Below are 57,671 nucleotides of genomic sequence, written 5' to 3'. Positions count from 1 at the left end.
TTAATGATCGATCATGGAATGGTGAACATTAGTCGAACTGCTATTGAAAAATGGGGACGACCTGCGGCTACTTTAGATTTCATTACAGGGCACAATGTTAGCCTTGAAGGACTTTCTGAGGGGATGGAAGTTAAGTTTACTTTTGAAGTGCGTGGTGAACATTTTGTAATTTTTGAAATTGCCCCACTAGGGCAAGGTGATGAACAGGGTGAAACTTCTAGATTAGAAGCACCTGTTGTTGATCATTCAAACCACTAATATAGGAGTTAGATTATTATGATTGCTTCTATAATACGTTGGTCCGTTGGTAATCGATTTTTTGTATTACTCGCTACCTTTTTACTCGTAGGCATTGGTTTATATTCTGTTAATAAAACGCCTATTGATGCACTGCCTGATTTATCTGATGTGCAAGTAATTATTAAAACAAGTTACCCTGGTCAAGCCCCACAAGTTGTTGAAGACCAGGTTACCTATCCGATGACTACTGCCATGCTGTCAGTTCCTGGCGCAGTGACTGTTCGAGGTTATTCTTTTTTTGGTGACTCTTACGTGTATGTCATCTTTGATGAAGATACAGATTTGTATTGGGCGCGTTCGCGAGTACTTGAATATTTAAGTCAAGTAGCCCCTAGCTTACCCAGCAATGCACGACCGCAATTAGGACCTGATGCTACAGGCGTAGGTTGGGTATATTTATACGCCTTAGTTGATAAAACGGGTCAACAAGACTTAAGTCAATTGCGCAGTTTACAAGATTGGTTTTTAAAATATGAATTGCAAACTGTCCCTGGCGTATCAGAAGTTACTGCACTTGGCGGTATGGTTAAGCAATACCAAGTAAGAATTAATCCTGAAAAATTAAGAGCATTTGGGATCCCTCTTTCACATATTCAAATGGCTATTAAGCAAGGTAACCAAGAGATCGGGGCATCTGTTGTTGAAATGGCAGAAGCCGAGTACATGGTTAGAGCAACTGGTTATCTCAAAAGTGTTGAAGATTTAGAGAATATACCTTTAGGAGTAAATGAAAATGGCACACCTCTATTACTAAAAGATGTTGCAGATATTGGGACTGGCCCACAAATGCGTCGAGGTATCGCTGAGCTTAACGGTGAAGGAGAAACTGTTGGTGGTATCGTTGTTATGCGCTTTGGAGAAAATGCTCAGCAAGTCATTAATGGTGTTAAAGAAAAGCTAGAGCAACTGAAGAAAGGTTTACCTGAAGGGGTTGAAATTGTTCCTGTTTATGATCGCTCTGCATTAATTGAAAGGGCTGTTGATAACTTAGCTTATAAGCTATTAGAAGAATTTGGCGTTGTGGCGCTAGTTTGTATCATTTTCTTATTTCATGTCCGCTCGTCACTAGTCGCCATTGTGAGTTTACCTGTAGGGATATTGACGGCATTTATCGTTATGCATATGCAAGGTCTTAATGCGAATATTATGTCGCTAGGAGGGATTGCAATTGCGATTGGTGCCATGATCGACGGTGCTATTGTAATGATAGAAAATATGCACAAGCACATGGAAAAAACACCGTTAACTAATGAAAACCGCTGGAAAATAGTAGTGGAGTCGGCCAGTGAAGTTGGTCCTGCTCTATTCTTTAGCTTGTTAATTATTACGGTGAGTTTTGTTCCTGTTTTTACCTTGGAAGCTCAAGAAGGGCGAATGTTTGCTCCACTTGCCTTTACTAAAACGTATGCAATGGCAGCATCAGCGGCATTAGCGATTACATTAGTCCCTGTACTGATGGGGTATTTTATAAGGGGTAAGGTTTTACCTGAGCATAAAAACCCGGTGAATCGCTTTTTAACCTTTATCTATATGCCTGCTCTAAAAACGGTATTACGTTTTCCAAAGACAACTTTAGTAGCAGCATTGGCAGTTCTTGCTATTGGTATATATCCACTTGACAAGATTGGTAGTGAATTTATCCCTCCACTTGATGAAGGTGACTTAATGTATATGCCTACAACTTATCCTGGTATTTCGATAGGGCAAGCACGTCAACTGTTACAACAAACGGATAAGCTGATTAAAACAGTTCCAGAAGTTAAAACTGTGTTTGGTAAAGTAGGTAGAGCGGAAACTGCTACTGATCCAGCGCCTTTAACAATGATTGAAACTTTTATTCAATTAAAGCCTCGTTCAGAGTGGCGAGAAGGTGTTACTACTGAGAGTTTGAAAAAAGAGCTAGATGGTTTAGTTAAGCTCCCTGGGGTAACTAATGCGTGGGTGATGCCAATAAAAACACGTATTGATATGTTAGCTACGGGTATTAAGACACCTGTTGGTATTAAAGTCGCAGGACCTGACTTATCGGTAATTCAGGACATCGGTAAACAATTAGAAGTTATTTTGAAAGATGTACCTGGAACAGCATCAGTATATTCAGAGCGTGTAGCTGGTGGGCGTTACGTTAAAGTTGATATACAACGCGCTAAAGCAGCCCGTTATGGTTTAAATATTAGCGAAATTCAGCAGGTTGTTGCTACGGCCATTGGTGGTATGAATGTCACCAAAACTGTTGAAGGCTTAGAGCGCTATCCAGTGAGTTTACGTTACCCACAAGACTATCGTGATTCGCCTGAAACATTATCTTTGCTACCAATAGTGACACCAAATGGGCAAAGGATCTCATTAGGCGATGTTGCGAATGTGCTCGTTGAAGACGGCCCTCCGGGAATAAAGTCAGAAAATGCAAGATTAAATGGTTGGGCATTTGTAGACATTGAAGGTGTGGATGTTGGTAGTTACGTTGTTGATGCACAAAAGGTTGTTGAAGATAAGCTAAAACTTCCTGCTGGCTACTCAATTGCGTGGGCTGGTCAATATGAGTATATGCAACGTGCCAAAGCTAAATTGACTTATGTAGTGCCGTTAACCTTGTTCATTATTATTATTCTACTTTATCTGAACTTCAGAAATGTTATTGAAGTGGCAATGATCATGGGAACTCTACCTTTGGCTATGGTGGGTAGTATTTGGTTGATGTATATCCAAGGCTACAACTTCTCTGTCGCTGTAGGTGTTGGTTTTATCGCGCTAGCGGGGGTTGCTGTTGAGATAGGTGTGATTATGTTGGTTTATTTGAATCAGGCTTATCACGAAATGATTAATGATCATCAGTCAAAGGATATTTCAACAACGAAGGCTGATGTGCTTCAAGCGGTGTTACATGGTGCAGGCTTACGTGTACGTCCTGTCATGATGACCGCAGCAGCTATAATCGTTGGCTTATTGCCAATATTATATGGCACAGGTACTGGTTCTGAAGTGATGAGTCGTATTGCAGCACCTATGGTTGGTGGAATGCTAAGTGCGGTGATTTTAACTTTACTTGTTCTACCTGCATTATTTTATTTGTGGCGTTCGTCATCGATTAAAAATGTTTCGAGCAAGGCATAGAGCATGAAAACGTTGAAGGTTAGCCGGAAACTTCATCGGTGGTTGATGTTGTTTTTAGGCTTGCAGTTTTTGATTTGGTCGATATCAGGTGCCTATATGGTTATTTTTGATATTGACTATATTCATGGTGATAGTTTGGTGGTTAATCACCAAGCTAAAGTTAATGTGGATGAAATTACTTACCCATTATCTGCATTAGCTAAGCAATATCCTGACGCAAAAAACATTGCCGTAGAAGTTTTTATAGACCAAGCCGTTTATCGTTTTACAGAGCATGACGAAAAATATGTTGTAAATGCTAGTAATGGGGAGAAGATTTCTCCCTTAAACAAAGTCGTAGCTATTAGCGCTGCAAAACACTATTACAGTGGTGATGGTGCGGTCCTTGAGTCTGAATTGATTACAGAAAATCCACCGTTTGAATTAAGCCGTCGAGCATTACCTGCTTGGCGGGTTAACTTTGATGATTTTGGCAGTCCGTCGATATATGTTTCAGCTCAAACAGGAAAGCTTGTCAGTAAGCGACATGAATTTTGGCGAATCTTTGATTTGATGTTTAGTTTGCATGTCATGGATTACGAAGAAGAAGATCCAAGTAATAAACTACTTTTTTGGTTCACACTTTTTTCTATTTTTGCGGCAATTACTGGTGGTGTATTGAGTTACTTTGTTATTTTCAAAAACAGAGCAAAAAATACATTAGATAAAAGTATGGGAGTAGCTAGATAATGTTATTCCTTAAAAAGTTACATAAGTGGCTATCCTTGTTGGTTGGCCTACAACTACTAGTATGGTTAGGAACAGGCTTATATTTTAATTTGATGGATCATCAAAAGGCTTCAGGAAATCAATATAAACAAACTCCCGTTGTTGCCCAAGTTGATATTAATAGGTTAGTTGAACCACAGCTTGTCTTATCTCAATCAAAACAAGTCGTATCGTTAAAACAAATATCACTATTAGAGCACCCTTACTATTTGTTAACTCATAATAAAGGTTTATATAGCCATTTTGACAATGACTACTCTTTGGTTGATGCGTACACCGCTGAGCCAGTCGTTATTGATGAAACTATGGTTAGAAAACTGGCTCAGTCTTCCTACAATGGTAAAGGTGTGATTAAAAATGCAGTTAAATTATCACCTCCATATGAAGATATACCTCGTGAGCAAAATGAAGTGTGGCAAGTTAACTATGCTGATTATATTCAAACTAGCGTTTATATTGATGCTGGTTCTGGTCGAATAATTAAACACAGTAATGATGATAAACGGTTTGTTGATATTTTCTTTATGCTTCACTTTATGGATTATGGCACTGAAGGAAGCTTCAATAATGTTCAAATCATTTTATTTTCTCTTTTCACGCTTTTCTTTTCCTTAACTGGCTTTATTTGGACTATTGAGCTGCTCTTTAATGGTCAATACAAAGTTCGCTTTGGCAACAAAAGTCGAACTTTGGCGCTATTTGATAAAGATCTGGAGCCTATTGGGGAATTCGATTTAGCTACTAATACCAGCTTACTTGACGGTTTAATTGATCATGATATTGCTTTGTCATCAACCTGTGGCGGTGGCGGGACTTGTGGCCAATGTAAAGTACGTCTTGATAGCAGTGTTAAAGTCACTTCAGCAGAGCATGTACTTTTAACAAAGGAACAATTGCAACAAGGTTACAGATTGGCTTGTCAACATGATGCAACAGAAACAAAGAGGCTAACATTAATTGACGTTACTAAAGCCAAAAAATACCTTCTTGAATTAACGCATAGTGAGTTTATTAGTCCCTATATAAAAGAGTTGCGTTTTAAAGTGCTTGGTGGTGAGAAATTAAAATTCAAAGCAGGTGCTCATCTTCGTTTCTATATACCACCAGCTAAAGGAATATCTATACCAGCGCGTCTTCCTGACGCTTTCAAATACCATTGGCGTGATATTGAGTATTTTGAGTATGAGCATCAAGCTTGTAGTCGAAGCTATTCTCTAGCTAATGGTGATGGGCAGATTGAAGCTGGTACTAACGAGTTAAAGTTTACCGTCAAAATTCAAAATGCTCCAAATAAAAGTATATATCCCGGTGTAGGTTCTAGCTACATATGCAATTTGGGGCTAGGGCAAACAATAGAAGCGGCTGGTCCATTTGAAGATTTTCACGCTAAACCTTCAAGTAATAAAACAATGATGCTTATCGGAGCAGGCTCTGGAATGGCACCATTGAAATCATTGATTGAAGAGCAATTGTGCTTCTACCAAAAAGAAAGAAAGGAAACTAGAGGTATATATTTTTTCTATGGTGCTAGAACTGAGGAAGACTTGTTATATAAAGATGAGCTTTACAGGCTTTCTAGAAAATATCCAAACTTTTATTACTACCCTGTTTTGTCTAGGCCGCATAAGAACTGGTCAGGAGCAAAGGGGTATGTTCAAGATTTACTCACATCAAATATTAACAAAATTTGTCAAATTGATGGTGTTGAATTTTATCTATGCGGCCCACCGAATATGATGTCGGCAACGATAAATCTTTTGAAAACTAAGAATGTTGATGCAACTAATATTGCATTCGATGAATTTATATAAATTAACCTTAATCACTAACGTAGGAGAAAACCATGAAAACTAACTTTATTAAAACTGTAGGCAAAATCGCTTTGATATTAGTACCAGCAATTACTTTATCAATGAATGCATCCGCTCATGATCCGAAAATGCATGCAAAAAAAGCAGAAAAAGCTGATTGTAGCAAAATGGATCATAGCAAGATGGATATGAAAGACCCTGTTGCAGTTGCAATGATGAAAAAGTGTATGAAGCAATCAAAATCTTCAATGGAGAAAATGGATCACAGCAAAATGAAAGAAATGGATCACAGTAAAATGAAAGGAATGGATCACAGTAAAATGGAAAAAAAGGAAAATAAAAAAGCTAATAGTGATGATCACCAGAACCATTAATTAAATATTAAAAGTCACTTAATTGAAGCTCGTATTAAGTGACTTTTAAAGTAAGGAATTGTTATGAAAGCTCTTAAAATTCTATTGATATTATTGCTATTGGGAGGAGCTAGTGCAGCCACTGTCATGTATTCAGGGGTAGTGAATGTAGCCGCAGATGAACCTCACAGTGATATTGTTTATTGGCTTCTTGAAGAAACTAGGGAGGCATCCATAAAGAAATCGGCTCAACATATCAAAGTACCTGATTTGGAAAGTCCTGAGTTGTTGTTAATGGGAGGAGCAGATTATGAATATATGTGCTCAAGCTGTCATCTAAAACCTGGATTAGAAGAAAGTGATATGAGCATTGGGCTGTATCCTCAACCACCTAATTTAAGTATTTCGCATGAAACTCATCAACACGGTACTGATGAAGAGCTTGCAAGGCAGAATTTTTGGGTGATTAAACACGGCATAAAAGCTTCAGGGATGCCAGCTTGGGGTAAAACTCACAGTGATGAAAGAATATGGGCCATGGTTGCTTTTATTAAGCGGTTACCGACTTTAACGCCTGAGCAATATCAAGTACTAACAGCCATAGACTAATGAGGAAAGACAGAAACAAAATGAAAAAAAATTCGATAATGCTAACCACAGCTTCGTTAATGTTCTTAACCATGAGTAATGTTGTAACCGCTCATACAAGCGAAGGAAATAGTGCGAATAAACGTGATGAATTGCCTGTGCTAACTAGTAGTGCAGGTAAGGTTGTTATGCAATTTCATCAAGCTATACAGGCCAACGATAAGAGTAAAGCACGCGGATTTTTAGCTGATAATGTCATCATTTATGAAGGAGGTAGAGTTGAACGCTCAGCCGATGATTATGCAAACCACCACATGCTGGCTGACATGAAATATTTGGCTCAACTTGAAGTAGAAATACTTGAACATGAAGTAAGAGAGGTAGGACAGACAGCTTTTTCTATGTCTAGAACAAAGTTGACTGGAGAGTTTAAAGGAAAAGAAGTGAACAGTGAAGGCATGGAAAGTATGGTGCTTTTGAAAAAAGATGGGAAATGGAAAATAGCTCATATCCATTGGTCCCATTAATTTAAACATAATAATTCAGAGGTTAAAAATGAGAAAATTTATTGCAACTTTTATTGCACTTATCATCAGTATATCGGCTGTGGCTCATGATGATAGAGATCATAGTAATAAAGACAAAAAGGCGATTGTTGATGTGATTAAAAGCATCAAGTATGGCTGGGAAAATGGTGATGGATTGCCGTTTCGACGTAACTTTTTAGATTTTGAGGGGGCACGTTATATCGAAGGAGGAGGACAAAATGCAGGGTTAGATTCGCTAGTCGAGCATCACGTAGAGCCTGAAAAGGATGCTTTGGAATACTTAAAATTGAGTTTTAGTGAAATAGAAGTTCACTTTGAGGGCGAGGATAAATCTTTTGCGTGGGCAATTGCTGACACACGTATAAAGGGCAAAGTGAATAAAAGTGGCAAAACATTCGACAAAAAAGGATTTCAAACATTCTTATTTCGCAAAATAAATGGTAACTGGAAGGTTGTGCATACCCACTCGTCTAGTAGAGATAATAAGTGATAATTGTTTAAAACTACAAGGCATGATGACTGGTTGGTTTAAGCCTTTAAATGAATGGAATAGGACTTTTAAGTGAAAAAAATAGAGAAGAAAAAGTACTCAGATTTTTACGAGTTTAACGTCACTTTAGGTCCTATTGATAATTATCACACCTCTTTTTTTGAGTTGAGGTTCGGATTATGAGAATAGTTTACTTTGGCAATAATATGTTTTCTTCGTGCTTAAAATATTTAATTAAGGACGGCTTTGAAATTGAAAGAGTTTACATTAACTCGCCCGATTTTACATCTTCGGCTATATCAAAATTGTGCGAAACACATCAAATTCCCTTATTCAAAAATAAGCCTATGAGTGAAGAGCTTGAACATTTGATTTCTATGGGTGTAGAAATGTTCATAGTAGCTGAGTATCTGCATATATTACCTGAAACAGGTGTTAAATATGCGATTAACATACACCCATCAATGTTGCCAAAAGGCAGGGGGCCAACTCCACTGCCGTACTTATTAAAGTATCCAGAACATTCAGGCGTATCAATTCATAAATTAACTAATGTGTTAGATGGGGGGGATGTGATTCTTCAATCTGGTGTTCCCATTCAAAAGAATGAATCTATCACGACAGTAATGATAAAAATGCATATTGAAGCTGTCAATTTGATCAAGACCTTTCTTTCGGATGTCGAAGGTTATTATGAAAACGCTGTAGAGCAATCTGACTATTCATATTTTCCACGAATAGATCTAGGAGAGCGGATACTAGATTGGAAGCAACCAACATTAGACATTAACAGCAAACTTCGCAGTTTTGGTTTTTTAGGTTTAATTCTTAAATTAAATAACCTTTTTTGGAATGCCAAACATATAGAAGCCGTGGAGTGCGTTCATCTTTATGAAGCAGGAGAGGTTATATATGAAGATGAATATTTACTAGTTGTTAGTTCATATGACGGAATTGTTTGCGTCCACAAATATTCATTATCTTTGGTTACTTAAAGCTATTGGAACTGGATGTTGCAGCATGATTATTAAAATGAAACCGTTAAAGAAAGTTGCACTTACCGTTGTGGTGATCTGGACAATTATTGTTACAACGTTAACTGCAAACTTAATCATATCATCAAAAAAAAGTGCGGTTAAAAATGCTAAAGATGATGCTTTTTCTGCAATTGATCACATTGATGCGACCATAAAACTATTAATAAATGACTACCAAATTAACAATATGAGCTTATCAAGACAATTAGATTTAAAAGGACTTGAATCTAATAGTGGCGTCGTATCTATTGAACTTGGTATAGAGAAACCAAAAGTTTCTCTAGTCTTTGTACAAGAAAATTCAAATGTTAGTAACCAAAATACCTTTTTAGATGAATGGCAAAAAAAACTAGTCGGTGTCTTAATCGATAGAAACGAGACAACTTATTTTATTGATGAGAAAGGTCAAAGCTCTTTTTTAAGAGCTGTAGAGCCAAGAGCTGTAGATCAAGACTGTCAAATTTGCAGGCTAGTAGGACTTGAGAAAAAAGATGGTTACTTCGGAGGTGTTTTTGTTTCGGTGAATATGAGTCGATACCTTTCAGAAGCGTATTTACACGCATGGAGTATGATTCGAAGCATAGGAATAATTTGGGTATTACATATTTGGTTAACCACTTCCTGTGAAGATTTTGATTTCATACTACTCATTTTTAACTTTTCCTATAAAACAGCTCAAACAAACAATAAATTGAACGAACAGTGTTCGTTCGTTTTGATTAAATATGAAGCATTCATGTTGATTGCTTCTACAAATATTATAGTAGGTTTATTATTTTTCATAAGGAGGTGAATAAAATAAATTCAATAAAATCAAATTGGTACGTGGTACGTACTAACTCAAAATAAAAAAGCATAATTGCAATTTTATATAGGGGCATTGTTTGTTATTTAAAAATGAAATGTTTTTGGCTAACCAAAAAATAATAATAAAAAAAAGAGAAGAACGGCAAAATAAAGCTTACTTTGCTTTACAATAATCTTAATTCTACTGATAATTCCTTCTCTTAAGAAGTTTGATTTCAATTAAGGAAAAATAATGTCTCAAAGACAGCTTAGTTTAGAAGAAATAAAGGAACTGTTGATAGATCCATGGCACATATTAGTTGTCGATACGCTTTCAAACGAAATGGTTATTTGTACTTATGGAAAAGGAATATATGACATTGTTGAAGAGATCCGTGTTGACCATGAAATAGCCGGGCTATTAGTTAAACTTGAAGAAGAAAGCGTCATATTCTATGACTCATTGGATGATGAAGCACTTAAGCAAAAGGTGCCAACAGCACATTTTTTTGATATTTGGCGAGAAAGTGCTTACGGCCCTCAGCCTAATGAAGCAAAGCTTAAGGCCGTAGAACTTGGATTAGCTTAAACTTTTGAGGATGAGTAAACTCAAAAAGTATGGAAAATAATCCATTTTTAATGGATGGGAACAAATCCTATTTTAAATAAAAAGAAACTGCCCCCAGTTAACGAGGCTCTCCCATTAAAACTGAACTCTCAGAGACAATAATATTCTTAAACGAATTCTTAAGTACAGCAGGATTACCATTAATAGCTTCAGATATATCTGAAGAAGCGCTAAAGCAATTAGTAATTTCCAGTGAGACTAAGCTCAATTGGCGTGCTTACTTAAGTCATTATGATCATGAAGATAGTTTTCATTTAGCATTAAGGGTTGATAGTGGTGAAAATATTCCAGATGGTGCGGTTTTGGGAATTTACAACGTTAAAAATGGTGTCTTAAATATATATTTATTGGAATCTTTAGTTATCCAAGAGCAAGAGCACCCTTTAAGGGGGCGGCTCACAGCATTGATGATTGTTGCCGTTTCTTACTTCTTATCATATTTTGAAAATTCCCAAGGGATCTTACTATGTGAGCCTTCTCCAGATTTAGAGGATTATTATAAATCCTTTGGTTTTGAATATATAAGTGATGAAGAGATGTTTTCTTCAATTGAGCGGCTAAATGATATGCAAACAAGGTTAAATGAGGCTATTGGGTCCTAATTTGATTGAAATTTGACCTGAAATATACTAATATGAACTTAAGAATCCTCATTGGAGAGGTATGTTAAAATGAAAAAAGAAATCAAAAGATTAACGCCAAAACAAACAAAAGCATTATTACTTAAAAATGCTAAAAAGCTGATGTCTGGGCGTTACAGAACAGATAAGCCTGAGTTAATTGGTGAAAGAAAAAAAGAAGAGCTTGTAGCATAACATCACTTCTAATGAAGTAACGGCCTCCCATCCCTTTATTCACTTACTCAGATCAATTGTTAATTGAGATTAAGCCACTACGTTTCCATAGCAATATCTAGCTCTTCCAATGCGGAAACAATTTGATGTACAGTATTCCTATCAAACTCTGCACGGTCTACTTCTTCATGCGTGCCTTTATTTAAGTAGTGCCATTCACGTGATTCACCGTTTCTACCTGCTAATAGAAGGTGATTAAGGGGAGTGAGAACGGAATCTTTATTTTCATCTGAAAAACCACCTTGAGAAATCTTGGACTTGAGTTGATCAGAAAGGTTACGAAGTTCAATTGGAGCCTTTGCTGTACGTAATTTGATACTTAAATTACCATCACCATGCTTATGAACGTATTGCCATAATTTGCCTTTAGTAAGTGATTCTAAAGCTTGTCTAGATTTAGCTAGCGCATCCCTAATTTCCATTAGTTCAAGGTGATTACGAGCCGTAATTATATAATTTCTAGGTGAGCAGTTAAAATCAACTCTAATATGTTGTTCTTCAATTTTTGGTAAAAAAGAAAACGTATTAGACTCTTTTGCTTGTTTTACGGTTAAGAGGTTTTGAATATCTTTGAAAAATTCCTCACCGTGACAAGCAAGTATTATTTGCGAGCCTTTGAAAAAATCGTCCTCAAATAACGTCCTTCGAATAGACTCCCTATGTTCATCATCAATAGCATTAACAGGATCATCAAAAATCAGTAAAGGGCAGCGTTCTTTAATATTTTTTGCGAGTAATATCGCAAGGCCAATACATCGAATATGGCCTTCGCTCAATATATGCAATGCATCAAAATATTTGGTTGGTTCATTGGTGAATGAAACTTTAAGGCGTTGATTTTGGCTAAGTGGTAATTGAACTGAGGCTAGCAACTCGTGAGGTGAATCATTACGGTTAAATGAGTTATATAGTGAAACCACTAACTCACCTAGATCTGAAACTAACTTTTGAGGTAGTCCTTTTCTATATGCATTCAGTCTTGAAACAAAAGTTGAATAAGCAGAGCTAATAGTCATATTTTCTACCAGCGTTGCTTTTTCTAATTTAACCTCAGCAATAAGCTTCTCATTTTTTATAGCGAAGGTTGCAATGTCATTTTCCGCAGATTTGATTGCTTGCACGATTGTCTGACGCTGAGTTTGTAGCCTTATAATTTGATCTGCTAACCCTCTTAATCTAACAAGCTCTTGCTGCTTTACGACTCTTTGTTGAGAAAGCTGATCAATTGATAAATCGCTTTGTTCTAGTTGTTTCACTTGCGAATCTATATGTTGCCATGGTGTAAATCCATCAGCCATCTTTTCATGTAAGCTATTCCACCAGGCAATGTTTGCTTGCGTAGGTGTTGCAACAACGAAGCCATGAAGTGGGTTTTGGGAGAAACGAGCACAAGCAGAATTAACTATTTGTGATATGTTGATGATTGTTTGGTTAAAAATATTATTAAGCTGTTGGATTCGCTGTTGCAATGCACTTAGGTGTTGAAGTTTATTTAATTCATCACTTGCATTTGTATAAGGATTTATAGTGACTTGCTCAATAGGTGTCTTGCAAGCAGGGCAGTGGTCTGGGTCAGCTAACTGAAGCTGAACAACAGCTTCGTATAACTGTTGAAATGATATTTGTTGGCTAGCATTAACCAACTCTTGTTGTTTAACAGTTAATTCTGCTTGGCTAGTCGTAATGGTCTGAAGTAGTTCATTTAGTTTAACAATTGATAAACCACTTTTAGTAGCAACAGGCTGTAGAAGCTCTGTTTCAATTTGTTTGATCTTACCCAAATTATCAGCATCACCATTAATATCGGCAATCACTTGTCTCAATTTTAAACCAGGATTGTAATTCTTTGAGAACTCTATTTCTTCTGCAACAAGTAACTGTAATGCTGATTTGTTTTCTTTGAGTAGTAATTGACTTCCCGCTAAACTTTGTTGTTTTAACCTGAGTTGGTTAGCTTTGACACCTAATAAATCTATATATTTATCATCAATTTCAGGTGAAAAATTTCTTACAAATTCATTAAATGATTCTAAGCCAAATAATGTTGAAATCAGCTCTGTTTGTTTTGCTGGAGCATGGGCTGCGATGCGGGAAAAGCTATCGATACGATTTTTTTCAACGAAGCAAAATCGATAAAGCGCATCGTTTGGCTGAATAGGTACTTCTTCACCATGATTGTTTGTACCTAGAATAGTCGGCTTTACATAGCTATTAGTGTGGGCATTTTTAAGATAATCATCTTGATTTCTAAAGCGTTTGCTTTCTGCATCAGCAACATTGCCAAGTAGAGCGTGTTCTAATGCTTCACAAAAGCTTGATTTACCAGTGCCGTTGGGACCATAGATAAGTACAAGTAAACTATTAAGGTCAAATTCTTCTTTCTTAGCGAAGCCACGAAAAGGGCCTGTTATTAATTTAGTTATTTTATTAAATGAAAATGACTTTTCTATATCATTTTCTGTAGGTGCAGGTGCTTTTGTATTTATAGTTGACCAATTAGCTTGTGCTAACGGCACTATAGACTGAATACGTTGGCCTTGCCGAGTAGTCAGGGGGATTAGCGTATCTATATTCTCAAGGACTATATTGGCAATTTTTCTTACATTAACTGAACTGGCTTCATTGCCAAGTGTTTGCATAAATCGTAGATATTCGGCTCTGATCATAACTCACACCCTTATTAATTCATTTTAACTCGACTATTTGGCTTGTTGGGATATCATATTTAAGGTAATTAAATTTATTTAAACTATTGCTATCAGTGGCATTGAACCACAGGAAAGTAGCAATTGGTCCTCAGTATGAGGAGGGAAATAATTATTTTTTATTGGAATAATTAGTCAAAAACAGTATCTATCCGTGTGGATCTATTTCTATATCGGTTGCAGGAATTGAACAGCAAGTTAGTATTTCACCATCCCCTACATAGGCTAAAGGAGACATTTCATAATGAACTTCTCCTTTAATTAACTTACACCTACATGCGCCACAGAACCCATCTCTACAGTGGTAATGGGTTTCAATATTCTCTCTTTCTAATGAGTCTAAGATGTTTTTATCAGGTTCGAGAAACGAAATAACTCGTTCCTCGACCGTTATTTTCCATGACATTATAATTCGTAATCGTCAAACTCACCTGCTTCAACGTTAGAGTCAATCTGACCAACCAAATAGCTTGATATTTCTGCTTCTTGTGGGGCAACTTGTACGTTATCAGACGTTAAATATGAATTCATCCAAGGAAGAGGGTTGCTTTTAATATCGAATGGACTGTCTAAGCCAATAGCCATCATTCTTTGATGACTAATATACTCGATATATTCTTTGATAATTGCGGCATTCAAACCAATCATCGAACCGTCTTTAAATAAGTAATCGGCCCATTCTTTTTCTTGTTCAACTACATCCAAGAAAATTTGTCTACCTTGCTCTTCCAATTCAATGCAAATTTGTTTCATTTCAGGATCATCACCACCATTTTTCCATATATTTAACATATGCTGTGTACCCGTTAAATGAAGGGCTTCGTCCCTTGCAATAAGGCGAATTAGTTTACTGTTCCCCTCAAGCAAAGATCTCTCTGAAAACGCAAATGAACAAGCGAAACTAACGTAAAAACGAATAGCTTCTAAAGCATTAACCGAGCATACAGCAAGGTATAATTTTTCTTTTAATTTGCGTAAAGTAACATCATATTCAACACCTTCAGATATATGTTTACCTTCGCCATGTAAGTTATATAACTGTGAATATAAAATTAAATCATCAAAGTAAAGCGCAATACTTTCAGCACGTTTCAATATTGCAGGATTAATGATTATTTCATCAAATACTTCACCAGGGTGGGTGAATAAATTTCTTAAAATATGTGTATATGAACGAGAATGAATCGTCTCACTAAATGCCCATGTTTCTATCCATGTTTCAACTTCAGGTAAGGAAGCCAATGGTAGTAACACCGCATTAACTGAACGTGCGGCCATACTATCAAGTAAGATTTGATATTTAAGATTAGAGATGAAAATGTGCTTTTCGGCATCAGATAGACTTTGCCAATCACCGCGATCTTTTGATACATCAACTTCTTCTGGTCGCCAGAAGAAAGACAGTTGTTTCTCAATTAAGTTTTCGAATGCCACGTGTTTTTGAACATCATAACGTGATACATTCACAGGGTTGCCAAAGAACATCGGTTCTTTTAAAGCGTCATTATTTTTTTGATTAAAAGTAGTATATTTCATTTTTTATTTATTCCGGGATAAAGCCACATATTTATTTTTTTATGCTGCTATTTTAAGTTGTGTGGCATTTTTTGTGATTTTATGTGTGGTTCCACACAAGTTGAACACGTTGTTTGTGTTTGATTTAGCTTGATTAGTTTTTAAAATTTTGCTATTATGTGCGTATGTCTGACGGGATTTTAGCTTTATTATTTTCGCATTCCCTTCGAGTAGCTCACGTTCTGCAAAGGCAAACGAACAGGCAAAACTAACATAGAAACGAATAGCTTCAAGCGCATTTACAGAACAAACAGCAAGGTATAATCGTTCTTTAAGTTTACGCTGAGTAACTTCAATTGTTGTTTGTTCACCTTCAACTTCGACCTCATAACTTCCTTCGCCTTGAGATTGTAATAATTGCGTGGTTAAAATAACTTCATCAAAATACTTAGCAATAGACTGAGCACGTTTCAAAATGGCAGGGTTTACCATAATATCATCAAACACTTCACCAGGGTCGGTGAATAAGTTACGCAAAATATGCGTGTATGAACGAGAATGAATGGTTTCACTAAAAGCCCAAGTTTCTACCCAAGTCTCTACTTCAGGTAATGAAACTAATGGTAATAATACAGCGTTAACAGAGCGCGCTGCCATTGAATCTAAAAGTGTTTGATACTTTAAGTTGGAGATAAAAATGTGCTTCTCTGATGAAGTCAGACTTTGCCAATCAGCTCTGTCTTTCGATACATCGACTTCTTCTGGTCGCCAGAAAAACGATAACTGTTTTTCTATCAGCTTTTCGAACGCGACATAACGTTGTTGATCATAACGAGAGACATTAACGCTGTTTCCCATGAACATCGGTTCTTGCAATGCATTATTTGGCGCTTGGTTAAATGTGGTATACGACATTAAAATCTCCTTGTAATACCAGTTAGTCAGATCTGATATTACCGACTGAGCTATATCACTCAATTAATTATTTTTATTTAAAATATATGAAGCAATAATTTAGCTTGTATGAATAAAAAGCTAAATTATTGCTTGAATGTTTTACGACGCTAACGGCTTACAGTGTAAAATTTAGCCTGGGCTAGATTTTACAAGCTCCACCAGCGCAGCTATCATCTTCTACTTCAACCTGATCGTCTGCGCCATCACGAGTATTATGATAATACATTGTTTTAACCCCAAGTTTATAAGCAGTTAAAATGTCTTTTAATATCTGCTTAACGGGTACTTTTCCGCCGTCAAAGCGTGAGGGATCATAGTTAGTATTGGCTGAAATTGTTTGGTCTACAAATTTTTGCATGATACCTACTAACTCTAAATAGCCTTGGTTATCAGGCATATTCCACAGCAATTCGTAATTATCTTTTAGTTTGTCATATTCAGGTACTACTTGTTTCAAAATACCATCTTTACTCGCTTTAATACTAATTAAGCCTCTTGGTGGTTCAATACCATTAGTCGCATTAGATATTTGAGAAGATGTTTCAGAAGGCATTAATGCTGAAACCGTTGAGTTTCTTACACCGTATTCTTTAATGCTCGCTCTTAGTGCTTCCCAATCTAAATGAAGCGGCTCACCTGTAATGTTATCAATTTCTTTTTTATAGGTATCAATTGGAAGAATACCTTGTGATAGACGTGTTTCATTAAACTTAGGGCAGGCACCTTGCTCTTTAGCTAATAGATTACTAGCTTTTAATAAGTAATACTGAATAGCTTCAAACGTTTTATGCGTTAAGTTATTCGCACTACCGTTAGAATAGAATTTCCCATTTTTTGCTAAATAATAGGCGTAGTTAATAACACCAATACCTAAGGTTCGACGGCCCATCGTCGCGCTGTGTGCGGCTGGTACAGGGTAGTCTTGATAATCTAAAAGACTGTCTAATGCACGTACGGCAAGGTCTGCTAATCCTTCTAGTTCATCAATACTATCAATGGCACCTAAGTTAAAAGCAGATAACGTACATAACGCTATTTCACCATTTGGATCATTAACATCCGACATCGGTTTGGTTGGCAATGCGATTTCCAAACATAAATTACTTTGGCGTATAGGCGCTTGCAAAGGGTCGAATGGACTGTGTGTATTACAGTGATCAACATTTTGTAAGTAAATACGACCGGTACTCGCGCGCTCTTGAGCAAATAAAGTAAATAACTCAATGGCTTTAATGCGTTTTTTACGAATAGAGTCATCAGCTTCATACTGAGCGTAAAGTTGATCGAATTTATCTTGATCAGAAAAAAATGCGTCATACAAACCAGGGACATCACTCGGGCTGAACAAGGTAATAAAATCACCTTTTATTAAGCGTTGGTACATCAACTTATTAAATTGAACACCGTAGTCTAAATGTCTAACACGGTTTTCTTCTACACCGCGGTTATTTTTCAATACAAGTAGGCTTTCAACTTCTAAATGCCACAGCGGGTAAAATAATGTGGCAGCACCACCTCGAACCCCACCTTGAGAACAACTTTTAACGGCTGTTTGAAAGTGTTTATAAAAAGGTATACAGCCTGTATGGAAAGCTTCACCATTTCTAATAGTGCTACCTAAAGCTCTAATTCTACCTGCATTGACACCAATTCCAGCACGTTGTGATACATATTTTACAATCGCACTAGAGGTTGCGTTGATTGAATCAAGGCTGTCATCACATTCTATTAATACACATGATGAAAATTGACGAGTAGGGGTGCGAACACCAGCCATAATTGGTGTCGGCAACGAAATTTTAAACGTAGAAATTGCGTCATAAAACTTATGAATAAAGTTAAGTCGAGTCGCTTGTGGGTATTTTGCAAATAAACAGGCAGCAACGAGAATATAAAGAAACTGTGCACTTTCATAAATTTCGCCACTGACGCGATTTTGAACTAAATATTTGCCTTCAAGCTGCTTAACTGCAGCGTAACTAAAGTTAAGATCTCGGCTATGTTCTAAAAAGTTCTCCATTTCTTCAAATTCAGCTTCAGTATAATCAGCTAATAAATGTTGGTCATACTTACCTGTTTCAACCATGTTAACAACATGACTGTATAATTTAGGTGGCTCAAACTGGCCATAAGCTTTTTTACGTAAGTGGAAAACGGCTAAGCGGGCGGCTAAAAATTGATAATCAGGGCTCTCTTCTGAAATTAAGTCAGCGGCAGATTTTATGATAGTTTCATGAATGTCGGCTGTTTTAATTCCATCATAAAATTGAATATGCGATTTTAATTCAACTTGTGAAACAGAAACATTATCTAAGCCATCGGAAGCCCAAGCGATCACTTTGTGGATTTTTTCTAAATCGATTGGTTCTTTTTCGCCATTACGTTTTGTTACAAAGAGATTGTTATCCATGAAAGTCCTGAAAATCAATTGTTATTAGTATGTCCATATATAGTAATTTAACAGCCTGTTTATTCACTATATGTAGGGGTTTATTTAAAATACAATCACAAGATAATGGGGTTTTAAGGTTAATGCAAGTGCTAATCTGGCGGTGCTTTGTTGATAAATTATTCATAAATAAATTATGTTAGTGATAACTAACTGAGTAAGGCTATTTCATTTAGAGATATCTAAAAGGCAACGATTTTTTTGATTTTATTTCTTGCTATAAAATATTTTAATCAAAGTTTTAACTCCGTTATTACTTAATGTAATAACGGAATAAATATCCAAAAAAAACAATAGTTTAATATCTTGTTTAATGTTTAAACAACTTGATTATAAAATCAAATCGGCAATATTTGCCGGTGTTTGAGCGAGTATATTAGCTTGCCAATCTTTGCAATCATTACTGTCAGAAATGTATCCCCATTTGGCAACAATCGTTAGCATATTAGCAGCATTACCTGCTTCAATATCTCTGATTGCATCACCAACATATATGCAATTATTTGCTTGAACACCCATTTCATCACAAGCAAAGAGTAATGGCGCTGGGTGGGGTTTTCTCGTCGGTAAAGAGTCACCACCGATAACACTTTTACAGTGAGAAAAACAACTAAAGTGAGGTAATAGCTCCTGTGTTAAACCAATAGGTTTATTGGTTACTACTCCCCACGGGATATTTTGAGCGTTTAATAAAGTAAGTAAATCTTCTATCTTAGGGTATAAACAGGTGTGAATAGCTATGTTTTTTTGATAATAATCAAGAAATTCAATACGTAAGTCATCATAATTAAAGTTTTTAAGTTGGTCGCCAAATCCTAACTCTAATAATCCTTTAGCGCCATCTGATGCTATCGGACGGAAACGCTCTTTACTAACCGTCGGCAAATTATGCTGTGTTAAAACATGGTTTAAAGCAGCACCTAAATCATTTGCTGTATCAAGTAATGTGCCATCTAAATCAAATAATATCGCATCAAGTTGTTTAAGTTTCATCATGATAATTTTCTACAGCAAAGGATATAGTTAACGTCTAAACCAGGCGCAAGCTTATGATTTTCTGTGATTGGGTTGTAATGAATACCTGTAGCGTCAATGCATTTAAGCTCAAAATTTTCTGCCCATCCAATAAGAGTAGAGGGTTTGATAAAGTGCTCATGATCATGGGTACCATTTGGGACAAGTTTAAATATTTTTTCTGCGGCGACTATTGCTAATAAATAAGACTTAATAGTTTTATTTAAAGTAGAAAAAAAGACCAAACCACCAGGTTTTACCATTTGTGCACAGGCTTTAATGATTGATTCAGGATCTGGCACGTGTTCTAACATTTCCATACAAGTAACAATGTCATATGTTTGCGGCATTTTACGTGCTTGCTCTTCGGCTGTTATTTGTTGATAGCTAACGCGAGTATTAGATTCTAAAGCGTGTAGTTTTGCTATATTTAAAGGTTCTTCACCCATATCAATGCCAGTTACATCTGCGCCTAATTTAGCCAAGCTTTCAGATAAGATGCCACCACCACAACCGACATCAATGACAACTTTTTCAAAGAGGTCGCCCGCATGTTGAATAATAAATTGTTGTCTCAGCGGATTAATTTGATGCAAAGGTTTAAAATCACCAGTTTCATCCCACCACTGGGATGCTATTTGTTCAAATTTTGCAATTTCATTGGGGTTAACGTTAATGGATTCTGTTTGGGCTGAATGCGGCATAATAAATTCTAAAAGTTTAATAACAAATAACGATGCTTTTGATTCTAAACCAATCCCAAGGTCAAACAAAGCAGTATAGGTTATTTTATAGTGTGAATAATTGAATAAGTTAACTGAGGTTATATTAGCAACTAGAATAAGCAAGTTAAATAGTCAAAAGATTAGACCGATATTAAGAGAATACTTAGTATAAAATACTGAAAATAGTTGACTTGTTTAAAAAGTAAACTGTTAACGGGGTTTGTTTGAAAAGTGCTTTATTTATAATGGGTTGCTGATGTTTTTATCTTTTGATTTATGATAATTGTCCGTTTATTTTTATATTCTTGAATTCATCCCAAATAAAGCAATAGAAATTGCTATTTATTGTGTTAATATGCTGCGTTGATTAACAATAATAATTTAAGAGTTTTGCCTTTTAAAAGCGATACTCTAGGTAAGTTTTAAACACCTTTTTTGTAATTTTAAAACTTTTTATAAATCAAGGGATACCACCAATTTATGACCGACCTGGCCAAAAATGTAGCTCCAGTAAACATTGAAGATGAATTAAAAACCTCTTATTTAGATTATGCCATGAGTGTAATTGTAGGTCGTGCATTACCCGATGTACGAGATGGTTTGAAACCGGTACATCGACGCGTTTTATTTGCGATGAATGTATTAGGTAATGATTGGAATAAACCTTACAAAAAATCAGCCCGTGTGGTTGGTGATGTAATTGGTAAATATCACCCTCATGGTGATACCGCTGTATACGACACTATTGTACGTATGGCGCAGCCATTCTCATTGCGTTACATGTTAGTAGATGGTCAAGGTAACTTTGGCTCTGTTGATGGTGACTCTGCTGCTGCGATGCGTTATACCGAAATTAGAATGGCTAAAATTGCTCATTCTATTTTGGCTGATTTAGATAAAGAAACCGTGGATTATGTACCCAACTACGACGGTACTGAGTTTATTCCTGCGGTTATGCCAACAAGGATTCCTAACTTACTAGTTAATGGAACATCCGGTATTGCTGTTGGTATGGCGACAAATATACCTCCGCATAATCTAACTGAAGTTATTAACGCCTGTTTAGCACTTGTTGATAATGAAGACATTAGTGTTGAAGAAATATTACAGCATATTCCAGGACCAGATTTTCCTACTGCTGGTATTATCAGTGGTCGTGCAGGTATAGAAGAAGCTTATCGCACTGGTCGCGGTAAAATAAAAATTCGAGCCCGTGCTGAAATTGAATGTAATGACAGTACTGGTAAAGAAACAATTATTGTTCACGAATTACCTTATCAAGTGAACAAAGCTCGCTTAATTGAAAAAATGGCTGAGTTAGTAAAAGATAAACGTTTAGAAGGTATTTCTGCTTTACGTGATGAGTCTGATAAAGACGGCATGCGAATGGTCATTGAAGTAAAACGTGGCGAAGTAGGTGAAGTTGTTTTAAATAACCTTTACAAACTTACTCAAATGCAGGTTTCTTTTGGTTTAAATATGGTTGCTCTGGCAGATGGTCAACCTAAACTCTTTAATATTAAAGAGATGCTTGAAGCCTTTATACTGCATCGTCGTGAAGTCGTTACTCGCCGTACTATTTTCGAATTACGCAAAGCAAGAGAACGTGCTCATATATTAGAAGGGCTATCAATTGCTTTAGCTAATATCGATCCTATTATTGAATTGATTAAAGCATCGAATAACCGAAAAGAGTCTGAAGAAAAACTTGTTTCTCAAGGTTGGCAACTAGGTGATGTTGCTCAAATGTTGAGTGCTGCTGGTAATGATGCTGCTCGCCCAGAATGGTTAGAGCCTGAATACGGGATCCGTGATGGTCTGTATTACCTAACAGCAGAGCAGGCTAAAGCTATAGTCGATTTACAGTTGTATAAATTGTCTGGCATGGAACACAATAAGATTCTAAGTGAGTACAAAGGGTTATTAGAACTCATCGCTGAGTTAATGTATATTTTAGCGACTCCTGCACGTTTAATGGAAGTAATTTGTGAAGAACTCATTGCTATTCGTGATGAATTTGGTGATGAACGTAGAACAGAAATTACCAATGCTTCTCATGATTTATCGTTAGAAGATCTCATTTGTGAGGAAGATGTTGTTGTAACGCTTTCTCGTGAGGGCTATGTTAAATATCAAGTATTGAGCGATTATCAAGCTCAACGCCGTGGTGGTAAAGGTAAAGCGGCAACTAAGATGAAAGAAGAAGATTATATCGAGCGTTTATTAGTCGCTAATACTCACGATACAATTTTATGTTTCTCAAATCGCGGTAAACTTTACTGGTTAAAAGTATTCCAGTTGCCTCTCGCAAGTCGTACTGCTCGTGGCCGACCAATAGTGAATATATTACCATTAGAAAATGATGAGAGAATTACTGCTATTTTACCTGTGCGTGATTATGCTGATGATAAGTATATCGTTATGGCGACTGCGTCAGGTACAGTGAAGAAAACAGCATTAAATGCATACTCTAATCAAAGAGCAAACGGTATCATTGCCTTAAACTTGCGCGATGATGATACGTTAATTGGTGTTGATATTACTGATGGTAACAACGACATTATGTTGTTCTCTGATGCAGGTAAAGTTGTGCGCTTTAATGAGAAAGTACGCGACAGTGAAACCGGTGAAATAAAGCTTGACCCAGAAACTGGTGAGCAACGTTGGGCATTAAAACCAATTGGCCGAACAGGTACCGGTGTTCGTGGTATGAAGTTAGAAGGTGAGCAAAAAGTTGTTTCATTAATTGTACCTAGAAACGATGGACCTATACTCACTATCACTGAAAATGGTTTTGGTAAACGTACTGATTTAGTTGAATACCCAGCGAAGAGTAGAGCGACTAAAGGGGTAGTTTCAATCAAAGTCAGTGATCGAAATGGTAAAGTTGTCGGTGCAGTTCAAGTTGAAGATCAAGATGAAATGATGTTGATCACTGATAGCGGCACTTTAGTTCGAACTCGTGTTAATGAAGTGAGTGTTATTGGGCGTAATACCCAAGGTGTTCGAATCATTCGTACAGCGGAAGATGAACTAGTGGTTGCATTGCAACGCATTGATGAAGTTGAAGAAGATGAAATCGAAGGCGTTATTGATGGTGAAGTTGTTGAAGGCGAGTCATCGAGTACTGAAACAACAGAGCTAAACGAAAGCGAAGCGAATACATCTGAAGATGTTCAAGTGAATGACACAAATGAAGATGATAATAATTAGTTAACTCTGCTATTTGTGTTAAATGGGCGGCTTAACCGCCCATTTTTTTGTAAAAAATTAAGCTCAACCATTTAAATGGTTGATTAACAAACTGAACAATAATGTTGCGCTATTTTAGTGCATAAATGAGGATAATTAAGTTTTATGTCTGTTACCTATAATTTCTGTGCCGGTCCAGCGATGCTACCCACTGATGTAATGAAAAAAGCTCAACAAGAATTTATTGATTGGCATGAAACAGGTAGCTCTGTGATGGAACTTAGTCATCGCAGTAGTGAATTTGTTGCAGTAGCTAAGCAAGCAGAAGAAGATTTACGTGAATTACTAACTATTCCTGATAACTACCGAGTTCTTTTTTGCCATGGTGGAGGGAGAGGGCAGTTTTCTGCTGTGCCCCTTAACCTATTACCACAAGGCAAAAGTGCGGATTATATTGTTTCAGGCTCTTGGTCAAAAGCTGCTGCTAAAGAAGCGACCAATTTTGGTAACGTTAATGTTATTGAGGTTATGAATAAATCAGAAACGTTAACAACAATTGCTGCGCCTGATATTTGGCCTGTTAATCGTGATGCTGCATATGTGCATTACTGTCCAAATGAGACTGTTGATGGTATTGAATTAACTCAAATTCCAGAAACTAATGGTGTTCCTTTAGTTGCAGATATGTCATCTACGATACTGTCACATAAAATAGATGTTTCAAAGTTTGGTTTGATTTATGCGGGTGCGCAAAAAAATATTGGTCCGTCAGGCTTAACGATTGTTATCATTCGTGAAGATTTATTAGGTCAAGCTCAGATAAATACGCCATCTATTATGAACTATCAGTTAATCAGTGATAATGATTCAATGCATAACACACCGCCAACTTATGCATGGTATTTAGCCGGATTGGTTTTTCAATGGCTAAAATCGTTAGGTGGAGTAGAGGCAATTGCAGAAATAAATCAGCAGAAAGCTCAGTTGTTATACAACACCATTGATGAAAACCCATTTTATTACAACAATGTTGAAACTCAATATCGAAGTTTGATGAATGTTCCTTTTTGGCTTAAAGATGAACAACTCAATGAGCAATTTTTAGCTGCTGCCCAAGCGCATGGCTTAATGGCATTGAAAGGGCATCGAAGTGTTGGTGGTATGCGTGCAAGCATTTATAATGCAATGCCATTATCAGGTGTTCAAGCATTAGTGAAATTTATGGAAGAATTCGCTCAACAGCATGCATAAACTGTATCGCACTAGAAAGCTAAGTATGGCTCTAGTATAAGTATCGCTAATAGTTACTTAATTGTTATTTAATTAGTATTTAATTTTGAATAAGTTGGAAAAAAATGTCTGAAGTTAATAGTCCTCTTTCTTTTATTGCAGCGCCTAGCGGCTCTGTTTCTGGAGATATTACCGTACCAGGTGATAAATCTGTTTCTCATCGTTCTATAATGTTTGGTTCATTAGCCGAAGGAACGACCAACATCAAAGGCTTTTTACCCGGACAAGATTGCTTAGCCACCATGAATACATTTAAAGCTATGGGCATTGAAATTGAAGGCCCTGATGCAGAATATAATGTGACCGTTCATGGTAAAGGGCTTCATGGCTTAACGGCACCTAAAACATTATTAGATATTGGTAATTCAGGTACCTCTATACGTTTATTGTCTGGGATTTTAGCAGGCCAAACGTTTAGTTCTTCAATGGCTGGTGATGCTTCTTTAAATAAAAGACCGATGAACCGAGTGGTTAACCCATTGAAACTCATGGGTGCTAATATTAGTGCCAGTGATGACGGTACACCACCAGTAATTTGTCAAGGTAGAGATGAGAATACTCGGCTAAAGGCCATTGATTACGATCTACCCATGGCAAGTGCCCAAGTTAAATCATGCGTTTTGCTGGCGGGTATGTATGCTGAAGGTGTAACCACAGTTACAGAGCCAGGCATCACTCGTGATCATACTGAGCGTATGTTAACAGCATTTGGTTACCCAGTTACCGTTGAAGGCAATAAAATATCTATTGAAGGCGGCCATAAATTAACCGCTTGTGATATTCAAGTACCTGGTGATATCTCATCGGCGACCTTTTTTATGGTCGCAGGTCTTATTGCTAAAGAAGGTGAGCTAACTATTCGAAATGTTGGCATGAATCCTACGCGTGTTGGCTCGATAAACATTTTGAAACAAATGAATGGTGACCTGAGCGTTATTAACGAACGTATGGCTGGCGGTGAACCCGTCGCTGATATTGTTGTTAGAGCATCAAATCTTCAAGGTATCGATGTACAAGAACGTGATGTTCCCCTTGCAATTGATGAATTTCCTGCAATATTTATTGCTGCAGCTTGTGCTAACGGTACTACACGTTTACGCGGTGCTGAAGAGCTTCGCGTAAAAGAAAGTGATCGTATTCAAGCAATGGCAGATGGCTTAGCAGTACTAGATATTAACTGTACTGTTTTTGAAGATGGTATTGATATTGTTGGTGGGCAATTAACCTCAGGTACTGTTAATAGTCATGACGATCACCGAATCGCTATGTCTTTTGCTATTAGTTCTATACGTTCAACTGGCATCGTTAAAATTCTAGATTGTGATAATGTCGCTACGTCATTTCCTAATTTTGTGGCATTAGCTAATCAAGTGGGTTTGTCAGTGTCACAAGAGTAAATACCTTTAGTTGTTATACAGCACGATAGAAAATGAGATTAGGATTAATTCATGAATGATAAAATACCAGTAATTACCATTGACGGACCCAGTGGTGCAGGTAAAGGAACCGTTGCCCGAATTGTGGCAGAGCAGTTAGGATGGGAATTGCTTGATAGTGGAGCAATATATCGCGTGTTGGCGATTGCTACTCAACATCACGGAGTTGGTGTTGAAGAAGAAGAGCCTCTTATCCCCATGGCCGCACATTTAGATGTGCAATTTGCTATTAATACTAGCGGAGATAGTCAGGTTATTTTAGAAGGTGAAGACGTAACTTCTAGCATTCGTAGTGAAGAGGTTGGAGAGTTAGCGTCAAAGGTTGCTGCTTTTCCACGAGTACGAGAGGCACTGTTAAGGCGCCAACGTGCTTTTAAAGTTTCGCCTGGCCTAGTCGCTGACGGTAGAGACATGGGAACGGTAGTTTTTAAAGACGCACCTGTTAAAGTATTTTTAACCGCTAGCGCTGAAGAAAGAGCAGAGCGAAGATTTAATCAGTTGAAAGCGAAAGGCTTTGATGTTAAAATCGGGCGCCTTTTGGATGACATACGTCTGAGGGACGAGCGAGATCAAAACCGCAAGGTGGCGCCGTTAGTGCCTGCAGAAGGAGCGTTAATTGTTGATTCTACTGACCTTTCTATTAAAGAAGTGGTCAATAAAATACTGTCATTCTCTAATCAAGAGTTAATGAAAGTTTAAACAATAATTCGCGTAATGAGTAAATACAATTTTAACCAATAGCCTACTGTAAGGATACACTGGGCATACATTTAATTACCCCATGAAACATGTAAGTTGAGTGGATTAATAGCTGAGTTTATTACAAGTTATGACTGAAAATTTTGCAGAACTTTTTGAAGAAAGTTTAAAAGAAATCGAAACACGCCCTGGTTCAATTATCAAGGGTACAATCGTAGCCGTAAACAAAGACAATGTCATTGTTGATGCGGGCTTAAAATCTGAAAGCGTTATCTCAATTGACCAATTTAAAAGCACTTCTGGTGAAGTAGAAGTTGTTGTTGGCGATCAAATTGACGTAGCTTTAGACGCGACAGATGATGGTTTCGGTGAAACAATTCTTTCTCGTGAAAAAGCAAAACGCCACGAAGCATGGCAAGTGCTTGAAAAAGCATACGAAGAAAAAGAAACTGTTATCGGTGTTATTAACGGTAAAGTTAAAGGTGGTTTCACTGTTGAAGTTAGCAACATCCGTGCTTTCTTACCAGGTTCATTAGTTGATGTACGTCCAGTACGTGACACAGCTCACCTTGAAGGTAAAGACCTAGAATTTAAAGTTATTAAGCTTGATCAAAAGCGTAATAACGTTGTTGTTTCTCGTCGTGCTGTTATCGAAACTGAAAGCAGTGCAGAGCGTGATGAATTACTTGAATCATTAGCTGAAGGCCAAGAAGTTAAAGGTATCGTTAAGAACCTTACCGACTACGGTGCATTCGTTGATTTAGGTGGTATTGACGGTTTATTACATATCACAGATATGGCTTGGAAACGTGTTAAGCACCCAAGTGAAATCGTAAATGTTGGCGATGAAATTCAAGTTAAAGTATTGAAATTCGACCGTGAGCGTACTCGTGTATCTCTAGGTATGAAGCAGTTAGGCGAAGATCCATGGGTAGCAATTGCTAACCGTTACCCAGAAGGTTCTAAACTTTCTGGTCGTGTAACTAACTTAACTGATTACGGTTGTTTTGTTGAAATTCAAGAAGGCGTTGAAGGTTTAGTTCACGTTTCTGAAATGGATTGGACTAACAAAAACATCCACCCATCTAAAGTTGTTAACTTAGGTGACACAGTTGAAGTACTAGTGTTAGAAATTGACGAAGAACGTCGTCGTATTTCTTTAGGCCTTAAACAGTGTATTGCTAATCCTTGGGAAGAGTTTGCTAAGAACTTTAACAAAGGTGATAAAGTATCAGGTAAGATCAAATCAATTACTGACTTCGGTATCTTTATCGGTCTTGACGGTGGTATTGATGGTCTTGTTCACTTATCAGATATTGCATGGGCTGGCGGTGAAGAAGCTGTTCGTGATTACAAGAAAGGTGATGAAATCACTGCTGTTGTATTACAAGTTGACCCTGAGCGTGAGCGTATTTCTCTTGGTGTTAAACAAGCAGAAGACGACCCGTTCAACATGTATCTGACAACTAGCAAAAAAGGTGCTATTGTTACTGGTAAGGTACTAGAAGTAGACGCAAAAGGTGCTACAATTGAATTAGCAGAAGGCGTTGAAGGTTACTTACGTGTAGCTGATATCTCAGTTGACCGTGTTGAAGATGCAAGTACTGAAGTTTCTGTTGGTGACAGCATTGAAGCTAAGTTTGTTGGTGTAGATCGTAAGAACCGCACTATCAGCTTATCAATCAAAGCGAAAGATCAAGCAGACGAACGTCAAGCAATGGATAACCTAAACCAAGTTGAAGAAACTGGTTTAAGTGCTATGGCTGCAGCGTTTAAAAACGCTAAAAACTAATTTAGCAGGAATAGAGTGAGGAGATAACTAAGTGGTTTCTCCTTTTAATATTTATCTCAATGGGTATTAAGTTCATTTAATACTCTACGAGGCACACTGGGAGGTCAAATGACCAAGTCAGAACTCATTGAAAAATTAGCAGAAAAGTTAGATCACTTATCAGCTAAAGATGTAGAGCATGCTATAAAAGAAATTCTCGAAATGATGGCGCAATCCTTGTCAAAAGGAGAGCGTATTGAAATTAGAGGATTTGGTAGTTTTTCATTACATTTTCGAGCGCCTCGGGTAGGTAGAAACCCTAAAACTGGCGAAGCTGTAGAGCTTGCTGGTAAATATGTACCTCATTTTAAACCTGGTAAAGAGTTACGCGAAAGAGTAAATCTTTCCGCTGCATAATATTTATTTCTTTAATAAGAAATACATAGAAACGCTTACAAACGGCATGCTAATTAATTAGCGTGCCGTTTTTTTATGCTATGTGTATGTCAGGAGTGTAAATTAAATAACATAAGTTACGCTGATATACGCGACACGTTGCGTTCATCGCTGTAGAATAGCACTATTGATTTTGATGGTTTATTTGCAGTTAGATATTTTTTATATTTACTTTAGTGTAAGGAGATTAGTTTGCGATTTTACTTATTGTTACTCGTGGTGATATTTTTGCTCGCTATTGCGTTTATTTTCGGTAGTCAAAACCCACAAACTGTTTCTCTAAATTATTTAATTGCTCGCTCTGAGATCTCAGTTGCCCAAGCCGTTAGTATTTTTACTACCTTAGGTATTGTTATTGGCGTTTTAATTACGGTAATGTGGCGATTTTTTCGTGCTGTTAAGTCAAAGAAGTCACTGAAAAGAAAAAGCACACACCTATCAACAACATCAACAAACTTAAACAAGGTTTCCTCTTAATATTATGCAAGAACTTTTATTTTTACTTTTACCTGTAGCGATGGCATATGGCTGGTTTATGGGGCGTAATAGTATTAAGCAAAACAATCAAACCGAAAAACAAGATCTCTCGATTAAATACTCAACGGGTTTGAATTATTTACTGTCGAACCAACAAGATAAAGCGATAGATTATTTACTCGATGCATTGAAGGTCGAAGATGATACCGTTGAAGCACATTTTGCTATGGCTAATCTTTTTAGACGCCGTGGGGAACTTGATAGAGCACTAAAGGTGCATGAACACCTTGTTAGACAAGGGCATTTACCTACTAAAGATAAACATCAGGCAATCTTTGAATTAGGTAAAGATTTTTTAAGTGCAGGGTTATACGATCGCGCTGAAACAATGTTTAACAAACTGCTTAAATCAAAAACATACGGTTTAAAGTCTATTAGTAACTTATTACAAATATATCAATCGACCAAAGACTGGCAGCTAGGTATTGATCTTAAAAAACAGATAATAAAAGCTAATGATAAAAAGTCATTACACACCTTAGCCAACTTTTATTGTGAATTGGCAACCGTTGCCTTAAAAAAAGATGAATTCATTGAAGTTATCGAATTACTTGAACAAGCACTTCAATTAGATCCAGATTCTTGTCGTGCTAACTGGTTGATGGCTAAAATATATGAAAATCACCAACAATATGAACAAGCATGTCAATGTTATCAATCAATATACCAACAAGATAAAGAGTTTTTTCCTGATGTAATTGAAAGCATGCATAACTGCTATAAAAAACTTGGTACTGAACAAGACTTTTTTGTTTTTATTCGTAAAGTGTATGAGGAAACTGGTAGTACAACTGCTTTATTGAAATATTTAGAGCATATCGAAAGCAAGCATGGCACAAATAAAGCCGTTGAATTTATTCTTTCAGCATTAAAGCGTCGACCAACGATTAAAGGTTTTAAGCATTTTGTGAAAATGCAAATGGCAGGCTCAGGTAAAGAAAGTAATGCTGAAAGCCTAGATGTAATTAAAGAGTTGGTGACGGCTTATTTAAACATGAAACCAAAATACAGTTGTAGAACCTGTGGTTTTAATAGCAGTACTCATTACTGGTCGTGTCCATCGTGCCATGATTGGGAGCAATTAAAGCCTCTTAAAGGCCTTGAGGGCGAATAACCGTTTAACGTCGCCATTAAATCAATTTCTCTGTGCTCATTGATATTTATTCTCCTTGAGCTTTAGTAGTTTAATTTAGACGTGAACAGTTATTAATGAATATTATTATAAAATATTAAATTGAATAGAATAGACGTAAGGAATGTTTGATGAGTGATGCAAAAGTTGTAGTTGCTTTAGATTTTGATAAAAAAGCTGATGCTTTATCATTTGTAGATAAAGTTTCACCGACTGATTGTCGATTAAAAGTAGGTAAGGAAATGTTTACCTATTTTGGACCTGATTTTGTCAAACAATTAACAGGTAAGGGGTTTGATGTTTTTCTTGATCTGAAGTTTCATGATATTCCTAATACCGTGGCAAAAGCCGTTACTGCGGCCGCTGATTTAGGTGTTTGGATGGTGAATGTTCATGCCAGTGGTGGTAGTGAAATGATGACAAAAGCACAAGCGGCTTTGCAACATTTTGGGCCAAACGCACCTATGTTAACTGCGGTTACCGTGTTAACGAGTATGTCTGAAAGCGACTTGCTGGGTATTGGTATTACCCGTACTCCTGCAGAACAAGTCGTACATTTAGCGACTTTGGCGCAAAAGTGCGGTCTAGATGGCGTGGTATGTTCTGCATGGGAAGCGCAAAGTTTAAAATCACAGCTGGGTGAATCGTTTAAATTAATCACACCAGGTATTCGACCCGCAGGCTCTGCAAGTGATGATCAAAAAAGGATCATGACGCCAGAACAAGCAATTAATGCAGGTGTTGACTACCTTGTTATCGGCAGACCTATCACTCAAGCGACTAACCCGCAAAATGTATTGAATGAGATTAATTTATCAATTCGTTAATTTATGGCTCAAAGAATGTTTCAATTTTTACAGTGTATTAGTTTGAAATGAATTAGTTGCGCTATAAAAAATTTCAAATTCATTCTTTGACAAAGTTGAAACTAACGACTAAAACTAAAGTAAGTCACAAGAACTTGTTGACTTACTTTAGTTTTTTTATGGACGTTATACTACAAGGAATTATTTATGAAATTGTTTTCATCTTTGGTGTTAATCACCGCTGTTACGTTATGCCCTCCAACTGTTCTAGCAAAAGAGCCTATAAAGACAGAAAAAGCCAGCCAGCAATTAATACAAAATATTGATATTAATCGTGCAAGCATTGAAGAGTTAAGCGCGTTAAAAGGTATTGGCAGTAAAAAAGCTCAGGCAATAGTTGAGTATCGTAAAATTAATGGAAATTTTGCTAGCTTAGACGAGCTGTTAAACGTCAAAGGCATAGGCGAAAAAGTATTAAGTGATAATAAAGCTAGATTAAAAATTTAAGGAGCATAAAAAGTTAAAGCCAGCGATGCTGGCTTTTTAAACATATAAACAATGCGTTAAAATTTCTTTGTCCCAATTAATCGTGATAATAATACACCGACGAATAATAGACTATAGACAGCGAAAACAAGAATCATCATTTGTGGCATAGTAAAGTCTAAAAACTGCCAGTTAATATCTCCACAATCTCCAGTTGCTTCAAACAACCACGGAAGCCATTCATGAAGTGGTAGCCAAGAAGGAAAATTCGGTACATATTCACAAGTATAAAAGAGTGAATCACTCGATTGTATTTCAACATGTTCTACAGCAATTAATAGCCCCCAAATAGCGCCAGTGCCCCAGGAAATATAAGCTAAGATTCTTGCCCATATTGAAGAATGTCCTATAGCACCAATGACGCCTCCAATAAAAATCCCCCAAATAGCAACACGCTGATATATACACATAATGCAAGGGGCAAGTCCCATGTAGTATTGAAAATACAATGCGCACAACTCAAGTGCGAATGCACTAAGCGCAAGTAAAATCCAAGGGCGTGGAGTTGTTGTTAGTTCACTTAAAAATTTCAAATTTAATTCCTAATTATTAACACCTAAAAATTACTTAACTTAATAGCTAAAACACTCAGTCAGTAATATCAAAAATATAACATTATCAATGTTATTTAATAAGTTATTATCTTACAGTAAATTTTATTTAGCCAAAGTATTTTGCTTCAAAATGTTAATAGGATATTAAATACTTATTTAATTACTCTTATCACTTTTTATAAGCTTGTACCAAGTTGTTCTTCTGGTACAATCAGTTATCTTTGTATTCTCACTTTAGGAAAAATGACAATAAATGGTTATTAAAGCCCAAAGCCCAGCAGGGTTTGCTGAACAATATATCGTTGAATCGATTTGGAACGGTGGTTTTCCTCCAGGGTCTATTCTTCCTGCTGAACGAGAATTATCTGAGCTCATTGGCGTAACAAGAACTACACTAAGAGAAGTTCTACAACGTTTAGCCCGTGATGGTTGGTTAACGATAAAGCATGGTAAACCAACTAAAGTTAATAATTTTTGGGATACCTCTAGCTTAAACATTTTAGAGACTCTAGCTCAACTTGATCAAGATGGTATTCCTGATTTGGTTGATAATTTACTTTCTGCTCGTACTAATATTAGCGCAATATATATTCGAGGTGCGATTAAAAATAATCCAGAAAAAACCATAGAATCGTTAAAGGCCTACCTCGACGTGGAGGATACTGGTGAAGCATTTGCAGCATTTGATTATCAATTAAATAAAAAGCTTGTTGTCGCTTCTGGTAATTCAATCTATTTATTAATACTTAATGGATTTAGAGGATTGTATTCTCGTATTGGTCGTTTATATTTTGCCCATCCTAAGGGGCGAGAAATATCTAGAACTTACTATCAAAAGTTAATAGAACTTGCACAAGAAGATAGATTTGATGAGGCTGTATTTGCAGTTAGAAAGTATGGTGTTGAATCAGGTAAACTTTGGGCAGATCTTAAAGAAGAAGTGCTTAAAGAGCTAGCTGAATAAACAATACAAATAACAATAAACAGCTAAAACGCCTTAAAGAATATTCTTTAAGGCGTTTTTTTTTGACAAGCCAATTAATTAACCTGATGTGAGTTCGGTTTAACAAATATTTCTCTAACAGCTATTTTTCCTTACTTCTTCGTTAAATTTCTTGCAATAGGCCTGCTATTGACGCGAAATTTGCCTTGAATTAAGAAAAACTATCAAGCTAGAGTAAAATAATTATTTATCTATTTTTTAAACTGTTAACCATCTCTTAAACCGAGTTCAAGTTAATTACTGTACTAGCACAGATTCTTTGACAAGTTGGTGAGAAAAGCTTCGGATAATTAATTATGTTTACTTGAATTTTTTGCTGATATAGAGCAAATTATAGTTTTACTCTTAGGATCACGTTTCATGAAATTTTCATCATTAAAATTTACGGCTATTCCTTTATTTAGTTCACTCCTTTTTACTGCTACACCTGTAACTTTAGCTCAAGACGCTCCTTTTGCTATCGCTATACATGGCGGGGCAGGTACTATCGAAAAAAGCCGCTTTACCCCTGAAAAAGAGCAAGCTTATCGTGACAAATTAAAAGAAGCGGTTGAAGCAGGTTATCAGGTTTTATCAAAAGGTGGTGAAAGTCTTGACGCAGTGATAACAGCAGTAACAATACTCGAGCAGTCTCCATTTTTTAATGCAGGTAAAGGGGCCGTTTATACACATGATGAAAAGCACGAGTTAGATGCCTCCATCATGGATGGTAAAACCCGTCAAGCGGGTGCTGTCTCAGGCATTAAGCATATTGAAAGCCCCATTGCTTTAGCACGTTTAATTATGGATAAATCTGTACATGTTATGCTAAGTGGCGTAGGTGCTGAAGAATTTGCTCAAAGCCAAGGTATGTCATTAATTGATAATCGTTTATTCAATACCTCTAGTCGACTGGATTCATTAAAAAAGGCAAAAGCAAAAATGACAAAGGCCAGTGTTGATGGAGTTCCTTTCACAATTGCTCATAATAATTTACCAACCGAATTTAAAGTAGGGACTGTAGGTGCTGTTGCATTAGATAAAAATGGCAATATTAGTGCGGGTACATCAACAGGGGGCATGACCAATAAGCGCTTCGGACGAATTGGAGATGCGCCTATCATTGGTGCCGGCACATTTGCCGAAAATGAATCGTGTGCTGTTTCTGCTACTGGTCACGGTGAATATTTCATTCGTTATAATGTCGCTGCTGATATTTGTGCAAGAGTAAAATACCAAGGAAAGTCTATAGAAAAAGCCGGAAATGAAGTCATACATGACGTACTGTTACCTGTTGGTGGTACTGGTGGTGTTATTATTATCGACACTAAAGGCAATATAAGCTTACCTTTTAATACAAAAGGAATGTACCGAGCATCTAAATCTAGCCCGGAAGCAACCTATGTTGGTATTTTTAAAGATGATTAGGAGTCATAAAGGTTCCTCAAATTTAATTACTGGCTATTACAGAGAATCATAAATGTTTGCTAATTTATTTAAATCGACACCTGTGATCGAAACGAGTAGTCAAAATTGGATTTTTGATACATTTTCTTGGGCATTAGAGAATTTTGAATTAACGATGTTTAAAGAAGAAACTCGTTTAATTTTACCTACAAATGAGTTTTACCCTGGAAATGTCAGTAGTGTTCACGAAATGGCACAAAGTGTTTTTGATAAAACTCTTGAATATGCAGGGTTGCAACACTGGCCAATTGTTTTGGTTGCTCCGCATGAGTTTAGTCAACAAACTTTACCTAAGCTTGATTTTGCTAATACTACTAGGGGAAAAGCGGTTAAATTTAATACCCACCTAGATGCAGAGCAGTCAATTAAAGTTAGTTATAATCCAAACCAAATCAACCAACCCCAAGATTTAATTGCGTCATTTGCTCAAGCATTTTCTATGATTATGATTGTGCAAAGCGGTAAGGCACCACCAGGTGGCACTGAATTTATATCCCAAGCGGTTGATTTAGTTGCTTGTTTTATGGGCTTTGGTGTTATGTTTAGTAATACTGCATATCAATTTAAAGGAGGTTGTGGTTCGTGCTTTAATCCTTATGCCAATCGTAATGTTGCTTTATCAGAGAATGACATGGTTTATTGCTTAGCGCTTTTTACCGTGTTAAAAGAATTGCCCATTAAAACAGTATTACCTCATTTAAAATCTCATTTAAGAGGGGTGTTTAAAAAGGCTTATAAAGAGCATTTATTAAACAAAGAAGAAAGCCTTAAACCTTTGCTTTTATCGCTTAATATGAAATAAATACATTTTTTAACTAATTATTAAAAATAATACAGCTAACACCATGAAATATTAAGCATTCGAGTCTACGCTAAGAGAAGAAGATAACGTTTCATTTTTTTAATGGCACAATAAGAACAATTAAAGGATCGGATATGGAATCACTATTTGTTAAAGACTATATGAATCAATACCCTGTAACATTTACACCTGAGATGGTTGTCGAAGAAGCGTCATTACGTTTTTTGAAAACTAAACAAATCGGCGGACCTGTTATAGATGAGAAAAAGGCATTAATTGGTTTCCTATCTGAAAGTGATATATTAGCTAAAATGTTAGGCTCAATTTATCATAACGAACACACAACAGATGTTGCTAGTTTAATGAATAAAGATGTACTTGCAGTAAAGCCCTACGATAGTGTTATTGAATTAGCACAGAGCATGTTGGGCAATAAACCTAAAGTGTATCCTGTAGTTGATGATAATGGTTATTTACTTGGTACTATTTGCCGAAATGATGTACTAAAAGCAATTGACCAACATATGAAAGTGAGTTTTCAGGCTGCTTAGTCATATTAAACAATAAGTCTGTAGATCAATTCGGTTGTTTTAAAGAGGTGTTGGTTTTATCACACCTCTTTTTTTGTGTATCATAGATTGAGCATACTGTAATTCAACCTATTTACTGATAATATAACGGCTTATATTTCTCTAAAATTTATATTGTTAATGCCTTCTAGTCGTTCTGAAAAATCAATGGTTAATGCACAGCCTAACAGCCAGTCTTTATTCAATTTACTTAGCGAAGTAAAATTATCGGATAAACCTCGTTTAAAAAAGCGCTTGTTGAATGTAAAAAAAATTCACCAAGAAGATAAAAAAAATAAAGCACTTCAACAAATAGCGAACGCTATTACTCAATCCATTGAAAATAAAGTGGCAAAGCTCAATAGTGTACCTGCGATAAATTATCCAGAGTCTTTACCCGTATCTCAAAACCTTGATCGAATTAGTCAAGCAATTCAAGATAATCAAGTGGTTATTATTGCAGGCGAGACAGGCTCAGGTAAAACAACACAAATTCCTAAAATTTGCTTAGAACTAGGTCGTGGTATTGAAGGCTTGATAGGTCACACTCAGCCTAGGCGTATTGCCGCTAGAACCGTTGCAACACGAATCGCCGAAGAGTTAAATACAAAGTTAGGGGATTTTGTCGGCTATAAAGTACGATTTAATGATCAAGTGAGTCACCAAAGTTATATCAAGTTAATGACAGATGGTATTTTGTTAGCAGAGATGCAAACAGATCGACTACTGCGACAATACGATACCATCATTATTGATGAAGCACATGAGCGTAGTTTAAATATTGATTTTATTCTGGGGTATATCAAACAAATTTTACCTAAACGTCCTGATCTTAAAGTGATAATCACCTCTGCAACAATTGATACCGACCGCTTTTCTCAACATTTTGGCAATGCGCCGGTTATCGAGGTTTCAGGAAGAACCTTTCCTGTAGAAGTATTGTATAGACCGCTGCTCAATGAAAGTAATAATAGCCAAGCTAACGGAGAAGAGCAAAATACCCAACGGGATGATCTTGATGTTATTTCGGGTATTTTACATGCAGTCGATGAGTTAAGTGAGATTAGCTACGGTGACATTCTTATCTTTTTAAATGGTGAGCGAGAAATTCGTGACACTGCAGCAGCATTAGAAAAAGCTAATTTACGACATACACACATTTTACCACTTTATGCTCGTTTGACTGTGCAAGAGCAGAATAAAATTTTTCAACCACATAGTGGGCGTAATATTGTTTTAGCCACTAATGTGGCAGAAACGAGTTTAACGGTGCCTGGCATTAAGTACGTTATTGATCCCGGCACAGCACGTATTTCTCGCTATAGTTATCGTACTAAAGTTCAACGTTTACCCATTGAGGCAATTTCTCAAGCAAGTGCTAATCAAAGATCCGGACGTTGTGGGCGTGTATCAGCAGGCGTTTGTATCAGGCTTTATTCAGAAGATGACTTTACTAATCGTCCAGCATTTACCGATCCAGAAATTTTAAGAACTAATTTAGCAACGGTAATTTTGCAGATGTTGTCATTAGATTTAGGCGATGTCAGTCAATTTCCTTTTGTACAGCCACCTGATAGCCGAAATATTAATGATGGCATAAAGCTTTTAGAAGAGTTGGCCGCTATTGAGCAGCCGAGAAAAGGTAGTCAAAACAGCACAAATAAAAAACTTACTAAAGCAGGGCGCCTACTGGCTAAATTTCCAATAGATCCTCGCTTGTCAAAAATGGTATTAAGTGCAATCGATCTTGGCTGTATCGAACAAGTGTTAGTTATTGTCAGTGGTTTAAGCATTCAAGATCCACGTGAAAGACCTCACGAAAAGCAACAGGCCGCTGATGAAAAGCACAACAGATTTAAGGATAAACAGTCAGACTTTGTTAGTTTATTAAGGCTTTGGCATTACATTAATGAACAGCAAAAAACGTTAACAAATAATCAATTTAGGCGGCTATGCAAAAAAGAGTTTTTGTCTTATATACGTTTAAGAGAATGGCAAGATGTTGTCCTTCAATTAAAACAAACACTCAAAGAGCAAAATATCCCATTAACGAGTATCACACTAAACTTTGCTCCCCTTGATGAATCAAATGCACAGCCAAAGCAGTCCAAACAACAAGAACAACAAGCTGATGCTGTTCATCAAGCCTTGTTATCTGGCTTGTTAAGTCATTTAGGGCAACAAGATGAAAATCGAGAATTTAAAGGGGCTAGAGGTAGCAAGTTTTATATTTTTCCAGGTTCTGCTTTAGCTAAAAAACCACCTAAATGGCTAATGGCTGCTGAGCTTGTTGAAACCAGTCGTTTATTTGGCCGTATGGTCGCTAAAATAGATCCCCTGTGGTTAGAGCCACTAGCTCAGCATTTGGTTAAGCGTAGTTATAGCGAACCACACTGGGAGAAAAAGCAAGGTGCGGTTATCGCGTTTGAACAAGTGAGCCTTTACGGTTTAATCATTGTCGGTAAAAGAAAAGTTAACTTTAACCAAATAGAGCCACATACCTGTCGTGATATTTTTATTCGAGAAGCATTAGTTAATGGCGATTGTGTTATTAATGAAAAGTTTTTTAAACACAATAATAGCCTTGTTGCTGACATTGAAACGTTAGAAAAAAAAGCACGTCGAAAAGATTTTCTTATTGAAGAACAACACCTTGTTGACTTTTATGATGAAAAAATCCCTGAAAATGTTACTTGTTTGTCAAGCTTCTTAGCTTGGTGGAAAGTGACAAAACGAAGCCAAGGAAAGCTACTTAACTTCACTGAAGAGTTTTTGCTCAATGATACTTCACAAGCGTTATGTGAAAAAGAATACCCTAATACCTGGCAACAAGGCTCTTTAACCCTTCCTTTAGAGTACCATTTTGCTCCGGGGGATATTGATGATGGCATTAGTGTGATTATTCCTGTTGGTATTTTAAATCAAGTTCAAAACCAAGGGTTTGATTGGCTAATTCCTGCTTTACGTTTTGATTTGTTAGTGGCATTAATTAAAAGTTTGCCTAAAACTTTGCGTCGTAATTTTGTGCCTGCACCAAATTATGCAAGCGCTTGTTTAGATACCATGGTTGAATTTGATGGTAGCATTCATCAAGCATTTGAAAAGCAGTTACTGAGAATGACAGGCGTAAGACTTCCTGATGATGTTTGGCAAGCCAGTGAGTTACCTGTTCATTTAACGATGAATTTTAAAATTCTAAATGAAAAAAATAAATTAGTAAGACAAGGGCGAGACTTAGAACAATTAAAAGCTGACTTACAAGGTAAAGTAAAAGCGTCTATTCAAAAAGTAGCAGAGAAGGGGATTGAAAAAACAAATTTGTCAGACTGGGATTTTGGCGAATTACCTACAGGGTATGAGAAAAAGGTGGCTAACATTACGGTTAAAGCATTTCCTGCTTTAGTCGACAAAAAGCAAAGTGTTGCCATCGAACTATTTGAACATGCTGAGCAGGCTGAACAAGCTATGATAAATGGAGTTTGTCGGTTAATTTTACTTAATATCCCTTCACCAATAAAGTACTTACAAGAAAAGCTACCGAATAAAGCAAAACTCGGTTTATATTTTAATCCTTTTGGTACTATCGCCGACTTACTTCAAGACTGTATTCAAGCAGGATGTCAGTATTTAATCGAGCAACAAGGAAAAGTAGCGCGAAATAACAATGAATTTAAAGCAACTAAAGATTATGTTAGAGCAGAGCTCGCTGAATGCGTATTAGCCGCAGCAATTAAAGTTGAAAAAGCCCTAAGCCTTAGTCACGATATTCGTAAGAAATTAAAAGGAAAGGTTGCGCTTAATGTTATTCAGTCGAATGGTGATATTAAAGAGCAACTTAATGGTCTAATTTTTAAAGGGTTTGTGAGTCAATCGGGCATTGGCAAGTTAGACGATATTATTCGTTATTTACATGCCATACTAAGGCGGCTAGAGAAATTATCTATTGATGCTAACCAAGATAGGCTGAAACTTATCGAGGTGACTAAAGTTGAGGAGCAACTTAACAATTTAGTGGCTAAGCAGCGACAAGATATTCCTTTACCTAACAATATTGTTGATACTCGATGGATGTTAGAAGAGTTAAGGGTCTCCTTGTTTGCTCAAAATTTAGGAACAGCGTATCCTATTTCTGTGAAGCGGATAGTTAATCACCTTAAAACACTTTAACAGGTAATAAAGTTTTATATATTGATTTAGTTCACAATAGCTAAACAGGTATTTGACACAACGAGCTAGTCTCAGTATAAATGTCTAAAAAGTAATCTTTAAATAAATGGAGTAGTAATGGTTAATTTTGATGATAAGCGTAATTTTTATCGCATGATGTTAAATACCGAAGTAACCGTAACAATTATTGATGATGAAACTAATTGTGATCTAACGGCCACGTGTCGTGATTTAAGCGCGACAGGGATGGCAATAGAAATGAGTCACCCTATCGCACTTGATACCCATGTCCGCGTTAAAGTCGCTTCGGCTAATAATAGTATTCAGTCTTTAGATGCTTGTGGAAAAGTTGTTCGAGTCGATGAAGAAAGTCCTGAATGTTATTTAATCGGCATAACAATTGAAGAGATTGATTAAACAACCACTTAAAGAATAAACAAAAGGTGTAAGAGTGTTAACTTTTACACCTTGTGCTTTATTTTATTCTACCTGACAAACTAGCCCTTTGAGGTAGTAACCTTCAGGATAATTCGAAGCGACGGGATGATCACCTGCTTGATGTAATCGCTCAACATAATGTGCATTTTTTCTTGCATCTAAAGCAGCATCAGCAACGACCTTTTGAAATAAAGTCTCCTCCATTAAACCCGAACAAGAAAAAGTTAATAGTATCCCGTTTGGCTTTAATAGCTGCATCGCTAGCATATTGATATCTTTATAGCCTCGACAAGCGCCTGTTAGCTGGGCTTTAGACTCAACAAATTTTGGTGGATCTAAAATTATCATATCAAAAGTGCGCTTCTCATCCCGATATCGACGAAGCAATTTAAAGACATCATCTTTAATAAAAGAGACATTTTTGTCAGTCAAGTTATTTAATGCCAGATTTCGTTGAGCAGTATCAAGGGCTGATTGTGAAACATCGACATTAATCACTTCTTTGGCATCGTTAGCAGCACAATGCAGTGAAAAAGTACCCGTGTAAGAGAAGCAATTTAATACTGTTTTATCCTTAGCGTAACGTCCAGCGGCTAACCGAGAATCGCGTTGATCTAAATAAAATCCCGTTTTATGGCCTTTAGCGACATCAACATAAATTTTAATACCATGTTCTTCAATAACACACTCTGTACTTTCTTGTGGCTCTGTTAGCCAACCTGTTACTGGCTCTAAACCTTCCTTTTTTCTAACATCAACATCTGAACGTTCGTAAATATGACAATCAGGGTACAACTGTTGTAAACAACTGACTAAAGTATATCTTTGGAAGTCAGCACCAGCACTAAGTAGTTGACAAACAATGATATTGTCATATTTATCAATGGTTATACCGGGTAAACCGTCAGATTCGCCAGCGATGAGACGATAACCCGTCAGTTTTCCTTGCTGGATAAACCAATCACGTCTTTTTTGTGCGCTTTTAAGTTTATTTAAGAAAAAATCATGATCGATTTCTTCATGTTGATTAAAACTCCAAATGCGGACTCTAATTTGTGATTCGGGTGAATAGGCGCCTTTAGCCAACCAATTTTCTTTAGAATCAAAAATATCTACGGTATCGCCTAAAAGCGGTTTACCCTTAATTTTATTGACCGCACGAGAAAATACCCACGGGTGTTTGCGCTTTAATGACTTTTCTCTTCCGACATTTAAATAAATTCTTGCTGACATGTGCCTATACTTAAGAATGGGAGCAATTTGCGCAGAGTGTAGACAAAGGATGATCTTGGCGCAATGTCTATCGTTATTATTTTCCATTTTAATCGAGTATTCACAAAATTAAGGAGCAAAAATCATGAATGTAAGTTATATCGCACATGTCAGTGGAAAAGTTCAAGGGGTATTTTTCAGGGCGTCAAGCCAACAAGTTGCTATTGACATTGGTTTAAGTGGTTATGCTCGAAATTTAGCAGATGGAGATGTTGAAGTGCTAATGTGTGGGGAGCAAAGTCAGGTTGATCAAATGCTTAAATGGCTAGAACACGGACCACCTCAAGCAGAAGTCTCCCAATTACAAAAAAAACAGGTAGAATATCAGCCTCATAATTTTTTTTCGATTAGCTAGGCTCTTCAATATTTAAACATGAGGAGCTGTTAATTAATGAAAGCCAAAATAGGTTAGGTTTTGAAATATATTTCTGTAGATTCGAATAAGCAATTAGTTTTTGCCCAGCAACCACATCCAGTTATCGATGAGGATGAATGTTTAATTAAGGTGGTGGCTGTTGGAGTTAATCGAGCTGATTTATTACAAAGGGATGGCAAATATCCCGCACCAGCAGGAGAGTCCTCAATTTTAGGTTTAGAAGTCTGTGGGGATATAGTTGAGTGTGGTCGCCATGTTAATGGTTGGAAAGTTGGTGATAAAGTATTTGCTTTAGTCGCTGGTGGCGGTTACGCAGAATTTGTAAAGGTCAAAGCCACTCAGTTAATTAAATTACCTCAAAATTTAACATACCAGCAAGGTGCAGCGACTGCTGAGGTTTTTTTAACGGCTTACCAAAGTTTGTTTACTATTGCTAAATTAACCGCTGGCGATAAGGTGTTAATACATGCGGGGGCAAGCGGTGTTGGTAGTGCAGCTATTCAATTGGCTAAGGCTAAAAAATGTCAGGTGGTGGTGACTGTCGGCAGTGAAGTAAAAGCTAAAGCCTGTTTAGCGCTAGGGGCTGATCATGTGGTTAATTATCATGAAGAAGATTTTGTCCAATGGGCAAAAGTTCATGTGAAAAATGGGTTTGATGTCATTGTTGATGTGGTTGGTGGGGATTATGTAAATAAAAACATTCAAGTTGCTGCGTTGGATGGTCGTATTGTTATTTTATCAATGTTAGGGGGGCGTTATTCTGAACCAGTTGATATCGCAAAGCTGTTGATGAAGCGCTTAACCGTGACTGCTTCGACGCTACGTAATCGAGATGAACATTATAAAGCGAAGTTAGTTAATGATTTTTCAACCGATTTCTATCCGTTATTAATCAATGGAGAAATAAAGCCAGTTATAGATTCTATAATTCCATGGCAAAGTGCGGATACCGCACACCAAAAAATGGCGAATAATGAGAATATTGGCAAATTTATTTTAGAAATACTTAGCACACGTTAACTATCAAGCTGACTTGTTCTGTGAATTACTTTCCTAAAACCAAATCATAGAGTAAGTGTATTGTTATAACCTTAGATAAACCCTCTATTAAGATAAGTTATTATCATTGAAGATAAAAGGATGTTAAATTGCTTAGGTTATTTTTTAATGTACATCGCATATAGACTATGCCACTGGCAGACCCAAGGTTAATAAAGCCATGATAAAACAAAGTGCTACCCAGGGTACTTCTGAACTTTCGACTCGTAAAAATATTAAAACTCAGTTGTTAGAGGTTGCTGTTTCTATCAGTATTAATGATATTAGTCATGCGGTTATGATGGTTTCACCTTCACACTTAAAAGACTTTGCGTTGGGTTTTGCATTAAGTGAAGGGTTAGTACACTCACTAAATGAAGTGTTAAATATTACGCTTTTTGAACATGAATGTGGTTGGCAAGTCGATTTACAAGTGCTGGCGCGTGCCCAACATAGATTAAAGCAAAGACGCCGTACGATGGCCGGACCTAGTGGTTGCGGCCTATGTGGACTTGACTCTATTGAAGCGGCAATGTTACTGCCTAACACGCTTGGAAATAAAACTGTTAATCAAGTCACTTCACAACCTTCTGAAGCTATCATTATAAAAGCAAAAGATTCCCTGCCACTTATTTTAAAACAATCAGGGGGGATAAGAGGTAATCATTGCGCTGCTTATTTTGACTTATCCGCTAATTTAATTGCGTTTAGAGAAGATGTTGGTCGTCATTCAGCCTTGGATAAATTACTAGGTTGTTTATCTAAGAATGATGATTCCACAAAAGAGGGCTTTGTATTACTCACCAGTCGATGCAGTCACGATTTAATCGCAAAAATGGCTCATTTCCCATTAACTACATTAGTTACGTTGGCTCAACCCACTGACTTAGCTGTGCAATCTGCAATTAAAACATCCCTTGTGCTTTTTTGTTTTCAACATGGCCAGTTAAAACGTTTTGCTTAAAAAAGAGAATATAAATGTCTAAATTAGATCAAGATAAATCCGTTTACACTCCTGCTGCTGGTGGATGGGGCGCATTAAAAAGTTCAGCAAAACATTTAATTAAAAGTGAAAATGCCATCAAAAGCGTCAAAGCTTTGCTAAACGCAAATCAACCTGGAGGTTTTGATTGCCCCGGTTGTGCTTGGGGAGATTCAGCAACTGCAGGTAAAGTGGATTTTTGTGAGAATGGTGTAAAAGCTATTGCTTGGGAGGCAACCAGTAAACGTGTTGATACTTCCTTTTTCAAACAGTACTCCATAGAGCAACTTAAAACTTGGGATGATCACAGCCTAGAAAAAAGTGGTCGATTAACTGAGCCGATGTTTTATGACGGTGAACATGATCATTATCAGCCCATTAGTTGGGATAATGCCTTTAAAGTAATTGCGGAGAATTTACAAAGTTTGCTTACTCCCAATGAAGCTTTACTTTATACCTCGGGCAGAGCAAGTAATGAAGTGGCTTTTTTATACCAACTGTTTGGCAGAGCTTTTGGTACCAATAATTTTCCAGATTGTTCTAATATGTGCCACGAAGCATCCGGCATAGGAATGACTAAGAGTTTGGGGACAGGAAAAGGCACTGTAACGATGGAAGATTTTGAGCAAGCGGATGCGATATTCGTTTTTGGTCAAAACCCCGGTACCAATCATCCCAGAATGCTCGGCACGTTGAGAAAAGCGAGTAAACGCGGCGCAAAAATTGTTTCTATTAATAATTTAAAAGAACGTGGCTTACAAAAATTTTCTGATCCACAAAGCCCAAAAGAAATGATTTTTATGACCGGCACTAATATTAGCCAATATTACTTCACCCCTAGATTAGGTGGTGATATGGCATTATTACGTGGTATAGCAAAAAGTTTGTTTGAACGATTCCAGTCAGATAACTCAGTACTAGATACAGAGTTTATTAATAAACATTGTCATGGATTTGAAGCTTATCAGCAAAGTGTTGAAGCAATTCCTTGGGATAAAATCACTTCACAATGTAGCTTAACAAGAGCAGATATAGAACAAATAACAACTATTTACGCAAATTCCGATAAGGTGATTTTTACCTGGGCAATGGGCATTACTCAACATGGTCATTCTGTTGCTACAGTAAGAGAGTTAGTTAATGTGTTAATGTTACGAGGCAATATTGGCAAAAAAGGAGCGGGCGCTTGCCCAGTGCGGGGCCATTCCAATGTTCAAGGTAACCGAACCGTGGGTATTAACGAAAAGCCGCCCAAGGCATTTCTTGATTCTCTTGATAATCAATATTCCTTTAAATCCCCAACAGAGCCAGGTTTTAACACTGTTGAATCAATACATGCGATGTTATCCGATAGGGCAAAAGTCTTTATTGCACTCGGGGGGAATTTTGCGGCAGCAACACCAGATACGCATCGTACTTATAAAGCATTAGAGCGTTGTGAGTTAACCGTACAAATTAGTACTAAACTTAATCGTAGCCATGTAATGACAGGGAAGAAGGCGTTAATTTTGCCATGTTTAGGTCGTACTGAAATCGATCGTCAAGATAGTGGTGAACAATGTATTACTGTTGAAGACTCAATGAGTATGGTACATAGCTCACGGGGTCAAAACGAACCCGCATCCGATAACCTTCGTTCAGAAACTGCCATTATTGCTGGAATAGCTATGGCAACATTAGGGAATAAGCAGGTCAATTGGCATGAGTTAAAAAATGACTACTCGTTAATTCGTGATCATATTGAAGCCGTTATTCCTGAGTTTTTCGACTATAACTTACGAATAAAAGCAGGACGAGGATTTTATCTACAAAATCCCGCTGCACAGAGAAAGTGGCATACAACAGATGAAAAAGCTTACTTTTCAGCTGTCGCATTGCCTGAAAGATTAATACACGAAAAAGTTAATAATCCTACCAATAAACCTATACTTACATTACAGACGCTGCGATCGCATGATCAATACAATACTAGTATATATGGTATGGACGATCGTTATCGTGGTGTATATGGTGAACGTAAAGTGATATTTCTCAACGGCGACGATATAAAAAAACTTGGTTTAATAGAGGGCGATTCTGTCAAAATCTCTACCATTTCAAATGATAAAGTTGAGCGTAGTGTCACTGCTTTTAAAGTTATGGAATACACTATTCCTAAAGGTTGCGCTGCGGCATATTATCCTGAAACTAATCCACTGGTGCCACTTGAAAGCGTTGCGGATGATTGCGGTACACCAACGTATAAATCGATCCCAATTACATTGGAAAAAATATAACAACTGTTGATAATAGTTAGTACAGTGTGCTCTGTTTCGGTTCACTACATAATTTTAATAAACTATGACACCAAAAAGACATTGTAAGTGTTAATGCGGTTATCGCTGCCTTTTATGGACAAAAAATTAATTTTGGTACTCCAAACGAGAAAACATCGGTGGTTCTGGCAACCATGGTAAAGAAGTCAATAAAATATATTATTGACTTCTTTTGTTTGGATGAACTACAAGCTTATGTTATTCATCTGTTTCACCAACATAATTAAAGCGTTTAATCTTTTTCCCTTCACGTTCAATAATTTCATCGAACATAGCTAATGGCCGTACCCAAACGTCTCTTTTTCCATGTTCATTATCGTAAAGTGGCAAATAGACCACCATCCATTGTTCAGTCTCGCTATGTTTAGCCAAGTGAAGGACTTGGTAAAATTGCCCTTTAAAATGCTGATACTTTCCAATTTTTAACATAAAAAATCACTATAATGGTTGTTTAATATACTAGTATTGCCTTTATTACTCGTATGGTAAGGGATCTGTAATATTGTTGTCAGCAAAAGCTTCTAGTCTTTCTTGGCAAGCGCCACATTTACCACAAGCTTTTTCTCTGCCGTTATAACAGGTCCACGTTGTACTGTAATCAAGGCCCATTGATATGCCATCGGTTAAAATTGCCGTTTTATTCACATTTAAATAAGGGCTGAATATCTCAACTGGCTCATAGTTAGCAATTTGACAAACGTCGTTCATTTTCATAACAAACTCAGGTCGACAGTCCGGATAAATGGCATGATCGCCAGAATGAGCACCATAGTAAACTTGGCTTGCTTGTACAGATACAGCATAGCCAACAGCTAAAGACAGTAAAATCATATTTCGGTTAGGGACAATGGTAGACTTCATGTTTTCAGCTTCATAATGTCCTTCAGGAATATCAATGTTATCGGTAAGCGAAGAGCCAGCTAATAATTGATTAATTGCAGATATATCTATCACCTTATGAGGGATATTTAAGCTTTTACATACTTGGCTTGCATACTCAAGTTCTTTAACATGACGTTGTCCATAATCGAAGGATAACGCGTAAACGTCTTTGCCATCTTTTAAAGCACGATTTAGTACTGTGAAAGAATCCATCCCACCAGAATAAATAACAACAACTTTATTGCTCATTTGTTTGCTCTCTTGAGTTATAATTGAAAACTGGCGCATTTTACTTGAATTTAAATCAAATAACCAACAAGCATGATAGTAAATTATGAAGAGGAAAAGGGTGTGGAAGAGATGACGGCTACCGTTTATAAAATTAATGAATTATTTGAAACTATTCAAGGTGAGGGGTCATTCACTGGTCAGCCATCTATTTTTATTCGTTTGCAAGGCTGTCCTGTTGCTTGCTCTTGGTGCGATACTAAACATACTTGGGAGATTAACCTTGATCAACAAGTATCGGCTAGTGATATGCTAAACAAAGCACAAGAATCAGAAACTTGGGCCTCTTTAACGGTTCAGCAGATACTATCGATAATTACTGAAAAGGGTTACCAAGCTAAACATGTTGTCATTACAGGTGGAGAGCCTTGTATGGTCGACTTAACTCCACTTTGTCAAGGATTTGAGCAACAAGGTTATAGCTGCCAAGTAGAAACCTCAGGTACTTTTGAAGTGCAAGTAACTCCTTTATGCTGGGTGACTGTATCACCGAAAGTTAACATGAAAGGCGGATATAAAATTTTACCGTCGGCTATGCGAAGAGCGAATGAGATTAAACACCCTATAGCAACGGAACAACATATTGACGACTTAAAAGCATTGTTAGTTGAACATAACATCACAGATACGCAAGTGTATTTACAACCGATTAGTCAAAAAGCGCGTGCAACGGAGTTGGCGATAGCAACCTGTATCGCTAATAACTGGCGCTTATCAGTACAAGTTCACAAATATTTAGGTATTGAATAACTTTATTTATGTTCAAGTATGATTAATTTCTAGGTAGAATCCGGTGATTGTTAATTCGACAATGGTAGTTGTATAACAACACCCACACCGTTATCTCGATTAACTGCACAAATATTTCCCTGATGAAATTCAGTAATTAATCGAGCGATATATAAACCTAGTCCAAGATGAGGTTGCTCTTGTTGATGTGAACTTCTTACAGAGACCATAGAATCAAACAATTGATCTTGCATATGTTCAGGTAAAAGAGGGCCATTGTTGTCAACACTGATCAACACTGCTGTTTTTTCTTGCTTAATGGTTACTGTAACTTTTTTATCTAGGCTAAACTCCACTGCATTAGAAATCACTTTATCTAACAATTGCGCGATATGCTCAGGCGAGCCTAATATCATTAATGGTGGTTTATTTTGAAGTTGCTCAGTTGTGTAGTTAATCTGATAATTAGGATAAATTTGTTGATACCCCAAAATACAGCCATTGAGCACCTTTGTTAGTTCAAACAATTGCTTGTCAGTAGTATGTAACATTTGTTCTATACGGGTGGCTTCACTCATATTTGTTAATATCAGGTTTAAACGGTTAATACCACTTTGTGCGCGTTCAATGGTCGTTTTAGATAAGTTATCTTGTTCACTGGAAACATCATTGGTTTGCATTGATAAAATTTCGAGTGAAGTACGTACCACAGCAATAGGAGTTCTTAACTCGTGTGACAACCTCGAAGACATATTTTCTAAATAATGATTATACTGGCTCAATCGATTGACTGCTGTTGAAAAACTGCGAGATAGATCACCTATTTCATCATTTGTAGTAGCAGGTGTTAATACTTGTGTTATTCGGCCATGATCGTCAATGGCTCGTTCTGCTTGGTTGCGCAATGTTCTAATTCTTGACGTTATTCTTGAAGCAAATAAGAAAAAACTTAACGCGCCGATAACCATAATGGTTAATATCGCACTAAATAATTTTTCTAGGGCGCGGTTTCTCAGAGTACGAATACCATTGGTATTTTCTTCAACAATTACTGCACCGTTGACTTTATTATTAATAAAAATAGGGGTGGCGGCAGATAAAATAACAGCCTGCTTATCCTTTGTTAAACGCCATTGAGATTTAGCCGTACCCTCGAGAGCACTAGAGATATGTTCGCCACTTAAATGACTGGCATCGTATAGTTGATCGATAAAGTTATCAGAGGGACGGGTTAAAATTTTATAATATAACGGTAATAACCATTGCTGTTCAGCTTGTTGCCACCATGAATTTTCATCGCTTGAAGAACGTGATAATGGATTAGTATGCCATACTCCGCTAGCTTTTTTAATGTCACCAGCACTCGCTAATACTCTATGATGTTGATCTACTACCCAAACACTCGAATGTGTATAGCGCATTCCTTTTACTATTCGTTCAATTTCAGGCGAGGGGACAAGTATCGTACCTAAAGTATCAACACTTCGAGGATCGGCTGAGCCTATACTAGAAGTAATCGCACCATTTGTTACATCCACGTCATGCACGGCAAATGCGATATTATCGCCGACTTTAGATAAAGGAATTCGAAGTTCGATATTATAGCCCTGAGGGGTTTCTAACCAGTGTCCTTGAATAAAAGGCGCGGGTTGTGGGATGTTGTTTTCTAGTTCGGTAATGCGATAGGCGTCAATCCAACCTGCTTTTTTATTACTAATTAAAAAGCGGTTAAAATGCCCGTCAGGTTGAATATAAGCAAGCTCTAAATGATCATTTTGACTAATGCTTCGACTGTTATTTGCTCGATATATTAGTTGATTATCAACCACTTCAAAAAAAAGGTAGAGGTATTTGTCGTATTTTCCTAATGCAGTTGTGTAATGTAAACTTAATTGCTCAACTGATTGTTTTGGTAAATCAGCCGAAATAATTTGATTATCAACGCCATAATAATGCGCGTATTTCGTAAAGTTAGGCCAATCTTGAAATAACCCATCTAGTTGAACTGCTTGTTTCAAAGGAAAGCCGTATAAATCTTTCCCTTTTTCAACACTGGGTAAAAAACTTGCTTGGTTATTAAATAAGTTAGGCCTTTCATGCAAAGCTGTAGCCAATGCCCGAGCTGTACCAACAATGGTTTGTTCTTGACCATACCTTAAGTATTTTTCCATTTCCCAAACATATTGGTAGCCAAACCAAGGAATGGTAAATAAAAAACCAGTAAATAAAAATAGTTTGCTTCTTAAGCCAAAACGAAATGAAAATTTAGCCATATTGGTGTTAATTTACCCTAGTCGTTAAATATGTTTCGTTCCAGCGATAGCCCATACCATAAACTGTTTCAATGCAGTCAAAAGGTTGTTCTATTAATAAAAATTTTTTTCGAATGCGTTTTATATGAGACGTAATTGTTGAGTCATCAACGTAAATTTTAGAGTCTTGCATTAATTGTTGACGATTTTTTACGTGCCCAGGATGTTTGGCGAGTGCGTAAACCATCCAAAATTCCGTCACGGTTAATTCTACTGTTTTATTATGCCAAGCGATTGTCATGCGTTGGCTATCAATACACAGAGGCCCTGATATAAGTAAATGATCGTCTTGTTGAGGTTGTTTTAATGCATCTTCACGACGAAATAATGCGGATATTCGAGCACTTAAATGAGGCAGGCTTATATCTTTTGTTAAATAGTCGTCAGCACCAATTCGCAACCCAGAAACAGTATCAAAATCGTTATCACGGGCGGTCAAGAAAATAATGGGCAGAGTTTTAGAAATGTTGCGTAACCATTGGCATAAAGTAAAACCTCCATCGTATTCTTGTTCTAGCCCAATATCTAAAATAACGAGGTGGGGTAAACGTAATGAAAAAGCGTTTGTTGCTGTTTCACGGTTGGCATAAGTTTGCACCTGGTAGCCTTGGCTTCTGAATAATTGGGCATAATTTTCTCTTATAGCTTCTTCATCTTCAACAATGGCAATTCTTTTACTCATTACTTTCTCTGTGACTTGGTGACTTATCCGAATGGCAAAACTATATCGAATATTTTGTCTAAATGCGCTGTTTTATTGAAATTGCCATATTGTTGCCACAATTGCTCGCTGCTTTGCCTTAATTGATGCGCTTTAGTGCCTGTTTTGTTGTGTTTAATAGCACTCAAGCAAAGCAAATACCGTTATTTAACTTAACTTTACAAAGGTGATTATTATGAAAGCAACTCAACAAACTCAAACAAGTACCAACACAACTTTACTAGCGAATAAACGTTATTCATTTAATAAAACGTTAATAGCAACAACACTCGTTTCATCATTGTTATGTACTTCAGTTATGGCGAGTGACATTAAGTCGACTCCAGCAAGCGCACAAATGATTAAGCAAGAACAGCACGAAGCAGCAGAGCTTAATCAAGAAATAGGAATAGGAACCGGTTTTGTTGTTGGTGCTATTGCAGGTGGGCCAATCGGCGCAATCGTTGCTGCATTTGCAGGTAACTTTATCGCAGAGCATATTAATGCTAATGATAATATTGATGCACTAGAACTTGCATTAACCAAAGAGCAGGAAAACCACCAACAAGCATTACATGCTAACCAACAGTTATTTGAACAAAAACTTCAATTAAGTGAACAAGAATATCAAGCAGAGTTACTGTCTTTAGAGCAGAACTATCAAACGAGTGGACAATTACAGGCTGAAAATTTATTAATGAGCTTACAGTTTTCTACAGGATCAACTGAAATAGCCCCACACTACCAAGAGCAAATCGCTGTTTTAGCCGATTTACTCAATAAAACACCAAGTATGTCAGTAGACTTGTCAGGCTACACCGATTTATTGGGTGAAGAAGCCTTAAATCAAAAGCTGTCTTTAGCTAGAGTGCAAAAAGTTAAAGACTTATTAATGGCTCAAGGTGTAGAAGATAACCGAATTATTACCGCAGCTTATGGAGAGGCTCAACCAATGGTAGCTAATGCACAACAAGAAAGCAGTTTTTATGATCGCCGTGTTGTTATGAAATTACATAATCAAGTAAATCAAACCGCTAAAAATCAATAAGGAGGTGAATCACCTATAAAATATGCCCACCATTTAAGCGCTAACACTTTATCTAAACTGTTCAAACATGAAAGAGCAAGATAAGGAAAGTTACTCCCAATAACTTAAATGTGTTTAAAATGTTATAAATAAAACAAAGTAAAGATAAGCCGAGAATACTTCTCGGCTTCTTTTATATTGTTATTCTATTACCCGCTCAAAAGGGGGAAGCGAGTCGAGTAATTGCTTGCCGTAACGTTTAGTAACCAACCGTTTATCCATAATAGTAATAACTCCTTCATCTTTTTCATTTCTTAAGAGCCGCCCAGTGGCTTGTACCAATTTTTTTGAAGTCTCTGGCACAGAAAGTGTCATAAATGGATTGCCACCTTTAGCTGTAACATATTCTGCTTGTGCTTGTTCAACAGGGGAGCTAGGGACTGAAAAAGGAAGTTTAGTGATAATAACGTTAGTTAAGTATTTACCAGGTAAATCAAGCCCTTCAGAAAAGCTTTGTGTGCCAAAAACAATACTATCTTTATCAAGGTCACAATTCTTTTTATGAGTATCAATAATATGTTGGCGAGAGTGTTCACCTTGAACTTGTAAGTTTAATTTGTGTGTTTTACGTAAAGCATCTGCAACTTTTTCCATTTGCCAATAAGATGAAAACAATACTAAAGTCGCTTTGCCTTGCTCAATATAGCGTGGCAATTTTTCAATTAATTCTTCAGTAAATTGTGGTGCGCTTGGCTCGTCTTGCATTTTGGCGATAACGAGTTGGGCATTATTTTTATAATCAAATGGAGAGGTTACCTGTTGATATTGACTGCCATCATTACTTTTTAAGCCACTTTGAAATCTAAAGTGATCAAAAGAATTAAGTGCAAGTATAGTGGCTGAACATAAAACTGCACCTTCACATTTACTCCACAACATATCTTCTAAGGTAAAGCCAACTTCAATAGGGGATGCGCTAATCAAATAATCTTGACGTTTACCGCGAGTAACTTCTAACCAACGTGCCATAGGTGCGCCTTTGTCACTGTCAGTTTTGGCATACATAGTCCAAAGTGCTGTTAAGTTTTCTAGACGCTGAATTAAAAACCCAGCTTCAGCGAGTAAAGGTTCAGCCAAGTACATTTGAGTATCGCCATCTTTAACGGATTCAATTAGAAAATTATAGAGTTTGTTAATATGACTGAGTGATTTTTTACCTAACTCACTCATATCTTCAGCCCAATTTTTTAAACTTGTGGGTATTAATCCATTTTCAAATCGGTATATTTGTTCTTCATCTTTTTTGGATTGTGTATTGGCATATTGGGTTTTACTTTGTTCTGCGCCATAGGGAAAATATTGTGTTTTATTGGCTTCAATAAAAGCGATAACTTTTTGCATTTCAACTAGAAGATCTTGGCAATCATCACCAAGTTTTAACGAGGGAGAAATCGCTTTTTGAGACTTGATCAGCTTTGCCATTTTATCACCGGTTTCACCGAGTTTATTTAGCCAATCTACAGCACCTTTTATGCTAATACTCGCACTGGAATGGTCACGCGTTACCTTTGGTAGGTGATGTGCTTCATCAATAATATAAAAAGTATCCTCTGGTGCAGGCAGTATTCTACCGCCTCCTAGCTCTAAGTCAGCCAATAGTAAACTGTGATTAACCACCAAAACATTTGCATCTAACATGGTTTCTCTAGCTTTGTGAAATGGGCAGTGGTTATGTTCGGATAAATGCTTTAAACAACTGTGTTTATCGCTTTGAACTTGTTGCCAGATATGATTGGGTAAATGCTCGTGCCACGAATCTATATCACCTAGCCAACTCCCTTGTGTGAGTGCTGTATGCATCGCATTTAACGTGCGAATATCACTTGCTTTAGGCTTTTCTGCAAAGGTAAAACCAGCTTGAGCGGGCTCATCACTTTTACTACTTGAAACGACTTGGCTAAGTTTTTGACGACAAACATATCGTTGTCGACCTTTAGCTAAGGTATAGGTAAAATTAAGCCCTGAGTGTTCTTTTAAAAACGGAAGATCTTTATCAACTAATTGTTCTTGTAAGGCTACAGTTGCTGTTGAAATACAGACTTTTTTATCCCGTGAGAGCGCAAGTGGAATGGCTCCTAGTGAATAGGCTAACGATTTACCTGTGCCAGTGCCTGCTTCAATTGTAATTATTTTACGATCTTTGGAATATTCACCTGCTAAGGTCTTAGCAATCTCAGCAATAAGAAAGGTTTGTTGTGATCTTGGATTAAAATTTATTAAATTCTCACCAATGGCTTTATAAGCACCTCGGATGATTTGCTTTATGTTATCGCTTAGCATTAAGACTATAGTCTCTAAGGAGTTGGTATGACTTATTTCGCTATGGTTACATTAATATCTGTCTATGTCTACAAATACTGTATACACTACTGTATAAGAATTTGGTTTAAGAAGTAATAATTACATGCAACACAAGCTGATAAATGTAACTAATACCAGCAATCCAACCAGTGGCTTTCTGTTAACGAAACAATCACAAGATATAAGTTCAGGCATTAGAGTGACTTTATGGCTTAAAACAAGCCAGGGAGCGGTAAAGCTTGAAGTGAATAATGAGTTAGCTGTTTTTTTTATAGAACAAAGCCAAGCCCAAGAGGCGAAGCAAATTTTACTCTCTAGAAATGTCAAATTAGAAAAAAGCGAATCCTTATCTTTAAAAACGTTTAACCAACAAAAAGTACATGGTTTTTATTTTAGATACATGCGTGATTTTTATGCGGCAAGAGAGTGTTTAAAGTTAAGTGGTATTAAATGCTATGAAGATGACATTCGAGTTGACGAACGTTATTTAATGGAGCGTTTTATTACCGCTGGTATCTACTTTATTGGTGATGATAAAACGTTATTACATCAAAAATACTTATCAATAACGAATACAAAATGTAAAGCATTAACCGTTGATATTGCCTTATCCATGATTTCAGTTGATATTGAATGCTCTATCAAAGGTGAACTTTATTCCATCGGTTTTTACAGCGATAAACACCAAGAAGTGCTAATGATTGGTGATGCTCATCGCCAACCTCCTTCAACGAAAAACACTGAATATATTACTTGGGTAGCAGACGAGAAACAGCTGCTTAACACATTTGTTGCTTGGTTTGAAACGCATGATATCGATATTATTATTGGTTGGAATGTTATTAATTTTGATATGGCATTGTTACAAAAACGTTGTGACAAATACGGCATAAAATTAGCTTTAGGTCGGGATGGTAGCTCGCCTTTTTGGCGAAAAAATAAAAATACTGAGCAACAATACATCGAAATTGCAGGTCGAGTTGTGCTCGATGGTATTGATTTACTTAAAACTGCAACCTACAGCTTTTCTAGTTTTTCACTTGATAATGTAGCTAATACATTATTAGGACTGGGTAAAAAAGTCGACGATGTTGATAATAGGGTTGAAGAAATAACCGATAACTTTTTACACCATAAAGAGAACTTAGCGGCCTATAACCTAGAAGATTGTCGTTTAGTCTGGCTAATTTTTGAAAAAACACAATTACTTGAATTTGCCATGTTAAGAGCACAATTAACGGGATTGTCGATTGATCGTGTTGGTGGCTCGGTGGCCGCTTTCACTAATTTATATTTACCCAAGTTACATAGAAGTGGTTATATTGCGCCTAACATGGGCGATGGAGAATCAGGATTAATCTCTCCTGGTGGTTATGTCATGGATTCGGTACCAGGACTTTATGATAATGTCTTAGTACTCGATTTTAAGAGCTTGTATCCAAGTATAATTAGAACATTTAAAATTGATCCTATGGGGTTAATTGAAGGATTGTTAACCGCTGATGATACGGCGCGTATCGCTGGATTTGATCAAGCTTATTTTTCAAGAGAACACCATTTTTTACCTACTATAATTGAAAGTTTATGGCGAGAGCGTGATAAAGCTAAAGCAGAAAACAATGCCGCTTTATCTCAAGCGATAAAAATAATTATGAACAGTTTTTATGGCATTTTAGGTTCGACAGGCTGTCGATTTTATGATCCCCGTTTAGCTGGCTCTATTACTAAACGAAGCCATGAACTTCTAAAAACGACTCAAACTTGGATTGAAAACCAAGGGTATCAAGTTATCTATGGCGATACCGATTCTATATTTGTGCATGTGGGAGCAGAGAAATCAGATCAAGCATGTCGCGAACTTGGCCGCTCATTAGAACAGTTAATTAATACAAAATGGCAACAA

The 57,671-nt window shown here is 36.8% G+C and carries 50 protein-coding genes (2 of these 50 cut by a window edge); 36 read left to right on the top strand and 14 right to left on the bottom strand.

Features of this window, described 5'->3' with window-relative positions:
- The 13 genes from AC27G3_RS11555 to AC27G3_RS11495 all read left to right on the top strand — a co-directional run.
- A protein-coding gene (locus AC27G3_RS11555; protein ID WP_008128605.1) for an efflux RND transporter periplasmic adaptor subunit crosses the window boundary here: on the top strand, positions 1 to 258 show its end. 1,557 nt of this gene lie to the left of the window's left edge; 258 of the gene's 1,815 nt are visible here — the last part of the coding sequence; its start codon lies beyond the left edge, outside the window; its stop codon occupies positions 256 to 258.
- 18 nt (positions 259 to 276) lie between these two features.
- Positions 277 to 3,414, top strand: coding sequence for an efflux RND transporter permease subunit (locus AC27G3_RS11550; RefSeq protein WP_008128603.1), 3,138 nt, complete (start codon positions 277 to 279; stop codon positions 3,412 to 3,414).
- A 96-nt stretch (positions 3,415 to 3,510) separates the two neighbouring features.
- Positions 3,511 to 4,143, top strand: coding sequence for a PepSY domain-containing protein (locus AC27G3_RS11545; RefSeq protein WP_487121761.1), 633 nt, complete (start codon positions 3,511 to 3,513; stop codon positions 4,141 to 4,143).
- On the top strand, positions 4,143 to 5,993 hold the full coding sequence (locus tag AC27G3_RS11540) for a 2Fe-2S iron-sulfur cluster-binding protein (protein ID WP_487121701.1): 1,851 nt from the start codon (positions 4,143 to 4,145) through the stop codon (positions 5,991 to 5,993). The genes AC27G3_RS11545 and AC27G3_RS11540 overlap by 1 nt, the downstream gene beginning before the upstream one ends.
- A gap of 32 nt (positions 5,994 to 6,025) precedes the next feature.
- On the top strand, positions 6,026 to 6,367 hold the full coding sequence (locus AC27G3_RS11535) for a hypothetical protein (protein WP_487121699.1): 342 nt from the start codon (positions 6,026 to 6,028) through the stop codon (positions 6,365 to 6,367).
- Between the two features lie 63 nt (positions 6,368 to 6,430).
- On the top strand, positions 6,431 to 6,955 hold the full coding sequence (locus tag AC27G3_RS11530) for a c-type cytochrome (protein ID WP_487121698.1): 525 nt from the start codon (positions 6,431 to 6,433) through the stop codon (positions 6,953 to 6,955).
- Positions 6,956 to 6,975: 20 nt separating this feature from the next.
- Positions 6,976 to 7,461: a YybH family protein gene (locus AC27G3_RS11525; protein ID WP_487121696.1), complete on the top strand. Its 486-nt coding sequence runs from the start codon at positions 6,976 to 6,978 to the stop codon at positions 7,459 to 7,461.
- A gap of 28 nt (positions 7,462 to 7,489) precedes the next feature.
- On the top strand, positions 7,490 to 7,972 hold the full coding sequence (locus AC27G3_RS11520) for a YybH family protein (protein ID WP_487121694.1): 483 nt from the start codon (positions 7,490 to 7,492) through the stop codon (positions 7,970 to 7,972).
- A gap of 179 nt (positions 7,973 to 8,151) precedes the next feature.
- A complete protein-coding gene (locus AC27G3_RS11515; protein ID WP_487121692.1) occupies positions 8,152 to 8,967 on the top strand; it encodes a methionyl-tRNA formyltransferase in 816 nt (271 codons plus the stop codon).
- A 25-nt stretch (positions 8,968 to 8,992) separates the two neighbouring features.
- Entirely contained in the window at positions 8,993 to 9,802 is an 810-nt protein-coding gene (locus tag AC27G3_RS11510) for a hypothetical protein (RefSeq protein ID WP_487121690.1), read from the top strand.
- Positions 9,803 to 10,048: 246 nt separating this feature from the next.
- The gene (locus AC27G3_RS11505; RefSeq protein WP_487121688.1) at positions 10,049 to 10,384 is read left to right on the top strand and encodes a hypothetical protein; all 336 of its coding nucleotides are present in this window, start codon (positions 10,049 to 10,051) and stop codon (positions 10,382 to 10,384) included.
- 341 nt (positions 10,385 to 10,725) lie between these two features.
- Positions 10,726 to 11,025 (top strand): hypothetical protein, encoded by a 300-nt coding sequence (locus tag AC27G3_RS11500; RefSeq protein WP_487121686.1) that lies wholly within the window; start codon positions 10,726 to 10,728, stop codon positions 11,023 to 11,025.
- Positions 11,026 to 11,094: 69 nt separating this feature from the next.
- Positions 11,095 to 11,238, top strand: a complete 144-nt coding sequence (locus AC27G3_RS11495) for a hypothetical protein (RefSeq protein ID WP_171047583.1) — start codon at positions 11,095 to 11,097, stop codon at positions 11,236 to 11,238.
- A 77-nt stretch (positions 11,239 to 11,315) separates the two neighbouring features.
- Here AC27G3_RS11495 and AC27G3_RS11490 read toward each other — a convergent pair whose 3' ends face one another.
- The 7 genes from AC27G3_RS11490 to ubiG all read right to left on the bottom strand — a co-directional run bounded on the left by AC27G3_RS11490 (position 11,316) and on the right by ubiG (position 20,621).
- A complete protein-coding gene (locus AC27G3_RS11490) occupies positions 11,316 to 13,943 on the bottom strand; it encodes an AAA family ATPase (RefSeq protein WP_203987107.1) in 2,628 nt (875 codons plus the stop codon).
- A gap of 187 nt (positions 13,944 to 14,130) precedes the next feature.
- Positions 14,131 to 14,388, bottom strand: coding sequence for a class I ribonucleotide reductase maintenance protein YfaE (gene yfaE, locus AC27G3_RS11485; protein WP_138740571.1), 258 nt, complete (start codon positions 14,386 to 14,388; stop codon positions 14,131 to 14,133).
- Complete coding sequence (gene nrdB, locus AC27G3_RS11480) at positions 14,388 to 15,518, bottom strand: class Ia ribonucleoside-diphosphate reductase subunit beta (RefSeq protein ID WP_487121684.1); 1,131 nt, start codon at positions 15,516 to 15,518, stop codon at positions 14,388 to 14,390. The genes yfaE and nrdB (AC27G3_RS11480) overlap by 1 nt, the downstream gene beginning before the upstream one ends.
- A 39-nt stretch (positions 15,519 to 15,557) precedes the next feature.
- Positions 15,558 to 16,412: a class Ia ribonucleoside-diphosphate reductase subunit beta gene (nrdB, locus tag AC27G3_RS11475; protein WP_487121682.1), complete on the bottom strand. Its 855-nt coding sequence runs from the start codon at positions 16,410 to 16,412 to the stop codon at positions 15,558 to 15,560.
- Between the two features lie 181 nt (positions 16,413 to 16,593).
- Entirely contained in the window at positions 16,594 to 18,864 is a 2,271-nt protein-coding gene (nrdA, locus tag AC27G3_RS11470) for a class 1a ribonucleoside-diphosphate reductase subunit alpha (RefSeq protein WP_487121680.1), read from the bottom strand.
- Between the two features lie 369 nt (positions 18,865 to 19,233).
- Entirely contained in the window at positions 19,234 to 19,899 is a 666-nt protein-coding gene (locus AC27G3_RS11465) for an HAD family hydrolase (protein ID WP_487121678.1), read from the bottom strand.
- Positions 19,896 to 20,621 (bottom strand): bifunctional 2-polyprenyl-6-hydroxyphenol methylase/3-demethylubiquinol 3-O-methyltransferase UbiG, encoded by a 726-nt coding sequence (gene ubiG, locus AC27G3_RS11460; protein ID WP_487121676.1) that lies wholly within the window; start codon positions 20,619 to 20,621, stop codon positions 19,896 to 19,898. Before ubiG ends, AC27G3_RS11465 begins: the two co-directional genes overlap by 4 nt.
- A gap of 501 nt (positions 20,622 to 21,122) precedes the next feature.
- Here ubiG and gyrA point away from each other — a divergent pair.
- The 10 genes from gyrA (at position 21,123) to AC27G3_RS11410 (ending at position 32,468) form a co-directional block, all read left to right on the top strand.
- Complete coding sequence (gyrA, locus tag AC27G3_RS11455; RefSeq protein WP_487121674.1) at positions 21,123 to 23,855, top strand: DNA topoisomerase (ATP-hydrolyzing) subunit A; 2,733 nt, start codon at positions 21,123 to 21,125, stop codon at positions 23,853 to 23,855.
- Between the two features lie 144 nt (positions 23,856 to 23,999).
- On the top strand, positions 24,000 to 25,085 hold the full coding sequence (gene serC / locus AC27G3_RS11450) for a 3-phosphoserine/phosphohydroxythreonine transaminase (RefSeq protein WP_487121672.1): 1,086 nt from the start codon (positions 24,000 to 24,002) through the stop codon (positions 25,083 to 25,085).
- Between the two features lie 104 nt (positions 25,086 to 25,189).
- Positions 25,190 to 26,521, top strand: coding sequence for a 3-phosphoshikimate 1-carboxyvinyltransferase (aroA, locus tag AC27G3_RS11445; RefSeq protein ID WP_487121670.1), 1,332 nt, complete (start codon positions 25,190 to 25,192; stop codon positions 26,519 to 26,521).
- A 51-nt stretch (positions 26,522 to 26,572) separates the two neighbouring features.
- Positions 26,573 to 27,259, top strand: coding sequence for a (d)CMP kinase (gene cmk / locus AC27G3_RS11440; RefSeq protein ID WP_487121668.1), 687 nt, complete (start codon positions 26,573 to 26,575; stop codon positions 27,257 to 27,259).
- Between the two features lie 130 nt (positions 27,260 to 27,389).
- Positions 27,390 to 29,051 carry a 30S ribosomal protein S1 gene (gene rpsA, locus AC27G3_RS11435; protein ID WP_487121666.1) on the top strand — a complete coding sequence of 554 codons (1,662 nt, stop codon included), beginning with the start codon at positions 27,390 to 27,392 and terminating at the stop codon, positions 29,049 to 29,051.
- 108 nt (positions 29,052 to 29,159) lie between these two features.
- The gene (gene ihfB / locus AC27G3_RS11430) at positions 29,160 to 29,447 is read left to right on the top strand and encodes an integration host factor subunit beta (RefSeq protein ID WP_487121664.1); all 288 of its coding nucleotides are present in this window, start codon (positions 29,160 to 29,162) and stop codon (positions 29,445 to 29,447) included.
- Between the two features lie 231 nt (positions 29,448 to 29,678).
- Positions 29,679 to 29,963, top strand: coding sequence for a lipopolysaccharide assembly protein LapA domain-containing protein (locus AC27G3_RS11425; RefSeq protein ID WP_487121662.1), 285 nt, complete (start codon positions 29,679 to 29,681; stop codon positions 29,961 to 29,963).
- Between the two features lie 4 nt (positions 29,964 to 29,967).
- Positions 29,968 to 31,137 carry a lipopolysaccharide assembly protein LapB gene (lapB, locus tag AC27G3_RS11420; protein WP_487121661.1) on the top strand — a complete coding sequence of 390 codons (1,170 nt, stop codon included), beginning with the start codon at positions 29,968 to 29,970 and terminating at the stop codon, positions 31,135 to 31,137.
- Positions 31,138 to 31,286: 149 nt separating this feature from the next.
- Positions 31,287 to 31,982 (top strand): orotidine-5'-phosphate decarboxylase, encoded by a 696-nt coding sequence (pyrF, locus tag AC27G3_RS11415; protein ID WP_487121659.1) that lies wholly within the window; start codon positions 31,287 to 31,289, stop codon positions 31,980 to 31,982.
- Between the two features lie 186 nt (positions 31,983 to 32,168).
- Positions 32,169 to 32,468 (top strand): ComEA family DNA-binding protein, encoded by a 300-nt coding sequence (locus tag AC27G3_RS11410; protein WP_487121657.1) that lies wholly within the window; start codon positions 32,169 to 32,171, stop codon positions 32,466 to 32,468.
- A 56-nt stretch (positions 32,469 to 32,524) separates the two neighbouring features.
- Here the strand turns inward: AC27G3_RS11410 and dsbB are convergent, their stop codons facing one another.
- On the bottom strand, positions 32,525 to 33,040 hold the full coding sequence (gene dsbB, locus AC27G3_RS11405) for a disulfide bond formation protein DsbB (RefSeq protein ID WP_487121655.1): 516 nt from the start codon (positions 33,038 to 33,040) through the stop codon (positions 32,525 to 32,527).
- Between the two features lie 274 nt (positions 33,041 to 33,314).
- Between dsbB and fadR the strand changes: the two genes are divergently transcribed.
- The 6 genes from fadR to AC27G3_RS11375 all read left to right on the top strand — a co-directional run bounded on the left by fadR (position 33,315) and on the right by AC27G3_RS11375 (position 41,465).
- Entirely contained in the window at positions 33,315 to 34,025 is a 711-nt protein-coding gene (fadR, locus tag AC27G3_RS11400) for a fatty acid metabolism transcriptional regulator FadR (protein WP_487121653.1), read from the top strand.
- 399 nt (positions 34,026 to 34,424) lie between these two features.
- Positions 34,425 to 35,471, top strand: a complete 1,047-nt coding sequence (locus AC27G3_RS11395) for an isoaspartyl peptidase/L-asparaginase family protein (RefSeq protein WP_487121651.1) — start codon at positions 34,425 to 34,427, stop codon at positions 35,469 to 35,471.
- A 52-nt stretch (positions 35,472 to 35,523) separates the two neighbouring features.
- Positions 35,524 to 36,312, top strand: coding sequence for a hypothetical protein (locus AC27G3_RS11390; RefSeq protein WP_487121649.1), 789 nt, complete (start codon positions 35,524 to 35,526; stop codon positions 36,310 to 36,312).
- Positions 36,313 to 36,446: 134 nt separating this feature from the next.
- Positions 36,447 to 36,863, top strand: coding sequence for a CBS domain-containing protein (locus tag AC27G3_RS11385; RefSeq protein WP_487121647.1), 417 nt, complete (start codon positions 36,447 to 36,449; stop codon positions 36,861 to 36,863).
- 159 nt (positions 36,864 to 37,022) lie between these two features.
- A complete protein-coding gene (hrpA, locus tag AC27G3_RS11380) occupies positions 37,023 to 41,048 on the top strand; it encodes an ATP-dependent RNA helicase HrpA (RefSeq protein ID WP_487121645.1) in 4,026 nt (1,341 codons plus the stop codon).
- Between the two features lie 117 nt (positions 41,049 to 41,165).
- Complete coding sequence (locus tag AC27G3_RS11375; RefSeq protein WP_487121643.1) at positions 41,166 to 41,465, top strand: PilZ domain-containing protein; 300 nt, start codon at positions 41,166 to 41,168, stop codon at positions 41,463 to 41,465.
- 63 nt (positions 41,466 to 41,528) lie between these two features.
- Here AC27G3_RS11375 and AC27G3_RS11370 read toward each other — a convergent pair whose 3' ends face one another.
- Positions 41,529 to 42,719 carry a class I SAM-dependent methyltransferase gene (locus tag AC27G3_RS11370; RefSeq protein WP_487121641.1) on the bottom strand — a complete coding sequence of 397 codons (1,191 nt, stop codon included), beginning with the start codon at positions 42,717 to 42,719 and terminating at the stop codon, positions 41,529 to 41,531.
- Positions 42,720 to 42,843: 124 nt separating this feature from the next.
- On the opposite strand from AC27G3_RS11370, the gene AC27G3_RS11365 reads away from it, so the two are divergent.
- The 4 genes from AC27G3_RS11365 (at position 42,844) to AC27G3_RS11350 (ending at position 47,430) form a co-directional block, all read left to right on the top strand.
- Complete coding sequence (locus tag AC27G3_RS11365) at positions 42,844 to 43,113, top strand: acylphosphatase (RefSeq protein WP_487121639.1); 270 nt, start codon at positions 42,844 to 42,846, stop codon at positions 43,111 to 43,113.
- 60 nt (positions 43,114 to 43,173) lie between these two features.
- The gene (locus AC27G3_RS11360) at positions 43,174 to 44,154 is read left to right on the top strand and encodes an NAD(P)H-quinone oxidoreductase (RefSeq protein ID WP_487121637.1); all 981 of its coding nucleotides are present in this window, start codon (positions 43,174 to 43,176) and stop codon (positions 44,152 to 44,154) included.
- A gap of 199 nt (positions 44,155 to 44,353) precedes the next feature.
- Positions 44,354 to 45,136, top strand: coding sequence for a formate dehydrogenase accessory sulfurtransferase FdhD (fdhD, locus tag AC27G3_RS11355; RefSeq protein ID WP_487121636.1), 783 nt, complete (start codon positions 44,354 to 44,356; stop codon positions 45,134 to 45,136).
- Positions 45,137 to 45,150: 14 nt separating this feature from the next.
- Positions 45,151 to 47,430: an FdhF/YdeP family oxidoreductase gene (locus AC27G3_RS11350; RefSeq protein WP_487121635.1), complete on the top strand. Its 2,280-nt coding sequence runs from the start codon at positions 45,151 to 45,153 to the stop codon at positions 47,428 to 47,430.
- A gap of 237 nt (positions 47,431 to 47,667) precedes the next feature.
- Here the strand turns inward: AC27G3_RS11350 and AC27G3_RS11345 are convergent, their stop codons facing one another.
- Both AC27G3_RS11345 and queC read right to left on the bottom strand, forming a co-directional pair.
- Complete coding sequence (locus tag AC27G3_RS11345) at positions 47,668 to 47,898, bottom strand: DUF1653 domain-containing protein (protein WP_487121633.1); 231 nt, start codon at positions 47,896 to 47,898, stop codon at positions 47,668 to 47,670.
- 45 nt (positions 47,899 to 47,943) lie between these two features.
- Positions 47,944 to 48,600: a 7-cyano-7-deazaguanine synthase QueC gene (queC, locus tag AC27G3_RS11340; RefSeq protein ID WP_487121632.1), complete on the bottom strand. Its 657-nt coding sequence runs from the start codon at positions 48,598 to 48,600 to the stop codon at positions 47,944 to 47,946.
- Between the two features lie 111 nt (positions 48,601 to 48,711).
- Here queC and queE point away from each other — a divergent pair, with 111 nt between their 5' ends.
- On the top strand, positions 48,712 to 49,389 hold the full coding sequence (gene queE, locus AC27G3_RS11335; protein ID WP_487121759.1) for a 7-carboxy-7-deazaguanine synthase QueE: 678 nt from the start codon (positions 48,712 to 48,714) through the stop codon (positions 49,387 to 49,389).
- Positions 49,390 to 49,439: 50 nt separating this feature from the next.
- Here queE and pdsS read toward each other — a convergent pair whose 3' ends face one another.
- Together pdsS and pdsR are read right to left on the bottom strand one after the other, a co-directional pair.
- Positions 49,440 to 51,641: a proteobacterial dedicated sortase system histidine kinase gene (pdsS, locus tag AC27G3_RS11330; RefSeq protein WP_487121631.1), complete on the bottom strand. Its 2,202-nt coding sequence runs from the start codon at positions 51,639 to 51,641 to the stop codon at positions 49,440 to 49,442.
- Between the two features lie 7 nt (positions 51,642 to 51,648).
- Positions 51,649 to 52,362, bottom strand: a complete 714-nt coding sequence (pdsR, locus tag AC27G3_RS11325; RefSeq protein ID WP_487121629.1) for a proteobacterial dedicated sortase system response regulator — start codon at positions 52,360 to 52,362, stop codon at positions 51,649 to 51,651.
- A 214-nt stretch (positions 52,363 to 52,576) separates the two neighbouring features.
- Between pdsR and pdsO the strand changes: the two genes are divergently transcribed.
- Entirely contained in the window at positions 52,577 to 53,428 is an 852-nt protein-coding gene (gene pdsO / locus AC27G3_RS11320; RefSeq protein WP_487121628.1) for a sortase-associated OmpA-like protein PdsO, read from the top strand.
- A gap of 180 nt (positions 53,429 to 53,608) precedes the next feature.
- On the opposite strand, the gene dinG is transcribed toward pdsO, so the two are convergent.
- Positions 53,609 to 55,747 carry an ATP-dependent DNA helicase DinG gene (gene dinG / locus AC27G3_RS11315; RefSeq protein WP_487121626.1) on the bottom strand — a complete coding sequence of 713 codons (2,139 nt, stop codon included), beginning with the start codon at positions 55,745 to 55,747 and terminating at the stop codon, positions 53,609 to 53,611.
- A gap of 124 nt (positions 55,748 to 55,871) precedes the next feature.
- Here dinG and AC27G3_RS11310 point away from each other — a divergent pair, with 124 nt between their 5' ends.
- On the top strand, positions 55,872 to 57,671 hold the 5' portion of the coding sequence (locus tag AC27G3_RS11310) for a DNA polymerase II (protein ID WP_487121624.1). 636 nt of this gene lie beyond the right edge of the window; the window shows 1,800 of its 2,436 coding nt (coding positions 1–1,800); its start codon is at positions 55,872 to 55,874; its stop codon lies off the right edge, out of view.

This window comes from Colwellia sp. SU-HH01217 (genome assembly GCF_057543495.1).
Note: the sequence above shows the minus strand (reverse complement) of the source record. Positions and strands in the feature narration are given on the sequence as shown.

Excerpts from the sequence above, each read along its gene's own strand:
- AC27G3_RS11495 (WP_171047583.1), top strand. The coding sequence starts at position 11,095 with ATGAAAAAAGAAATCAAAAGATTAACGCCAAAACAAACAAAAGCATTA.
- AC27G3_RS11525 (WP_487121696.1), top strand. The coding sequence starts at position 6,976 with ATGAAAAAAAATTCGATAATGCTAACCACAGCTTCGTTAATGTTCTTA.
- AC27G3_RS11510 (WP_487121690.1), top strand. The coding sequence starts at position 8,993 with ATGATTATTAAAATGAAACCGTTAAAGAAAGTTGCACTTACCGTTGTG.
- nrdB (WP_487121682.1), bottom strand. The coding sequence starts at position 16,412 with ATGTCGTATACCACATTTAACCAAGCGCCAAATAATGCATTGCAAGAA.
- AC27G3_RS11350 (WP_487121635.1), top strand. The coding sequence starts at position 45,151 with ATGTCTAAATTAGATCAAGATAAATCCGTTTACACTCCTGCTGCTGGT.
- AC27G3_RS11520 (WP_487121694.1), top strand. The coding sequence starts at position 7,490 with ATGAGAAAATTTATTGCAACTTTTATTGCACTTATCATCAGTATATCG.
- aroA (WP_487121670.1), top strand. The coding sequence starts at position 25,190 with ATGTCTGAAGTTAATAGTCCTCTTTCTTTTATTGCAGCGCCTAGCGGC.
- pyrF (WP_487121659.1), top strand. The coding sequence starts at position 31,287 with ATGAGTGATGCAAAAGTTGTAGTTGCTTTAGATTTTGATAAAAAAGCT.
- queE (WP_487121759.1), top strand. The coding sequence starts at position 48,712 with ATGACGGCTACCGTTTATAAAATTAATGAATTATTTGAAACTATTCAA.
- ubiG (WP_487121676.1), bottom strand. The coding sequence starts at position 20,621 with ATGCCGCATTCAGCCCAAACAGAATCCATTAACGTTAACCCCAATGAA.
- AC27G3_RS11545 (WP_487121761.1), top strand. The coding sequence starts at position 3,511 with ATGGTTATTTTTGATATTGACTATATTCATGGTGATAGTTTGGTGGTT.
- hrpA (WP_487121645.1), top strand. The coding sequence starts at position 37,023 with ATGCCTTCTAGTCGTTCTGAAAAATCAATGGTTAATGCACAGCCTAAC.
- AC27G3_RS11550 (WP_008128603.1), top strand. The coding sequence starts at position 277 with ATGATTGCTTCTATAATACGTTGGTCCGTTGGTAATCGATTTTTTGTA.
- queC (WP_487121632.1), bottom strand. The coding sequence starts at position 48,600 with ATGAGCAATAAAGTTGTTGTTATTTATTCTGGTGGGATGGATTCTTTC.
- AC27G3_RS11465 (WP_487121678.1), bottom strand. The coding sequence starts at position 19,899 with ATGATGAAACTTAAACAACTTGATGCGATATTATTTGATTTAGATGGC.
- AC27G3_RS11365 (WP_487121639.1), top strand. The coding sequence starts at position 42,844 with ATGAATGTAAGTTATATCGCACATGTCAGTGGAAAAGTTCAAGGGGTA.
- AC27G3_RS11540 (WP_487121701.1), top strand. The coding sequence starts at position 4,143 with ATGTTATTCCTTAAAAAGTTACATAAGTGGCTATCCTTGTTGGTTGGC.
- fadR (WP_487121653.1), top strand. The coding sequence starts at position 33,315 with ATGGTTATTAAAGCCCAAAGCCCAGCAGGGTTTGCTGAACAATATATC.
- AC27G3_RS11375 (WP_487121643.1), top strand. The coding sequence starts at position 41,166 with ATGGTTAATTTTGATGATAAGCGTAATTTTTATCGCATGATGTTAAAT.
- AC27G3_RS11390 (WP_487121649.1), top strand. The coding sequence starts at position 35,524 with ATGTTTGCTAATTTATTTAAATCGACACCTGTGATCGAAACGAGTAGT.
- pdsS (WP_487121631.1), bottom strand. The coding sequence starts at position 51,641 with ATGGCTAAATTTTCATTTCGTTTTGGCTTAAGAAGCAAACTATTTTTA.
- AC27G3_RS11385 (WP_487121647.1), top strand. The coding sequence starts at position 36,447 with ATGGAATCACTATTTGTTAAAGACTATATGAATCAATACCCTGTAACA.
- pdsR (WP_487121629.1), bottom strand. The coding sequence starts at position 52,362 with ATGAGTAAAAGAATTGCCATTGTTGAAGATGAAGAAGCTATAAGAGAA.
- nrdB (WP_487121684.1), bottom strand. The coding sequence starts at position 15,518 with ATGAAATATACTACTTTTAATCAAAAAAATAATGACGCTTTAAAAGAA.
- AC27G3_RS11345 (WP_487121633.1), bottom strand. The coding sequence starts at position 47,898 with ATGTTAAAAATTGGAAAGTATCAGCATTTTAAAGGGCAATTTTACCAA.
- yfaE (WP_138740571.1), bottom strand. The coding sequence starts at position 14,388 with ATGTCATGGAAAATAACGGTCGAGGAACGAGTTATTTCGTTTCTCGAA.
- rpsA (WP_487121666.1), top strand. The coding sequence starts at position 27,390 with ATGACTGAAAATTTTGCAGAACTTTTTGAAGAAAGTTTAAAAGAAATC.
- nrdA (WP_487121680.1), bottom strand. The coding sequence starts at position 18,864 with ATGGATAACAATCTCTTTGTAACAAAACGTAATGGCGAAAAAGAACCA.
- fdhD (WP_487121636.1), top strand. The coding sequence starts at position 44,354 with ATGATAAAACAAAGTGCTACCCAGGGTACTTCTGAACTTTCGACTCGT.
- AC27G3_RS11490 (WP_203987107.1), bottom strand. The coding sequence starts at position 13,943 with ATGATCAGAGCCGAATATCTACGATTTATGCAAACACTTGGCAATGAA.
- AC27G3_RS11410 (WP_487121657.1), top strand. The coding sequence starts at position 32,169 with ATGAAATTGTTTTCATCTTTGGTGTTAATCACCGCTGTTACGTTATGC.
- AC27G3_RS11395 (WP_487121651.1), top strand. The coding sequence starts at position 34,425 with ATGAAATTTTCATCATTAAAATTTACGGCTATTCCTTTATTTAGTTCA.
- AC27G3_RS11530 (WP_487121698.1), top strand. The coding sequence starts at position 6,431 with ATGAAAGCTCTTAAAATTCTATTGATATTATTGCTATTGGGAGGAGCT.
- cmk (WP_487121668.1), top strand. The coding sequence starts at position 26,573 with ATGAATGATAAAATACCAGTAATTACCATTGACGGACCCAGTGGTGCA.
- AC27G3_RS11370 (WP_487121641.1), bottom strand. The coding sequence starts at position 42,719 with ATGTCAGCAAGAATTTATTTAAATGTCGGAAGAGAAAAGTCATTAAAG.
- serC (WP_487121672.1), top strand. The coding sequence starts at position 24,000 with ATGTCTGTTACCTATAATTTCTGTGCCGGTCCAGCGATGCTACCCACT.
- gyrA (WP_487121674.1), top strand. The coding sequence starts at position 21,123 with ATGACCGACCTGGCCAAAAATGTAGCTCCAGTAAACATTGAAGATGAA.
- ihfB (WP_487121664.1), top strand. The coding sequence starts at position 29,160 with ATGACCAAGTCAGAACTCATTGAAAAATTAGCAGAAAAGTTAGATCAC.
- AC27G3_RS11535 (WP_487121699.1), top strand. The coding sequence starts at position 6,026 with ATGAAAACTAACTTTATTAAAACTGTAGGCAAAATCGCTTTGATATTA.
- AC27G3_RS11505 (WP_487121688.1), top strand. The coding sequence starts at position 10,049 with ATGTCTCAAAGACAGCTTAGTTTAGAAGAAATAAAGGAACTGTTGATA.
- lapB (WP_487121661.1), top strand. The coding sequence starts at position 29,968 with ATGCAAGAACTTTTATTTTTACTTTTACCTGTAGCGATGGCATATGGC.
- pdsO (WP_487121628.1), top strand. The coding sequence starts at position 52,577 with ATGAAAGCAACTCAACAAACTCAAACAAGTACCAACACAACTTTACTA.
- AC27G3_RS11515 (WP_487121692.1), top strand. The coding sequence starts at position 8,152 with ATGAGAATAGTTTACTTTGGCAATAATATGTTTTCTTCGTGCTTAAAA.
- dinG (WP_487121626.1), bottom strand. The coding sequence starts at position 55,747 with ATGCTAAGCGATAACATAAAGCAAATCATCCGAGGTGCTTATAAAGCC.